Annotated in this window: 53 protein-coding genes, 8 tRNA genes, 1 rRNA gene and 2 other annotated features (1 of these 64 running past the window's edge); of the genes, 9 read left to right on the forward strand and 53 right to left on the reverse strand. The window is 55.3% G+C overall.

The window, feature by feature from the left end:
- The 5 genes from ACFSOY_RS05185 to tyrS form a co-directional block, all read right to left on the reverse strand.
- Positions 1 to 139: ribosomal RNA gene (locus ACFSOY_RS05185) — 16S ribosomal RNA — on the reverse strand; the annotation flags it as partial.
- Positions 140 to 206: 67 nt separating this feature from the next.
- A tRNA-Pro gene (locus ACFSOY_RS05190) sits at positions 207 to 283 on the reverse strand.
- A gap of 201 nt (positions 284 to 484) precedes the next feature.
- On the reverse strand, positions 485 to 766 hold the full coding sequence (locus ACFSOY_RS05195; RefSeq protein WP_386044508.1) for a hypothetical protein: 282 nt from the start codon (positions 764 to 766) through the stop codon (positions 485 to 487).
- Positions 767 to 784: 18 nt separating this feature from the next.
- The gene (locus ACFSOY_RS05200) at positions 785 to 2,062 is read right to left on the reverse strand and encodes an ArsB/NhaD family transporter (protein WP_386044509.1); all 1,278 of its coding nucleotides are present in this window, start codon (positions 2,060 to 2,062) and stop codon (positions 785 to 787) included.
- 231 nt (positions 2,063 to 2,293) lie between these two features.
- The gene (gene tyrS / locus ACFSOY_RS05205; RefSeq protein WP_386044511.1) at positions 2,294 to 3,538 is read right to left on the reverse strand and encodes a tyrosine--tRNA ligase; all 1,245 of its coding nucleotides are present in this window, start codon (positions 3,536 to 3,538) and stop codon (positions 2,294 to 2,296) included.
- Positions 3,539 to 3,591: 53 nt separating this feature from the next.
- Positions 3,592 to 3,806, reverse strand: a binding site (T-box leader).
- A gap of 164 nt (positions 3,807 to 3,970) precedes the next feature.
- Between tyrS and ACFSOY_RS05210 the strand changes: the two genes are divergently transcribed.
- Positions 3,971 to 7,177, forward strand: a complete 3,207-nt coding sequence (locus tag ACFSOY_RS05210; protein WP_386044513.1) for a transglycosylase domain-containing protein — start codon at positions 3,971 to 3,973, stop codon at positions 7,175 to 7,177.
- A 141-nt stretch (positions 7,178 to 7,318) separates the two neighbouring features.
- Here ACFSOY_RS05210 and ACFSOY_RS05215 read toward each other — a convergent pair whose 3' ends face one another.
- Positions 7,319 to 9,670, reverse strand: coding sequence for an endonuclease MutS2 (locus ACFSOY_RS05215; protein WP_386044515.1), 2,352 nt, complete (start codon positions 9,668 to 9,670; stop codon positions 7,319 to 7,321).
- A 114-nt stretch (positions 9,671 to 9,784) separates the two neighbouring features.
- On the opposite strand from ACFSOY_RS05215, the gene ACFSOY_RS05220 reads away from it, so the two are divergent.
- Complete coding sequence (locus tag ACFSOY_RS05220; RefSeq protein WP_386044516.1) at positions 9,785 to 10,165, forward strand: phage holin family protein; 381 nt, start codon at positions 9,785 to 9,787, stop codon at positions 10,163 to 10,165.
- A 37-nt stretch (positions 10,166 to 10,202) separates the two neighbouring features.
- Here ACFSOY_RS05220 and ACFSOY_RS05225 read toward each other — a convergent pair whose 3' ends face one another.
- The 14 genes from ACFSOY_RS05225 to ACFSOY_RS05290 form a co-directional block, all read right to left on the reverse strand.
- The gene (locus ACFSOY_RS05225) at positions 10,203 to 10,724 is read right to left on the reverse strand and encodes a CvpA family protein (protein WP_386044518.1); all 522 of its coding nucleotides are present in this window, start codon (positions 10,722 to 10,724) and stop codon (positions 10,203 to 10,205) included.
- A complete protein-coding gene (gene zapA, locus ACFSOY_RS05230; protein WP_386044520.1) occupies positions 10,721 to 11,026 on the reverse strand; it encodes a cell division protein ZapA in 306 nt (101 codons plus the stop codon). Before zapA ends, ACFSOY_RS05225 begins: the two co-directional genes overlap by 4 nt.
- A 63-nt stretch (positions 11,027 to 11,089) precedes the next feature.
- On the reverse strand, positions 11,090 to 13,516 hold the full coding sequence (gene pheT / locus ACFSOY_RS05235) for a phenylalanine--tRNA ligase subunit beta (protein ID WP_386044522.1): 2,427 nt from the start codon (positions 13,514 to 13,516) through the stop codon (positions 11,090 to 11,092).
- A gap of 15 nt (positions 13,517 to 13,531) precedes the next feature.
- Complete coding sequence (pheS, locus tag ACFSOY_RS05240; protein ID WP_386044524.1) at positions 13,532 to 14,596, reverse strand: phenylalanine--tRNA ligase subunit alpha; 1,065 nt, start codon at positions 14,594 to 14,596, stop codon at positions 13,532 to 13,534.
- 55 nt (positions 14,597 to 14,651) lie between these two features.
- Positions 14,652 to 14,897, reverse strand: a binding site (T-box leader).
- A gap of 68 nt (positions 14,898 to 14,965) precedes the next feature.
- Positions 14,966 to 15,328, reverse strand: coding sequence for a DUF2512 family protein (locus ACFSOY_RS05245; RefSeq protein ID WP_386044525.1), 363 nt, complete (start codon positions 15,326 to 15,328; stop codon positions 14,966 to 14,968).
- Positions 15,329 to 15,493: 165 nt separating this feature from the next.
- The gene (locus ACFSOY_RS05250; protein ID WP_386044526.1) at positions 15,494 to 16,297 is read right to left on the reverse strand and encodes a TrmH family RNA methyltransferase; all 804 of its coding nucleotides are present in this window, start codon (positions 16,295 to 16,297) and stop codon (positions 15,494 to 15,496) included.
- An 18-nt stretch (positions 16,298 to 16,315) separates the two neighbouring features.
- Complete coding sequence (locus tag ACFSOY_RS05255) at positions 16,316 to 16,969, reverse strand: potassium channel family protein (RefSeq protein ID WP_386044527.1); 654 nt, start codon at positions 16,967 to 16,969, stop codon at positions 16,316 to 16,318.
- A 128-nt stretch (positions 16,970 to 17,097) separates the two neighbouring features.
- Positions 17,098 to 17,457: a 50S ribosomal protein L20 gene (gene rplT, locus ACFSOY_RS05260; protein WP_386044529.1), complete on the reverse strand. Its 360-nt coding sequence runs from the start codon at positions 17,455 to 17,457 to the stop codon at positions 17,098 to 17,100.
- Between the two features lie 41 nt (positions 17,458 to 17,498).
- Positions 17,499 to 17,696 (reverse strand): 50S ribosomal protein L35, encoded by a 198-nt coding sequence (gene rpmI, locus ACFSOY_RS05265; protein ID WP_087455045.1) that lies wholly within the window; start codon positions 17,694 to 17,696, stop codon positions 17,499 to 17,501.
- Between the two features lie 25 nt (positions 17,697 to 17,721).
- Complete coding sequence (gene infC, locus ACFSOY_RS05270) at positions 17,722 to 18,243, reverse strand: translation initiation factor IF-3 (RefSeq protein ID WP_386046754.1); 522 nt, start codon at positions 18,241 to 18,243, stop codon at positions 17,722 to 17,724.
- Between the two features lie 247 nt (positions 18,244 to 18,490).
- Entirely contained in the window at positions 18,491 to 19,411 is a 921-nt protein-coding gene (ytxC, locus tag ACFSOY_RS05275; protein ID WP_386044531.1) for a sporulation protein YtxC, read from the reverse strand.
- A 120-nt stretch (positions 19,412 to 19,531) separates the two neighbouring features.
- Complete coding sequence (locus ACFSOY_RS05280; RefSeq protein ID WP_386044533.1) at positions 19,532 to 20,794, reverse strand: sensor histidine kinase; 1,263 nt, start codon at positions 20,792 to 20,794, stop codon at positions 19,532 to 19,534.
- 1 nt (position 20,795) lies between these two features.
- Entirely contained in the window at positions 20,796 to 21,467 is a 672-nt protein-coding gene (locus tag ACFSOY_RS05285; protein ID WP_386044535.1) for a response regulator transcription factor, read from the reverse strand.
- Positions 21,468 to 21,563: 96 nt separating this feature from the next.
- On the reverse strand, positions 21,564 to 22,772 hold the full coding sequence (locus ACFSOY_RS05290) for a hypothetical protein (protein ID WP_386044537.1): 1,209 nt from the start codon (positions 22,770 to 22,772) through the stop codon (positions 21,564 to 21,566).
- Positions 22,773 to 22,899: 127 nt separating this feature from the next.
- Here ACFSOY_RS05290 and ACFSOY_RS05295 point away from each other — a divergent pair, with 127 nt between their 5' ends.
- Entirely contained in the window at positions 22,900 to 23,505 is a 606-nt protein-coding gene (locus ACFSOY_RS05295) for a pentapeptide repeat-containing protein (RefSeq protein WP_386044539.1), read from the forward strand.
- Positions 23,506 to 23,589: 84 nt separating this feature from the next.
- On the opposite strand, the gene ACFSOY_RS05300 is transcribed toward ACFSOY_RS05295, so the two are convergent.
- From ACFSOY_RS05300 to ACFSOY_RS05410, 23 genes are all read right to left on the reverse strand, one after another.
- Positions 23,590 to 24,147, reverse strand: a complete 558-nt coding sequence (locus ACFSOY_RS05300) for a GNAT family N-acetyltransferase (protein ID WP_386044540.1) — start codon at positions 24,145 to 24,147, stop codon at positions 23,590 to 23,592.
- Positions 24,148 to 24,216: 69 nt separating this feature from the next.
- Complete coding sequence (locus ACFSOY_RS05305) at positions 24,217 to 24,486, reverse strand: DUF2573 family protein (RefSeq protein ID WP_386044542.1); 270 nt, start codon at positions 24,484 to 24,486, stop codon at positions 24,217 to 24,219.
- Between the two features lie 50 nt (positions 24,487 to 24,536).
- Positions 24,537 to 25,298: an AAA family ATPase gene (locus ACFSOY_RS05310; protein ID WP_386044544.1), complete on the reverse strand. Its 762-nt coding sequence runs from the start codon at positions 25,296 to 25,298 to the stop codon at positions 24,537 to 24,539.
- A 331-nt stretch (positions 25,299 to 25,629) separates the two neighbouring features.
- Positions 25,630 to 25,815 carry a hypothetical protein gene (locus ACFSOY_RS05315; RefSeq protein WP_386044546.1) on the reverse strand — a complete coding sequence of 62 codons (186 nt, stop codon included), beginning with the start codon at positions 25,813 to 25,815 and terminating at the stop codon, positions 25,630 to 25,632.
- Positions 25,816 to 25,926: 111 nt separating this feature from the next.
- Positions 25,927 to 26,181, reverse strand: a complete 255-nt coding sequence (locus ACFSOY_RS05320) for a helix-turn-helix domain-containing protein (protein WP_386044547.1) — start codon at positions 26,179 to 26,181, stop codon at positions 25,927 to 25,929.
- A gap of 255 nt (positions 26,182 to 26,436) precedes the next feature.
- The gene (locus tag ACFSOY_RS05325) at positions 26,437 to 27,717 is read right to left on the reverse strand and encodes a tetratricopeptide repeat protein (protein WP_386044549.1); all 1,281 of its coding nucleotides are present in this window, start codon (positions 27,715 to 27,717) and stop codon (positions 26,437 to 26,439) included.
- A gap of 207 nt (positions 27,718 to 27,924) precedes the next feature.
- Positions 27,925 to 27,999 (reverse strand) — tRNA-Val (locus ACFSOY_RS05330).
- A gap of 6 nt (positions 28,000 to 28,005) precedes the next feature.
- A tRNA-Cys gene (locus ACFSOY_RS05335) sits at positions 28,006 to 28,080 on the reverse strand.
- A 7-nt stretch (positions 28,081 to 28,087) separates the two neighbouring features.
- Positions 28,088 to 28,162, reverse strand: a tRNA-Gly gene (locus ACFSOY_RS05340).
- Between the two features lie 158 nt (positions 28,163 to 28,320).
- A tRNA-Phe gene (locus ACFSOY_RS05345) sits at positions 28,321 to 28,396 on the reverse strand.
- A 14-nt stretch (positions 28,397 to 28,410) separates the two neighbouring features.
- A tRNA-Asp gene (locus tag ACFSOY_RS05350) sits at positions 28,411 to 28,487 on the reverse strand.
- An 8-nt stretch (positions 28,488 to 28,495) separates the two neighbouring features.
- Positions 28,496 to 28,571, reverse strand: a tRNA-Val gene (locus tag ACFSOY_RS05355).
- Positions 28,572 to 28,819: 248 nt separating this feature from the next.
- A tRNA-Ala gene (locus tag ACFSOY_RS05360) sits at positions 28,820 to 28,894 on the reverse strand.
- 159 nt (positions 28,895 to 29,053) lie between these two features.
- Entirely contained in the window at positions 29,054 to 29,440 is a 387-nt protein-coding gene (speD, locus tag ACFSOY_RS05365; protein WP_386044551.1) for an adenosylmethionine decarboxylase, read from the reverse strand.
- Positions 29,441 to 29,470: 30 nt separating this feature from the next.
- Complete coding sequence (locus tag ACFSOY_RS05370; RefSeq protein WP_386044553.1) at positions 29,471 to 30,142, reverse strand: ATP-binding protein; 672 nt, start codon at positions 30,140 to 30,142, stop codon at positions 29,471 to 29,473.
- 10 nt (positions 30,143 to 30,152) lie between these two features.
- On the reverse strand, positions 30,153 to 30,410 hold the full coding sequence (locus ACFSOY_RS05375) for a hypothetical protein (protein ID WP_386044554.1): 258 nt from the start codon (positions 30,408 to 30,410) through the stop codon (positions 30,153 to 30,155).
- A complete protein-coding gene (locus ACFSOY_RS05380) occupies positions 30,394 to 32,010 on the reverse strand; it encodes an AAA family ATPase (protein ID WP_386044556.1) in 1,617 nt (538 codons plus the stop codon). Before ACFSOY_RS05380 ends, ACFSOY_RS05375 begins: the two co-directional genes overlap by 17 nt.
- Positions 32,007 to 32,996, reverse strand: a complete 990-nt coding sequence (locus ACFSOY_RS05385; protein ID WP_386044558.1) for a metallophosphoesterase family protein — start codon at positions 32,994 to 32,996, stop codon at positions 32,007 to 32,009. The genes ACFSOY_RS05380 and ACFSOY_RS05385 overlap by 4 nt, the downstream gene beginning before the upstream one ends.
- A 167-nt stretch (positions 32,997 to 33,163) precedes the next feature.
- On the reverse strand, positions 33,164 to 33,943 hold the full coding sequence (locus tag ACFSOY_RS05390) for a TIGR00266 family protein (RefSeq protein WP_386044559.1): 780 nt from the start codon (positions 33,941 to 33,943) through the stop codon (positions 33,164 to 33,166).
- A 1-nt stretch (position 33,944) separates the two neighbouring features.
- Positions 33,945 to 34,499 (reverse strand): GNAT family N-acetyltransferase, encoded by a 555-nt coding sequence (locus ACFSOY_RS05395; RefSeq protein ID WP_386044561.1) that lies wholly within the window; start codon positions 34,497 to 34,499, stop codon positions 33,945 to 33,947.
- A 22-nt stretch (positions 34,500 to 34,521) separates the two neighbouring features.
- Complete coding sequence (locus ACFSOY_RS05400) at positions 34,522 to 36,390, reverse strand: ATP-binding protein (RefSeq protein ID WP_386044563.1); 1,869 nt, start codon at positions 36,388 to 36,390, stop codon at positions 34,522 to 34,524.
- 3 nt (positions 36,391 to 36,393) lie between these two features.
- The gene (locus ACFSOY_RS05405; protein ID WP_386044565.1) at positions 36,394 to 37,455 is read right to left on the reverse strand and encodes a DNA double-strand break repair nuclease NurA; all 1,062 of its coding nucleotides are present in this window, start codon (positions 37,453 to 37,455) and stop codon (positions 36,394 to 36,396) included.
- A gap of 7 nt (positions 37,456 to 37,462) precedes the next feature.
- On the reverse strand, positions 37,463 to 38,245 hold the full coding sequence (locus ACFSOY_RS05410; protein WP_386044567.1) for an enoyl-CoA hydratase/isomerase family protein: 783 nt from the start codon (positions 38,243 to 38,245) through the stop codon (positions 37,463 to 37,465).
- 198 nt (positions 38,246 to 38,443) lie between these two features.
- On the opposite strand from ACFSOY_RS05410, the gene ACFSOY_RS05415 reads away from it, so the two are divergent.
- Both ACFSOY_RS05415 and ACFSOY_RS05420 read left to right on the forward strand, forming a co-directional pair.
- A complete protein-coding gene (locus ACFSOY_RS05415) occupies positions 38,444 to 39,628 on the forward strand; it encodes an aminotransferase class I/II-fold pyridoxal phosphate-dependent enzyme (protein ID WP_386044568.1) in 1,185 nt (394 codons plus the stop codon).
- Positions 39,629 to 39,647: 19 nt separating this feature from the next.
- Positions 39,648 to 40,859, forward strand: coding sequence for an alanyl-tRNA editing protein (locus ACFSOY_RS05420; RefSeq protein WP_386044571.1), 1,212 nt, complete (start codon positions 39,648 to 39,650; stop codon positions 40,857 to 40,859).
- Positions 40,860 to 40,998: 139 nt separating this feature from the next.
- Here ACFSOY_RS05420 and ACFSOY_RS05425 read toward each other — a convergent pair whose 3' ends face one another.
- Both ACFSOY_RS05425 and ACFSOY_RS05430 read right to left on the reverse strand, forming a co-directional pair.
- A complete protein-coding gene (locus tag ACFSOY_RS05425; protein ID WP_386044573.1) occupies positions 40,999 to 41,757 on the reverse strand; it encodes a hypothetical protein in 759 nt (252 codons plus the stop codon).
- Between the two features lie 97 nt (positions 41,758 to 41,854).
- The gene (locus ACFSOY_RS05430) at positions 41,855 to 43,051 is read right to left on the reverse strand and encodes an iron-containing alcohol dehydrogenase (RefSeq protein ID WP_386044575.1); all 1,197 of its coding nucleotides are present in this window, start codon (positions 43,049 to 43,051) and stop codon (positions 41,855 to 41,857) included.
- Between the two features lie 256 nt (positions 43,052 to 43,307).
- Here ACFSOY_RS05430 and ACFSOY_RS05435 point away from each other — a divergent pair, with 256 nt between their 5' ends.
- Positions 43,308 to 43,934 (forward strand): hypothetical protein, encoded by a 627-nt coding sequence (locus tag ACFSOY_RS05435; RefSeq protein WP_386044577.1) that lies wholly within the window; start codon positions 43,308 to 43,310, stop codon positions 43,932 to 43,934.
- A gap of 58 nt (positions 43,935 to 43,992) precedes the next feature.
- On the opposite strand, the gene ACFSOY_RS05440 is transcribed toward ACFSOY_RS05435, so the two are convergent.
- The 5 genes from ACFSOY_RS05440 to ACFSOY_RS05460 form a co-directional block, all read right to left on the reverse strand.
- Positions 43,993 to 44,259 (reverse strand): DUF2621 family protein, encoded by a 267-nt coding sequence (locus tag ACFSOY_RS05440; protein WP_386044579.1) that lies wholly within the window; start codon positions 44,257 to 44,259, stop codon positions 43,993 to 43,995.
- A gap of 46 nt (positions 44,260 to 44,305) precedes the next feature.
- The gene (locus ACFSOY_RS05445) at positions 44,306 to 44,698 is read right to left on the reverse strand and encodes a hypothetical protein (RefSeq protein WP_386044581.1); all 393 of its coding nucleotides are present in this window, start codon (positions 44,696 to 44,698) and stop codon (positions 44,306 to 44,308) included.
- Positions 44,699 to 44,761: 63 nt separating this feature from the next.
- Entirely contained in the window at positions 44,762 to 46,339 is a 1,578-nt protein-coding gene (locus ACFSOY_RS05450) for a hypothetical protein (protein ID WP_386044583.1), read from the reverse strand.
- Positions 46,340 to 46,463: 124 nt separating this feature from the next.
- Positions 46,464 to 47,468 carry an inorganic phosphate transporter gene (locus ACFSOY_RS05455; protein WP_386044584.1) on the reverse strand — a complete coding sequence of 335 codons (1,005 nt, stop codon included), beginning with the start codon at positions 47,466 to 47,468 and terminating at the stop codon, positions 46,464 to 46,466.
- Positions 47,461 to 48,084, reverse strand: coding sequence for a DUF47 domain-containing protein (locus ACFSOY_RS05460; RefSeq protein WP_386044586.1), 624 nt, complete (start codon positions 48,082 to 48,084; stop codon positions 47,461 to 47,463). Before ACFSOY_RS05460 ends, ACFSOY_RS05455 begins: the two co-directional genes overlap by 8 nt.
- Positions 48,085 to 48,379: 295 nt before the next feature.
- On the opposite strand from ACFSOY_RS05460, the gene ACFSOY_RS05465 reads away from it, so the two are divergent.
- Positions 48,380 to 49,408 carry a M23 family metallopeptidase gene (locus tag ACFSOY_RS05465; RefSeq protein ID WP_386044587.1) on the forward strand — a complete coding sequence of 343 codons (1,029 nt, stop codon included), beginning with the start codon at positions 48,380 to 48,382 and terminating at the stop codon, positions 49,406 to 49,408.
- Positions 49,409 to 49,483: 75 nt separating this feature from the next.
- Here the strand turns inward: ACFSOY_RS05465 and ACFSOY_RS05470 are convergent, their stop codons facing one another.
- Positions 49,484 to 49,768, reverse strand: a complete 285-nt coding sequence (locus ACFSOY_RS05470; RefSeq protein WP_386044589.1) for a DUF3905 domain-containing protein — start codon at positions 49,766 to 49,768, stop codon at positions 49,484 to 49,486.
- Positions 49,769 to 49,885: 117 nt separating this feature from the next.
- Between ACFSOY_RS05470 and ACFSOY_RS05475 the strand changes: the two genes are divergently transcribed.
- Positions 49,886 to 51,271, forward strand: a complete 1,386-nt coding sequence (locus ACFSOY_RS05475; protein ID WP_386044591.1) for a PIG-L deacetylase family protein — start codon at positions 49,886 to 49,888, stop codon at positions 51,269 to 51,271.
- Between the two features lie 207 nt (positions 51,272 to 51,478).
- On the forward strand, positions 51,479 to 52,765 hold the full coding sequence (locus tag ACFSOY_RS05480) for a tetratricopeptide repeat protein (RefSeq protein ID WP_386044593.1): 1,287 nt from the start codon (positions 51,479 to 51,481) through the stop codon (positions 52,763 to 52,765).
- Between the two features lie 71 nt (positions 52,766 to 52,836).
- Here the strand turns inward: ACFSOY_RS05480 and ACFSOY_RS05485 are convergent, their stop codons facing one another.
- Both ACFSOY_RS05485 and ACFSOY_RS05490 read right to left on the reverse strand, forming a co-directional pair.
- Positions 52,837 to 54,822: a glycoside hydrolase family 15 protein gene (locus ACFSOY_RS05485; RefSeq protein WP_386044594.1), complete on the reverse strand. Its 1,986-nt coding sequence runs from the start codon at positions 54,820 to 54,822 to the stop codon at positions 52,837 to 52,839.
- A protein-coding gene (locus ACFSOY_RS05490; protein WP_386044596.1) for a sugar phosphate nucleotidyltransferase crosses the window boundary here: on the reverse strand, positions 54,797 to 56,549 show its 3' portion. 701 nt of this gene lie beyond the right edge of the window; 1,753 of the gene's 2,454 nt are visible here — the last part of the coding sequence; the start codon falls outside the window, past its right edge; its stop codon occupies positions 54,797 to 54,799. Before ACFSOY_RS05490 ends, ACFSOY_RS05485 begins: the two co-directional genes overlap by 26 nt.

The raw sequence follows: 56,549 nt of genomic DNA on the forward strand, positions 1-56,549 counted from the left end.
GTCGGGCAGGTTGCCCACGTGTTACTCACCCGTCCGCCGCTGACTTCCTCGGAGCAAGCTCCGTTTCTGTCCGCTCGACTTGCATGTATTAGGCACGCCGCCAGCGTTCGTCCTGAGCCAGGATCAAACTCTCAATAAAAGTTTGTATCTTGACTCGCATCTCTCTTCGTAACACTCGTTTAGTTTTCAAGGATCAATGAGATAAATGGTCGGAATGCAGGGATTCGAACCCTGGACCTCACGCTCCCGAAGCGTGCGCGCTACCAAGCTGCGCTACATTCCGACGCTGTCATTTCCTGATGATGTCGCTCGCGTTCTCGCGGCAACGAAATGTATCTTATCATGCTTCACCCGTTTCGATCAATCACACTTCACCCTGAAATACGAACAAAAACTATCGATATGTGCGATCAACTAGCTCGCTCTATCAAATGCTATGAGATTCAAAGTAAAGCGCTCAGCTTGATCCAGCTGAGCGCTTTTCTCATTCTTGATTGCGCGAGATTGCGTTGATGATGCCATATTTGAATAGCAACAGGATAAATTCGAGTCGAAAATTGTGGCGAACACCGGCCAAATATTGATGATCGAGCTTCGTGACGAAGTGCACATCTGTCAGATCGTCATTGTTCTCCACTTCGGCGCGCAGTTGCTTCAAGCGTCGCAACACCTGCTCATCGAAGATTTGAAAGCAGAACTCATAGTCGCTCTCCGTCTTCGTCTCCAGGATCGTCAGCTCTGACTTGTCATACTCATAACAGACCATAGCATAACCCCCTTCTTGTTAGAGATAGCGCAGATATACATACGCGGTCGAGATCAGAATCGATAGGATCATCAGTGGAAATCCGATCAAAAGGTATTTTACAAACGAGATCTTATATCCTTCTTTCGCTGCCAAACCGATCACGATCACGTTTGCGCTCGCGCCGATCACCGTTCCGTTCCCACCTAGACATGCGCCGAGCGCCAAACTCCACCACAGCGGCTCAAGGTTGGTGATGCCGAGCGCCCCCATCTCTTTGATCATCGGGATCATCGTCGCCACAAAGGGAATGTTGTCCACAAAGGCGGAGGCGATCGAGCTCATCCAGAGGATCAGCATCGCCATCGCGCTCAAATCCCCGCCGGTCAGGTCGATCGCTTCAGCAGCCAGTTTGGAGATCACGCCTGTCTCCATCAGCCCCGCCACCAGCACGAACAGCCCGATGAAGAAAAAGATCGTCGTCCACTCCACGCGCTCCAACGCCTGCTCCAAATATCGTTCGCCCGTCAACAACAGGAGCAAAAACGCTCCGGAAAGCGCGACGGTCGCCGATTCGAGGTGCAGCACCTGATGCAGGCCAAACCCGATGATCGTCAGCGCCAAGACGGCCAGCGATTTTTTGAGCAATCGCATATCCTGCAGTTCGTCATTCTCGTTGAGCGACATGATCAGCTGTTGGCGCTCCTGATCGGCGACCAGCTGTTTGCGATAGATCAGGACGAGCAAGGCGACCGTCACCACGATGATCACGCCCACGACTGGAGCCAAGTTATAGATAAACTCCATAAACGTCAGCTCTGGCACCGCACTTCCGATCATGATGTTCGGCGGGTCACCGATCAGAGTCGCCGTGCCCCCGACGTTCGATGCGATGATTTCAGAGATCAGGTAGGGGATCGGCGATACTTTCAGCTGTCGCGCGATCGAGAAAGTGACCGGAACGATCAGCATCACCGTCGTCACGTTGTCGAGCAGCGCAGAGAGCAAAGCGGTGATCACCGACAGATAGACCAATATTTTTACCGGGTGCCCCCCTGCCTGCTTCGCCGCTTTGATCGCAAGGTATTTGAACACGCCCGTCTGCCCGGTGATCGAGACGAGAATCATCATCCCGACGAGCAAGCCGATCGTGTTCAGATCGATATGATGAATGGCCGTCTCTTGATCGAGGATGCCAAATGCCACCATCAGGATACCGCCAGCCATCGCCACGATCGTCCGGTGGATCTTCTCCGAAACGATCAAGGCGTAAGTGACCAGGAAGATGCCGATTGCGAATAGTGCCTGGTTCTCCATTGCCTTCCTCCCCAGTTTGCCAATTTAACGCACATATGGTAGCACAGTTTATCTTCTGCCCAACAATTCTCGAAAGAACGAGAAAATCAACCTGATTCGCTCTTCTAGTTTCTCCTGCTCCTACATCATTCTTTCGCAGCGATCGATTGACCGAATTGGTCGATTTCTGAACCTGATCCTTATTAAATAGGAAGAAAGAGACCTCCGTCTGCCGGAGGTCTCCACGAGTTGTTATCCCAATTTGATCTTTGCAAATTTGCGCTTGCCAGCCTGTACGACCATGCCATCGACCAGCTCGATTTGCGCGTCAGCCGCGTCCACTTTCACTTCGTCGATCTTCACACCACCCTGCTGAACGAGTCGTCTCGCCTCGCCGTTCGAAGGGGCCATGCCGAGATCGACGAGCAGTTTGACAATCCAGACGGTGCCCGCTTCCATCTCGACGACAGGAATGTCGGTTGGCAGCGCACGCTTTTGGAAGATCGTTTTAAAATTATCCTCTGCCGCCAGAGCAGCATCTTCACCGTGGTACATGCGCACGATCTCACGGCCGAGGCGCATTTTCAGATCGCGCGGGTGCAGCTGTCCGCCATCAAATTCCGCTTTGATCGCTTCCACCTCTGCGGTCGGCAGATCGGTGACCAGCTCGTAGTATTTCATCATCAGCTCATCTGGGATCGACATCGTCTTGCCGTACATCTCGTTGGGCGCCTCGTCGATGCCGATGTAGTTGCCGAGCGACTTCGACATCTTCTGCACGCCGTCCAAGCCTTCGATCAGCGGCATCGTCAAGATGATCTGCTGCTCTTTGCCATACTCTTTTTGCAGCATGCGACCCATCAGCAGATTGAACTTCTGATCGGTGCCGCCAAGCTCCACATCGCACTCCAAAGCGACCGAATCATAGCCCTGCATCAGCGGGTAGAAAAACTCGTGCAACGAAATCGCCTGCTGGGAGTTGTAGCGCTTCTCAAAATCGTCTCGCTCCAACATCCGCGCCACCGTCGTCTTGGCAGCCAGCGCGATCACGTCGGCAAAATTCATCGGAGCCAACCATTCCGAATTGTAGCGAATGCTCGTCTTCGTCTGGTCAAGCACTTTGAACAGCTGTTTGACATACGTCTGCGCATTCTCTTTCACCTGTTCCACCGTCAACTGCTTGCGCGTTTCCGACTTGCCTGTCGGATCGCCGATCATCCCGGTGTAATCGCCGATGATGATCGTCACATGATGGCCAAGATCTTGAAACTGGCGCATCTTCTGCAAGACGACCGTGTGCCCGAGATGGATGTCGGGCGCCGACGGGTCAAGACCCAATTTGATGTGCAGCGGTTTGTTTTTCAGCAGCGATTTCTTCAGCTTCGCCACCAGTTCCTCTTCCGGAATGATCTCCACCGCTCCGCGGCGAATTGTTGCCAACTGGCGGTCGATCTCCGCTTGAATGCTCGGATCGAGAACTTGCTCTTCTTTCGTCATCCTCTACTCCCTACCTTTATCAAAAGTCTGGTAAAACAAAAAAAGCTCGCCCCGATAGGGACGAGCTTCGAACTCGCGGTACCACCCTAAGTAGCTTTCCAGTCGAAAGCTTCCTTCGTTGGGAATAACGGCCACCTTGTGACCGGCTTGGCATTGCCTCCAAGCTGCTCCGAAGTGTACTTCACGCAAAGGGATCGACCGGTTCGCAGCGACCACCGGCTCTCTGGACAATCCAACAAAACGCTACTCTCTTCATCATCGCTTCTTCGATCTGCAATTGTAAATCACTGCACAGCATCTGGAGAAATCATAGCAGTGGCGAAGATCGCTTGTCAAGTCGAACACGCACAAGAATAACCTCTTATTCTGTCATTTCTTGTCCACATTTTAAGCTATGTTATAATGAGAAGGATAAGGGGGAGGACGTCATATATGGAAGAGAACAACACCCGATCTGATCGAAAAGAAAAAAAGCCCAAGACGAAGAAGAAACGACGCTGGGGTAAGTTTGTCAAAATCTTCTTGTTCTTGTTCCTCGCTGTGACGATCATCGGCGGAGGAGCCGCGGCCGGCTTTATCGCCTCGATGGTCAAAAAAGCGCCAAACCTCGATCTGAATGCGATCACCGACATGGCATCCAAGACGAAAGTGTTTGATAGCGATGGTCAATTTATGTTTGAGTTGCAAGGTGACGGCGAGCGCGAGCTGATCAACTCGCTTCAAGATACATCACCTTTTCTCGCTGACGCTTTCGTGGCAGCGGAGGACAAAAATTTCTATACGCACTTTGGGATCAACCCGTACGCGATCGCCCGCGCAGGCGTGCAAAACTTGATCGGCGGCGACATCGTCAGCGGCGCGTCGACGATCACCCAGCAGACGATCAAGAATGCGATGTTCCCTGAACAGGAGCGCTCTCTCGAACGCAAAGTTCAAGAGGCGGCGCTCGCGATCCAACTTGAGCAGAAATTGACCAAGGAAGAAATATTGCTCACCTATATGAATTGGATCTATTTTGGCAAGTCCGGTTCATCCAACCTCTACGGAGTTGAGCGCGCATCGAAAGCGATCTTTGGCGTTCCCTCCAAGGATCTGAACTTGGCACAGGCGACAATCTTAGCAGCTTTGCCGAACAATCCGAGCTTATTCAATCCTTATACGAATTTTGAGCGCACCGCACAGCGACAAGAATATATCCTCCAAGAGATGCTGGAAGCTCAATTTATCACCCAAGCAGAGTATGCGGAAGCAAAAGCGTATGATGTAGCCAAAGACATTCAAGAGCAAAAGGAAAAGACACAGGTGAAAGGCGGCGAGTTCGCTCACCTGGTCGCCGAGGTGGAGACGCGCTCGGCGGAGCGCCTCTATGAGACTGGCAAGTACGAATCGCTGGACAAGGCACGAGAAGCGCTCTTCCGCGGTGGCTATGAAATCCACACCACGATCAACCGCAAGATGCAAAACAAGCTGGACGAAGTGATCGACCAAGACAAGTTTTATCCGGAAAACATCTCGTACACGATCACCGACAACTCCGGCAAGCAGATCAAAGTGGACAACGCGATGATGCAGGCTGGTGCAACATTGATCGACAACAAGACGGGCAAGATCCTCAGCATGGCTGGCGGACGAAAATATGAGATCGACCAAGTCAACCATGCCACGCAGCCGCGTCAGCCAGGTTCGACGATGAAGCCGATCGCCGTCTACGGGCCCGCGCTGGAAAACAAATTGATCGGCTCTGGCAGTGCGATCGACGATGTGCCGATGGTTTGGCCCGATCAGAACGCAGCGGACGGCAAGTATTTTCCAAAGAACTGGGACAACAAATTCCACGGGCTGATGACCGTTCGACATGCGCTTGAGCAGTCGTACAACATCCCCGCTCTTAAAGTATTTCATCAACTGACCCCGACTGTCGGGCTTGATTTCCTCAAGAAGATGGGCGTGACGACCCTTTCAGACACCGATGTGAACCTGGCAGCTGCGATCGGTGGTCTCTCGCACGGCCTGACCGTGACCGAAGCGACCAACGCGTTTGCGACCCTGCCCAACATGGGAGTGTCCCGCGATGCCTATATGATCGAAACGATCAAAGGTCGCGACGGATCGAACCTCTACCAACATAAGTCGGTTGAGACGCAAGTGTTCAACCCGAACACATCCTTCATTCTGACCGACATGCTGAAGGACGTCGTGCGCAAAGGCACCGCTACAGATGTCGGATCAAAGTTCCCCGGCTATGAGATCGCAGGCAAGACGGGGACGACCGATGTGGACAAGGATTCGTGGTTTGTCGGCTACACACCCGATGTGACGCTCGGCGTCTGGGCTGGATACAACATCCCTTACACCTTGGAGAGCTCGCAGCAGAAAAACTTGCCGAAGACTTTGTGGAATTCGATCATGACCGATGTTTTTCCGTTGATCGAAAACCGCACCCGCTCGTTCCCAGGCAATCCGGGCGGTGTGCGCAATGTTTCAGTCTGCAGATTGTCGGGCAAGATCCCGACAGAGCTTTGCAAAGAAGAGCATACGATCGTGACCGAGATGTTCATCGCCGGAACCGAACCGACCGAACAGTGCGACGTACACGTCAAGGCGAAATACTACGAGGTAGGCGACAAAAAGTATCTTGCGAACGACTCGACGCCTTCCTATTTGGTCAAAGAGGGCATCTTCATCAAGCGTGAAAAATACACGCTGCCCAACAATGACAAGCGCTGGCTCCCGCTCGACCACGAGAAGGAATTGCCGAGCGACAAAGACCCGCGCAATGGAAACGAAGAGCTGGGCACCACGCTCGTTCCGACCGGCGTGAAGATCACCAACGCTTCCGATAGCTCCGTCTCCTTGTCTTGGAATGCAGTTTCAAAGGCGAAGAGCTACCTCGTGCTCCGCGCAGACAGCGAAGCGGGCCCGTTCCAGATCGTCAGCGAAGTGAAGACCACCACTTTTACCGATACATCCGTTCAAAAAGGAAAAGAGTACGCCTATCGCATCGTCGCCATCGATGGCGAAGGTCTGCAATCTGATCCGAGCCAGACGGTCACCGTCACCCCAGGTCTCGCACAGCTCACACCGCCGAGTGGCATCAAAGCACAAGCGGGCGCGGTGGGATTGACTATCTCGTGGCAACAGGTACCAGGGGCAACGAGCTACGCGGTCTACCGCAGCACCGATCCGTCCGGCGCTTATCAGCGGATCGGCACGACTGCCGGAACCGCATTTGATGATGTCGGCGCGATGCCTGGCATGACGTACTTCTACAAGATCAGCTCCTTGCAAGGGGACAAAGAATCGGGGCAATCGGCACCAGTGCCAGGTACAGCATCTGGCGGTGGTGGCGAGCCTGGTCAACCGATTCAAGCGCCGACCGGCCTGCAGGTGACCGATCCCAAATCGGGCAATTCCTTGGTCATCGGCTGGAATCCGTCAAAAGATGCGACTTCCTACTTGATCGAGCGCAGCACAGACGGGGCGACTTGGTCTACGCTTGGCACCACGAACGACAACGGATTTTTTGACAGCGGTCTTTCCACAGGCCAAAAGTATTTCTATCGCATCCGCGCCATCGATGCGAAAGGCAACCGATCTTCACCATCTGCGGTGGCCAACGGTACGCCAACTCAATCGTAACCACACCTAACCACACCGGTTTCGCAGATCTGAACAGCTGAGGCGACCTGACGATCGCCCCAGCTGTTCGCACAAAAAGCCTCCTGCCCTTTTAGAAAAGGACAGGAGGCTTTTAATTGTTCCACTCGTTTCACTTCATCCCTAGCGCAGCGTGACGACCGTCACGCCGTTGCCACCTTCACCCTCGACTCCGTAGCGGTACGATTTCACTTGCCGGTGCGTGCGCAAATATTCCTGAACGCCGGCACGCAGCGCCCCAGTTCCTTTGCCGTGGATGACATGAATCGTGCTCAGGCCAGCCAACAGCGAATCATCGATTCGCTTGTCGATCGCCAAGATCCCCTCTTCCACATTCGCCCCGCGCAGATCGAGTTCCAAACTGACCTGTTTCGTTTCGATCTTCTTGCGCGACGCGATCGTGCGCGTCGGCTCCTGCTCAGGTGGCAACAGCTCAAGTTGCTCCTTTTTGAGCTTCGTTTTGATCATGCCGATCTGCACCATCACCTGATTGCCTTTGATCTCCAGAATGTGACCTTTCTGCCCCAGATGGACGATCGCCACATGATCGCCCGCCTGTAGCGGACGATCTGCCGGCTTCGCTTTCGGCTGCTTCGCTTCCCGCTTGAGCTTCGGCGTTTTGCTCTCCAGCTCTTTGCGCAGTTCGATCAGGCGGTGCTCTTTGATCTGACCCCGCTCTTGAGCGGCGATCCGGCGCAGCTCTTCGACGATCTCTGCCGCTTCCTGCTCCGCCTTGCGCACCGCCTTTCTCGCTTCCTCTTCGGCGCGCTCCATCATCCGATCCTTCTGGCTGTAATACTGTTGTTTTTCCTGCTCAAACTCATCCATCAGCATTTCCAGCTCGCGGCGCAGCGTCTCCGCTTTTTCCCGCTCTTGGGCGGCGACATGCTGATTTTGCTCCAATTTGCGAATCAGCTCATCGACCGCCACCTCTTCTGTGGTCAGGCGCGACTTCGCATGATCGATGATCGCGCGACGCAGGCCGAGGCGCTCCGAGATGGCAAACGCGTTGGAACGCCCGGGGACGCCGATCAACAGACGGTAGGTCGGACGCAAGCTCTGGACATCAAACTCGACAGACGCGTTGATCGCGTCCGGTTCATTATACGCGTACGCTTTCAGCTCCGAATAGTGCGTGGTCGCGACGGTGCGCACCCCGCGCTCTTTGAGAAAGTCGAGGATCGACATCGCCAGCGCCGCCCCTTCGGTCGGGTCGGTGCCCGCTCCCAGCTCGTCAAACAGGACGAGACTGCGAAAATCAACCTGCTCCAAAATGGTCACGATGTTGGTCATATGCGAGGAAAAGGTGGAGAGCGACTGCTCGATCGACTGCTCATCGCCGATGTCCGCATACACTTCATCAAATGTGGACAACATGCTCTCCTCATCTGCCGGAATGTGCAGACCGGACATTCCCATCAGGGTCAGGAGACCGAGCGTCTTCAGCGTGACAGTCTTCCCGCCCGTGTTCGGCCCGGTGATCACGAGCAGAATGAAGTCTTCTCCAAGCCGCAGATCGGAGGGAACGACCACATTCGGATCGATCAGCGGATGGCGGGCGCGCTTTACGTTGACAATCCCTTGGTCGTTAAAGAGCGGACGAACTGCGCGCAGCTTACGCGCATAAGCTGTCTTCGCAAAGATAAAATCGAGTTCGGCCAGCGCCTCCTGCCCATCTTGCAGCTCATTCGCATGCTGTCCGACCTGTGCGGACAACTGCTGGAGAATTTTTTGAATCTCCCGCTCCTCTTTGATCTCCAACTCCCGCAGCGCGTTGGCGAGGCGGACGACAGCTGCCGGTTCGATAAACAGCGTGCTGCCCGAGGCGGACTGGTCGTGGACGATCCCATCGAACGAGCCGCGATATTCCACCTTGACCGGCACGCAATACCGGTCATTGCGCTGCGTGATGATCGGGTCTTGGAGCATCTTCTGATAGGTTGGCTGGCGAATGATCGATTCTAACTTCTCCTTGACGCGCGCCTGCTGGGTTCGCATCTCGACACGGATGCGGCGCAGTTCAGCAGATGCCGTATCGCGGACCGCGCCGTTATCGTCGACAACCGCGCGAATCTCATCTTCTAACTGCTTCAGCTCAGGAACCGATTCGGCAAGCTTCATCAGCTCCGGAATGCTTTCCTCATCGTTCGTGTCCTGCAAAAACTTTTTCAGCCGCCGCCCGGCCATGATCGTGTCTGCCATGTCGAGCATCTCCGCAGCAGCAAGGATGCCGCCGAGAGCTGCGCGACGTATCGCGGAGCGATTGTCATGAATGCCGCCGAGCGGAATCAACCCGCGAAGGCGGTAGACGGTGACCCCTTCTGCGGTCGATCGCTGCCACGCTTCGACTTCGGCGAGATCGGAGGACGGCACGAGCTCCTGCGCTCTCGCTTTCCCCAGTGAAGAGCTGGCCAACCGCACGACATGATCGCGGACTTTATGATATTCGAGCACTCGAAGCACTCGTTCATTCATGAGTGGTCACCCCCAAAATTTCATCTATTATAGCATATCCTTTGCGAAATAGGACACTCTACACGTACGGCCCCGTGTGATAACACCTGATTGGAGAAGGAGGAGGAACTCGCAATGACCATCATCAGAGCTCTTGTCCGCTTTGTCGTTTCCGCCTTGGTGTTGATGGTAGTCGGGATGCTTGTGCCAGGGTTTAGCCGCCTGTCGTTTACATCAGCGCTGCTGGCTGCCGTTGTGATCGCCGTGATCGGCTGGGCGATCGAAGCGATGTTCGGTCGCAACATCTCACCTTTCGGGAGAGGCATCGTCGGCTTTCTCACCAGCGTTGTCGTCATCTATGTGGCGCAATGGTTCGTGCCAGGCATGCATGTGACCATCCTCGGGGCGATCCTCGCCTCGCTGGTCATCGGGTTGATCGATCTCTTCATCCCGGGCGACCTATCAGGGAACATGATGGGTGGCAACAGGCGAAGCGAACGTCGTGATGACCGATAGATTGCAAAAAAGCCCTGGAGATCGCTCCAGGGCTTTTTTATACAGCGGGCACATACAGTTTGAAAAAAGGAAACTTTGCCAACAGCTCCTGCGCCAATTGCGACCCTGTCAGCGCCTGTTGCAGTTGATCATAGGGCAACAAGGCGAGCACGTTGACCAGCACGGCGGCGAAGATGACGCCTAAGATCGCGCCGAGCACCAAGCCCAACACGCGGTTGAGCAGCGAGAGACCTGGCAGCTTGGCGATCAGATCGATCAGCGAGCCGGCCATCTGGATCAGGAGAAAGATGACGATAAACACTAGGATGAATGCCATGCCGCCGTGCAACTGCTCCTCCAAGTTGAGGCCGGGGATCTGTTGCAGCAATGGATTGTCAGGAATCAGCTCCGGCATCGGTACGATCAAGGCGAACAGCGGCGCCAGATCATCATAAAAGCTTCGGGCGAGGAAAAACGCCAAAAAAACGCCAACCAGCGACACGAGCTGCTTGACCAATCCTTGCCGCAATCCGTTGAGCGCGGTGAGCAGGATGCCACAACCGATGATAATATCTGTCACTCTTCCAAGTCCTCCGCTTGCTTCATCTCTTGCGGTTCCAAAATGCGCAAGAGTTCCTCATACTCCTGACGCAACTTCAAATATTCGTCCGCCACGTTGACGGCAGCAAGCACCGCGACTCGATTTAAGTCGAGCCGCGGGTTGCCTTCGCCGATCTCCTTCATCTTGTGGTCGACGAGCATGGAAACAAGCCGCAGGTGTTCAATCGGGGCTTTTCCCTTTATCTGATAGTCTTGGCCGTAGATCACAGCTTTGATCTTGTTCATCTCATGAGTCTGAATGCCGTTGGGATACTTAGGCAAGGGAACCTCCCCTTTCTGTGTTCCCCAAACTCTTCGCTTTCCGATCCGAAAAATCCTTCTCGATTACGCACGAAGTTCAGCGCTATGGCGTTCCTTCAGCGCGAGAAGCACTTTCTCATGCACAAGCGTCACTTCTTCATCTGTCAAAGTGCGCTCGCCTGAGCGATAGACAAGCCCGTAGGCGATCGATTTTTTGCCCGCCGGCACTTGGGAGCCTTGATAGAGGTCGAAGATGCGCGCGCTTTCCAGCAGTTCGCCTCCCGCCTCGGCGATCGTGTCGAGCAGCTGTCCTGCCGGAACGTCCACATCGACCAACACGGCGATGTCGCGCTCCATGCTCGGGAACTTCGGCAGCGATGCGGTGACGGTGGTCGCCCCATGTTTCGCTGCGAGCAGCTTCTCCATGTCGAGCTCAAAGTAATAGGTCGGTGCAAGCTCTGCCGCCTCTTCCGCCTCTGGGTGCAGACCGCCTACATAGCCGAGCGTCAACTCCCCTTGGAAGATGCGAGCGGTGCGCCCAGGATGCATCCCCGGCAACTCGGTGCGCTCATAGCTCACCCCGGTGATCCCGAGGCCGATCAACAGGTTTTCCACAATCCCTTTTACGGCGAAGAAGTCGACCGCACGCTCTTTTTCCCCCACTCCGACCGGTGCGAAGCTGCCGGTGATCACGCCTGCCGCCCGCAGATGCTCCTGCGGAAGCTCCGTCTGATCGTGCGCCGGGGTGAACACTTTGCCGACCTCGAAGATGGCGAGATCTTGCACGCGGCGGTTGCGGTTGTATTGCACCACTTCGACCAGCGATGGCAACATGTGCGTGCGCAGCGCGTTGCGCTCTTCGGAGAGCGGATGCATCAGCTTCAGTTGGTTTTCGTAGCCGGCGGTAGCGAGGCCGAGCTTTTCGTAGTTTGCGATGTTGATGAACGAATAGGTCACCACTTCGGTCAAGCCCATGTGGATCAGCAGTTCGCGCGCGGTGCCGCGCAGCTTTTGGATCGGTGTGAGCTGACCTTGCACCAGCGGCCCTTCCGGCAGCGTCACCGGGATCTGATCATATCCATAGACGCGGGCGATCTCTTCGATCAGATCCGCCTCTTTAGCCATGTCCGGTCGACGGGTCGGCGCTGTGACCAGATGGGCGCCATCCACTTTTTGATCGGATACTGCAAAGCCCAGACGCTTTAAGATCGCGATCATTTCCGCTTCGGCGATCTCGGTGCCGAGCAAGCGGTTGACGCGCTCCGCGCGCAGCGGCAGCACGGACGGCTCGATCTCTTTCGCCACCACTTCCACCGGCTTGCCTGCGATCTCGCCACCTGCCAGCTCGACGATCAGCTCGGCAGCCCGCAGCATCGCGTTCACAACCATCGCCTGATCGATCATCCCTTTTTCAAAGCGCTTTTGCGCCTCCGAGTAGAGGCCGAGCGCCTTGCCGGTCTTGCGGGTGGTCGACGCGTCGAAGTATGCCGACTCCAAGACGATCGTCGTAGTGTTGTCGTCCACCTCAGAGTTCTCACCGCCCATGACGCCGGCTAAGCCGATCACCTTTTCCGGGTCTGCGATCACGAGCATGCTCGCGTCGAGCGTCCGCTCCACGCCATCGAGCGTGACATGCTTTTCCCCTGCTTGCGCTTGGCGCACGATGATCGTCCGCTCCGCCACTTTCGACAAATCGAACGCATGCAGCGGTTGCCCCAGCTCAAACATCACGAAGTTGGTCACGTCCACCACGTTGTTGATCGGACGCACGCCGACTGCGAGCAGCTTGGCTTGCAACCACAGCGGCGATTGGCCGACCTTCACGCCTTGGATCACCTGCGCCGCATATTTGGAGCAGTTCTCCGACTCGATCTTCACGCTGACCGGCGAGTCGCCGCTCGCCTCTGCGCGCTGCGCTTCGTTCAGCTTGACCTCGCGCCCGAGCAGTGCGGCCACTTCGTAGGCAACACCGCGGTAGTTGAGCAGGTCGGAGCGGTTCGGAGTCAGCTCAAGCTCCAACACCACATCGTTCAGGTAGAGGTAGTCGGTCACGTCCGCTCCGATCGGAGCATCGCTCGGGAGGATGTACAGACCTTCCGTCTGATCTTTCGGCAGCAGCTTGATGTCCATGCCGATCTCTTTTGCTGAGCAGAGCATCCCTTGCGATTCAATGCCGCGCAGCTTTGCTTTTTTGATCTTGAAGTCATTCGGCAGTTCCGCTCCGATCACCGCGACCGGAACTTTCTGACCGGGCGCGACGTTCGGCGCACCGCAGACGATCTGCAGGTGCTCGCCAGTGCCTGCGTCCACCGTGCAGACGCGGAGCTTGTCAGCATTTTCATGCGGTCTCGTCTCCAGCACGTGGCCGATGACAACACCTTTCACACCAAGATTGAGCGGGGTGAACACCTCGACCGGCACCCCTGCGTCGGTCAGCAACCCCCCGAGTTGCTCAGGAGTCAGATCGTCGATCTCCACATAGTCACGAAGCCATTGATAGCTGATTTTCATCGTTTTTCCCTCCTGCTACACCCGAGACTTGAACTGCGACATCAAGCGAACATCGTTCGTATAGAAATGGCGGATGTCTTCGATGCCGTAACGGCGCATCGCGATTCGCTCAACACCCATGCCGAATGCGAATCCGGTGAACTCTTCCGGATCATAGCCTGCCATCTCCAGCACGTTCGGGTGCACCATGCCCGCGCCGAGGATTTCGATCCAGCCGGTCTGCTTGCAGACGCGGCATCCATCTCCGCCACAGGAATAACAGGTCGCATCGACCTCTGTCGACGGCTCGGTGAACGGGAAGTAGGACGGGCGCATCCGAATCGCCACATCATGGCCGAACATCTGCTGGGCAAACGTGGTCAGAATGCCTTTCAGATCGCTCATCCGAATGTGACGGTCGACGACCAGACCCTCGATCTGCATGAAAGCGTGCGAATGTGTCGCATCATCATCGTCGCGGCGATAGACGCGCCCTGGAGCGATGATGCGCACAGGTTGCGGCGAAGTTTCCCCGCGCTGCTTGGCCGCCTCCACGTTGGCGCGCAGCACCCGCCCTTGCACCGGCGAGGTGTGCGTGCGCAGCAGCATGTCTTCGGTGATGTAAAACGTATCCTGCATATCGCGAGCCGGATGATTGCGCGGCACGTTCAGCGCTTCAAAGTTGTTGTAGTCTGTCTCCACCTCTGGCCCTTCTGCCACCTGAAAGCCGAGGCCCAGGAAAATCTCCTCCACCTCGCGAATCAAGCGGGTCAGCGGATGCTCGCTGCCGAGCGGAATCGAGCGGCCCGGCAACGTGACATCGATCGTCTCTTCGCGCAGTCGCTTTTCCCGCTCCGCCCGTTTCAACTCCGCCTCCTGCCCGTCGAACGCGCTCTCCAAGCTCTCGCGCACTTCGTTGACCAGTGCGCCAACGATCGGGCGCTCTTCTGCGCTCAAATCTTTCATGCCGCGAAGCGCTGCCGTCAGCTCACCTTTCTTCCCGAGATAGGTCGCTTTCCATTCGTTCAACTGGTGCAACGACGACTGCTGCGTCAACTTTTCTAACGCCTGTTCTTTCAGCGCCATCAGCTGTTCTTTCATCATGGGTCCCCCCTGCTTTCATTCATTCGGAAAAATAAAAAAAGACCTTCATCCAACAAGGGACGAAAAGTCTTCGCGGTACCACCCTATTTGAGCAAGGCAAAAACACCTCGCTCCACTTCACTGTTCGATAACGGCAGTCTGCTGCCGGCTTGCCCTACGCAGGAACTGTAGATTCCCTTCAGGCAAGCAGCTTCGGAGTGAACTTCAGCCATCCGTGTCTGCGTGAGGATGCTCCCAGTCTATGACATCCTCTCCCTGTACGCGCCCAGATGCTTACTCTCTCCTTCATCGCTGTTCAAATGCTGTTAGATTGTGCTATTTGTAACATAGTATAGTACAGAGCATAGCGCTTTGCAACTGTTCTCGCTAGCCGATCGGCTCATTTGCCTTTTTGACAAACTGAAAGTGGTAAAAGATTTCGATGCCGGCGACAAGAATCCCGACAAACCAAGCGAACGTCCAAGAAACGCTCATGCCTGGCAAGAAATAGTTGCCCGCATAGATCACCAGCGTGGTCACCACCAAGTCGAAGGCGACCGCGACGATCTGGTTGATCACACGAGGAATGATCAGGTCTGAAACATATCCGATCACCGCGACGATCAAGCCGAGGATGAGCGAATGAAAAAAGTTCATCGTCCCCCAGAGCGGGAAGAACAGTGCGATAAAAGCGATGGCTGCCACCGTCGATACCAGTTTGACCGCAAAGGCAAGCAGATGACTGTTCATTGTGCACACCTCCTTATGCAAAGTTTGCCCTGCGCTCGCTTTGAACATGCACCCGCCCTCCCCGCTCCTGCGCACGCTACCGCCCGATGCTGATCCGCCCCTAACTGCTCACAGCATGAAAAAAGACACCTGTACAGGTGTCTTCGATGTTTTCAACGCTGTGTGTTATTGAGTCCGCTGGCGCAGTGCCTCATACATCATGACGGACGATGCGATCGCCGCGTTGAGCGACTCCGCCTGTCCGGGCATCGGCAGCGAAATGTTGTGATCGACAAGCGCCGCGACACCTTCGCTCAGACCGTGCGCTTCCGAACCGATGACGAGCACCGTCCCTTGCGTGAAGTCGTGCTGAAAAACGGTCTTGTCCGCTTCGGTCGCAGTGCCGACGATCGTCACGCCCTGCTCTTTCATCAGCGGCAAGAACGTTTCCAGATCCACCTCGAACAGCGGCAGATGATAGAGGGAGCCCATCGTCGCCCGCACCACTTTCGGGTTGTAGAGATCGACGCACGTCTTGCCGAGAAAGACGCCGGACGCGCCGACAGCGTCTGCTGTGCGAATCATCGTCCCGAGGTTGCCCGGATCTTGAATGCTGTCCAAGACCAGATACAGCGGGTTGGTCTTGTTTTGCAAAAACTGGCGCGGGTCGCCCACCGTCTGCTTGATGATCGCCACCACGCCCTGTGGGGTTTTCGTATCTGCCACATGTTCGAGCACCTGCTCGGTCACTTCATACAGATTGGTGCCCAGGGATGCGACCCCGTTGACGATCTTGTCATAGCGGCCGGACTGCAAGTCACCGCTGATCAAAATCGCTTCGATCGGCGCTCCTGAGGCGACCGCCTCTTCGACCAGACGAATGCCCTCTGCGAGATACATCCCCAGCTGTGTACGATATTTTTTTTGCTTCAGCGAAGCCCAATCTTTGACACGGTTGTTTTTCACCGACGTGATCTGTTCAAACCTCATCCGACAAATGCCACCCTTTTATCTGTTTTCATCAAGCTCATCCAAATCTTCATTCTTCCCAACCACGACCAGAACATCCCCGTTGTGCAGAAGATCTGTCGCGATCGGCGAGATGTTGATATCCTTGCCATGCTTGATCGCCATGACGTTACAGCCATAGCGACGGCGCAGGTCGAGCTGCTCCAGCGACTTGCCGACAAACTTGCTCGGCACCTGTATTTCATAGATCGAGTAGTCTGGGGCAAGCTCGATATAATCGAGGATGTTTGGCGAGATCAGATTGTGCGCCACCCGATAGCCCATATCGCGCTCCGGATAGACCACCTTGTCCGCTCCGATCTTCTCCAACACCTTGCCATGCAGTTCGTCTTGCGCTTTGACGACGATAAACTTCACCCCGAGCTCCTTCAAGATCAAGGTGGTCAAGATGCTATTTTTCACATCGTTGCCGATCGCCACGATCACCACGTCGAAGTTGCGAATCCCGATCGACTTGAGCGCGTTCTCGTCTGTCGAGTCGGCTGTGACCGCATGTGTGACCAGGTCGGCGATGTCCTGAATGCGGTCATCATCCGAGTCGATCCCGAGCACATCGTTGCCCATCTCATAGAGCGTCCGCGCCACAGAAGTTCCGAAGCGGCCTAAGCCCACCACCGCAAACTGCTTTGCCATTCTCTCTTCCTCCTTGCCAGAGTCAGCCACGTTCTGGAAGTTACTCTCTGTAGCATACCCTGAACTTTCCTCGCTCACAAGAGCGAAAAAGAAAAGACCTGCAGATGCAGGTCTTTCATCGCGTCATGTTACGCGTTCACTTTCGATTTTGCCAGCGTTGCCAGCTCTGCAAACGCGTTTGCATCGTTTACAGCGAGGTCAGCCAGCATTTTGCGGTTCACTTCTACGCCTGCAACTTTCAAGCCGTGTACCAGCTTGGAGTAGGACAGACCGTTGAGGCGAGCTGCCGCGTTGATACGAGCGATCCACAGTTTGCGGAAGTCGCGCTTCTTCTGGCGGCGGTCACGGTATGCGTACAGCAGGGACTTCATGACCTGTGCGTTTGCAGTTTTAAACAGACGATGCTTGGAACCGCGGAAACCGCGTGCAAGCTTCAGGATTTTCTTATGGCGACGGCGGGTAACAATACCACCTTTTACTCTCGGCATTCTAATAAACCTCCTATGCTGTGTTCAAGCAGAAAATAATATTACAGGTAGGTGAGCATTTGCTCGATGCGTTTTTGGTCCGATTTGTGAACGGTGCCACGCTTGCGCAGTTTGCGCTTCACCTTTTGCTCTTTGTTGGAGAACATGTGGCTGGTGTATGCATGGCTGCGGGAGAGCTTGCCAGAACCGGTACGCTTGAAACGCTTCGCCGCGCCGCGATGAGTTTTCATTTTGGACATGGTGCGAACCTCCAATTGCTTGAATTTAGTTGTTGGTGACTTTTGGCGAAAGGATGATCATCATCGAGCGGCCTTCCAATTTCGGTGCGCGCTCGAGGACTGCGATCTCTTCGCATTCCTTCGCCAGACGGGTGAGAACTTTGATCCCGATCTCTTGGTGCGTGATCTCACGACCGCGGAAACGAACGCTCGCCTTCACCTTGTCGCCTTCGTTTAAGAATTTGACCGTGTTGCGCAATTTCGTTTGGAAGTCGTGCTCTTCAATGTTCGGGGTCATGCGAATCTCTTTGATGGAAACGATCTTTTGGTTCTTACGAGCTTCTTTTTCCTTTTTGCTCTGCTCGTACTTGAACTTGCCGTAGTCCATGATCCGGCATACGGGAGGCTTGGCCGTGGGTGCCACGTTTACCAAGTCGAGGTTCTTGTCAGCCGCGATCTGAAGCGCATCGCGAAGGGATTTAATCCCCAGCTGATCACCATTGACGTCGATCACCCGCACTTCACGCGCGCGGATGCCCTCATTGATTTGAACATCGTCTTTGCTAATAACCTGTCACCTCCAGTGTGAATGGCCCAACCTTGCTGGTGAAGAAAAAAGAAAATGCGCGATGTATTGGTGAAAATACATCCCGCATGGTTACAGACGAATATAAAACTCGCGCTGAAACGATCACATAACCCGGTCGCAGTCTCCTGTGGACGCTCTGCGGGTGAGAAGCGGGGTGCTTCTTCTTTCTCCTAGCCGATATGCCATTAAACTTCTCTATGTAATATAACTGATCGCCCGATCGCTGTCAACTATCTTTTGCCTGTTTGTTCAGCAACTCTTCCCACCGCTGCACCGACTGGCAGAGCAGACAGCCGCGACAGACGACCGACCGGTCGGCGAAGAGGTGCTCGACCGTCTCGACCAAAGAGGAAACCGCATCGCTCGATTCGCCGAGGTGAATGTACAGCTTCTCCGGCGCGAGCGAGATCAGCGTGCTCATCAACCGATCCTCCGCAGAAAGGGCGATGTCGCTCCCCGGCGCGGACGAATCCCCGCTCTGATCGAGCTCGACCAGCTTGCCTTCCGCATTGAACAGCTTGACGGTGCGCTCATCTGTGCAGATCATGTGCAGCAGGGGAAGTTGCGGTTCCTGCGCGTTCAAAAAATACCGCATCAGCTTGACGAACTCCTGATATTCGAGATCCATCAGATATTCGTCGATCGCCTGCAAGGCGACGCGATGTAGATCTTCATGAAAAGCTTGCAAGCGAAAGCGCAACAGCCCATCGATCAGCAGCTCGCCTCCCTCGTGCCAGACCTCCGCTGCCGATTGGGCGATGTGGCTTGCTCGAAGCGGATTGCCATCCTCGTCGAGCAGCCCTGCGAGCATCTCGACTGCCGAAGCGGACAGATATTCGATCTCATCTTCCCCATAATAATAAAAATCACTTGCCACGATCCTCTGCAGCTCATGTCGCTCCCACACATCGGTGATGTAGTCTGCAATCCCTTCGGCAAGTGCCTCGATGGCTCTCCGTGTGAAGTTGTCCGCTCTTCCTTCGCTGGTCCCGATGATTCGATATGTAAAAAACGTATACTTTCCGCACCGATGTTGCTCACCGCTCAACCGGATGCCCGACTTTCGCTCCAGTTCTTCACGCGCACCCTCAAGTCGCGCACAGAGCTCGCCTGGGTGTTTTTCCACCCCAACGGTCAGCTTTTTCATAGCTTCCCCCCTACCTGATCGCTCCTGTCTGTCCTAAGATGTTATGGATAAGTGTATGCAGTTGGTGAGGATTCTATTCGCACGGGCCTATAAATAAAGCGATTCCTGCGCGGAACCGCTCTATTTTTTCCCCGGCAGCTGCACGGTGAAGGTCGTCCCTTTGCCGATCTTGCTCTCGGCGCGAATCGTGCCTTGATGCGCTTCGACGATCCACTTGGCGATCGAAAGCCCAAGCCCGGTGCCTCCATCGGAAGAGGTGCGCACTTTGTCACCTCGGTAAAAGCGGTCGAACACAAAGGGGAGATCTTCCGCTGGGATGCCCGCCCCCGTATCTTCGACCACGATCTCCACTCCGTGTGAGGTGCGGCGGCAGATCACGTGCACTTTGCCTTGCTCCGCCGTATATTTCAAGGCGTTATCGAGCAGAATCACCAGCAGTTGTCGCAGGCGCGCCTCGTCCGCTTCCAATTGAATGCCCGGATGGAGATCGGTGGTGAGGGCAACCCCTTTGATCTCCGCCATCTGCGCAAACTGCCAGCAGATCTCGGTCAGCAGGCGGTCGAGCAATAGCGGTTTGCGCTCGATCTCCAGCTGGTTTGAGTCGGAGCGAGCAAGCGTCAACAGGTCGGCGACCAGCTTGTTCATCCGCCGCGTCTCTTTGAGCACGGCGGAGATCTTCTCGCTCTCCTGCTCAATCGTGGCGTAAGGATGTCTGAACAGCAGCTCCGCCTGCGATTGGATTACCGCCAGCGGCGTGCGCAGCTCATGGGAGGCGTCGGCGACAAACTGCTGCTGTTTCTCCCACGCGATGCGGATCGGCACCAGCGTCCGCCCTGCCAGAAAGAAGCCGGCGATGATGATCAGCACACCCCCGATCAGCGTTCCGGCGATCAACACCATCTGCAGACGGTCGAGAATCGCCTGCTCCGAATCGACATTGCGGACAAACTGCACGGTCGAGATCAGGATGCCCAGGTCGCCATTGGTGACGATCGTGTTATCAGGTGCGCTCATCGTCAGCACCCGGTAGCTGTGCTCGCCAAATTTCACCGTCTTGGGAACCCCATCTGGTGTCAGCTTTTGAAAGCTCAGCACATCCGCTTCGACCACTTCCTGCTGTTCGGGCGACACGTTGATCAGCCTGCCCTGCTTGGTCCAAGCTAACACCACCGGCGGGCGGTCGACCGTCTTGCCGATCGGATGCGGGATCGTGACTTTTCTCGGATCTTGCAAACGGCTGGACAGTTGCATCAGCGCATCGTCCACCTGATCGACCAGCCGATCTTGCATATAGAGATACAGAGCGACGCTGCCGATAAACAAGATGATAAAAAAGACCAACGTATAGAGAAGCACCAGCTTGGATCTGATCTTCGCAAACATCCTATTGCTCCTTTAGCAGATAGCCCACGCCGCGAATCGTCTGGATCAGATGATCGCAGCTGTGCGCCGCCAGCTTTTTGCGGACGTAGTGCAAATATACATCGACAACCCCGATGTTCGTATCCACTTCAAAGCCCCACACGCGATCGAAAATTTGCTCGCGCGTCAGGATCTGCCCTCGATTGAGCAACAAAAATTCGAGCAGTTTGTACTCTTTTGCTGTCAGCTTGAGCATGACACCGTCCACCTGCCCGTCATAATCCTTCGGACGCAAGGTGAGCGGGCCGCAGGTGATCTCCCCATCGTTCACTCCGCTCTTGCGCCGCAGCAGCGCGCGAGCACGTGCCAACAGCTCTTGAAAGGCGAACGGTTTGGTCAGATAGTCGTCCGCGCCAACATCCAACCCGGTCACGCGATCTTCTACCGAGTCGCGGGCGGTGAGGAGCAAGATCGGCGTCTGAGTCCCTGCTCTCCGCAGCGCTTTGATCATCTCAAGCCCACTTTTTCCGGGAAGCATGATGTCGAAGATCATCAGGTCGTAAATGCCCTGCTCAGCAAAATACAGCCCGTCAAGACCGTTGCTCGCCTGGTCGATCTGATAGCCCTCCTCTTCAAAAACATCTGCGATAGCCTGCAAAAGAGAGCGATCATCTTCCACGATCAGCACTCGCATGACATCCTCCCCTTTTTCTTTTTCATAGTTTGTGTGGATCTGTAGTAAATACTCGAAAAGAACAGGCATTCCTGCCTGTCCTCTTCGCGGTGCTCATCAATCGATTCTCGTCGTGGTTGCGAAGCTTTTTCCGCTCGTCGCAGTTCCAGCGAACGGTGCGCGCTGCTGTTTCAGTTCAACGCCAACTCCTTTTTCCGCACGCACTCCGCGCTCGACCTTCAGATGACCCGCTCCGTTGATCATCTCCTTGATCTGCTCGGCTGTCATGCGCTCTTTCATGCTGTCCGCTTGCTCTTGGGTGATCTTGCCATCTGCGAGCAGTTGATCGATCTGCTTCTGATGCTCCGCTTGCATGAACTCGATCAGCTTCTCTTCGCTGATCCCTTTGTCTGCCGCGACCTGCGCCAGCGTCTTGCCCGACTTAAGCGCGCTGCTGAATTCCTCTTCGGTCAGGCCGAGGAAGTTCGGCAGTCCGCTCTGCATCGGCATCATCATCACTTTGCCCGCTTGCTTGTGCCCGAACACTTGCGGCCCTTTGCCTTCGACCATCGCTTTGATCTGCTCTGCCGTCATATGTTCTTTCATCTTGTCCGCCTGCTCTTGCTCGATCTTGCCATCGGCGAGCAGTTGGTCGATCTGCTTCTGATGTTCGGTCAGCATAAACTCGATCAGCTTCTCCTCGCTGATCCCTTTGCCCTCCGCGATCTGCGCCAGCGTCTTGCCCGACTCCTGTGCGCTGCGAAGCTCCTCTTCGGTCATCCCGAGGAATTTTGGCAGTTCGCCGTTCATCGGCATGATCATCACTTTGTCCGCTCGTATGTGCCCAATCCCCTGTGGCCCTTTTCCTTCGACCATCGCTTTGATCTGCTCTTCCGTCATATGTTCTTTCATCTTGTCCGCCTGCTCTTGCTCGATTTTTCCATCGGCGAGCAGTTGGTCGATCTGTTTCTTATGTTCGGTCAGCATAAACTCGATCAGCTTCTCCTCGCTGATCCCTTTGTCTGCTGCGATCTGCGCCAGCGTCTTGCCCGATTCCTGCGCGCTGCGGAGCTCCGCTTCGGTCATCCCGAGGAAGTTGGGCAACTCAGACGTTCCTGCCATGCTGATAAACACCTTGCCGCCAAAGCCTTCACCTTTGCCTGCATGCTTGAAAGGAAACTGTTTGTCGGTCGTTTGTGCGCTCGCTCCACTCGCTTCGGAAGACGCTTGCTCCCCTCCTTGGTTAGAAGCTGCCAACGCTGTCCCGGAGCCGGCCAACACTGCCGCAATTCCTAAGGTCAACACAAGTTTCGTACGTCTGTTCATGTTGCTCTCACCCTTTCGATTGGTCTTGGGCTTTCCTTACAACCACAGTATGGGAGAGCTTCTTTAGATTCTCTTTAGAAAATGGTACAGTATAGGAAAAATGGTCTGTCCGAGAGGAAGGTACCTGATGATCGAGTGGAACGGGAGAGAGTTTGAAGGAGAGGATTTGCGCGATGTGGAGTGGACAGAGGCGACGCTTCACGACTGTCGATTTGTAAACTGCAACTTTACGCACGCTCAGATGAAAGAGCTACAGACGCACGGGTGTCAGTTTGTCGGCTGTAACTTTAGCGGGGCTTCGCTCAACGATTCCCTGCATCACAGCTCCGCATTTGTAAACTGTCAATTTCAAGGGGCGAACCTGTTCGTCTCGCGTTGGAAAGGGTGCAAATTGACCGGTTCGAGCTTTGTCGAGGCCGACCTGACCGGAATCAGCATCGACGGCGGCGATCTGTCCTTTGTGAACCTGCGCTCACAAGAACTGAACCGCCAGAAGTTGCGCGGCGTGCAGCTGGTGGAAGCTGACCTGTACGGCGCTCAGTTAGAAAAGGCCGATCTGCGCGACTGCGACCTGTCCCGCGCCAACCTTGCCCATACGAAGTTAAAGGGTGCAGATTTTCGGGGAGCGGAAATGGACGGAGTGTCTTTCGTCAACATGGACGTTCGAGGCGCGCGGCTCGATCTGCAACAGGCGCTGCTGCTCGCCCGCTCTTTAGGCGCGCTGATCGATTGATCGACTTTCTTCATCAGAACAAAGCCCCCATTTTGGCAAAGGGGGCGGTGAATAAAGGGCCCGAGTTCGGGCTTTTTTTGTTGCTTATCGTTCGCACAACCTGAGCTGTTGCTCGATGACAGACCAGCGCTCCTCCATACCAGGTGCGTAGCAGAACGGTTCGAAGCCGAGGTTGAGATACACTTTGAGCGCGGACAGACGGTGATCGTTCGTGCCGACGCGGATGCTCGTGTATCCAGCGGAGAGCATCCGCGACACGGCGGCAGCGCATGCTGCTGTCGCCAGCCCACGACCGCGATGTTCCGGTCGGGTGATCACATAGCCCAGATCACCGCCGAACGGAAAGTGCCAATGCCCACCTTGCGGATTGTGCACCGCACAAGCGGTCGCCACGATCTCTTCGGAACGCTCCTCGACGATGAAAAAAATACCCTGTGGCAACACGATGTCGAGAAAGCTCGCAAGCTTTTCCTCATCCAACTTCCAACCTTCTGCTGCGAGCAGCGCTTGATAGTTTACCCGATCGCGCTCCTCAAACGTCCGCATCCTGTAGCCGCGCGGGAGTTTTATTTCTGGTGGAGTTGCCAGACGATGCTCAGGATACAGCAGATATAGCGGTTTCGGCGGCGTTTTCGTGTTCATCCGAATTGGACACTCCTTTAGCCGTTTCTTCCTACATATTTAGATGAGTCATCTAGTAGCAATCCCAAACTATTCTTCCTTTGCCTGCACCTGGCGCCTCTGCTTCAGATCCTCGTTCAGCGATTTGACTTTTAAGATCGCCGCTTTGATCTTAGCAGACTCCTCTGGTGCTGCCGTGCCCCAATGTTGTACCAGCGGCGGCATCGTGTTGCGGATATGCATGTAGATCGCCCATTCCAAGACGGTCTCCACATTCTCTTGCGAAGATTTCCCTGTCATCATCTCTGTGAACGTTTGCAAAAGACCTTCCAGATGTTCAGGCACTTGGTAGTTTGCCATGTGACAACCTCGCTTTTCAAGGAAATTTTCTCCTTCCATCTTATCGAGGGTCATTCCCCATTGCAATCCTCAAACAGTTCGCGCAGCATCACATCCCGCCGATTCATAAAGGATTTGGTCACCGTATAATGCGGCGTGTCCTCATAGGCGACCTTCCGAATCGGTGCCTCGTCAAACGAGAAGATGTCAGCCCCCGGATACCCGAGCAAGATCGGCGAGTGCGTGCAGATGATAAACTGTGCTCGCTTCGTGTCGACGAGCGTTTTCATCACGCGCAAAAAGGTCAGCTGACGCATCGGTGACAAGGCGGCCTCCGGTTCGTCGAGGAGGTAGATGGCATTTCCCCGTTCTTGAAACCGATTTTGAAACAGCGCGAGAAACGATTCCCCGTGTGATCGTTGGTGCAGCGATTTCCCCCCATAACGTCCATAGGGATTTCCCATAAAATCGATGTCGCGCTCCCGCCGTTCCAACAGGGTTGCAAAGTTGTAAAACGTCTCCGAGCGCAAGAAGAATCCGTTGCGCACCTTGGGCATCCACGACAGGCGCAACACCTGATCGAGAGGAAAATCGTGCGCCTCCGAGTGCTCCTCCGCCTGCATTTCGCCTCCGCTTTTCGGAAACTCGCACAGCGAGGCGATCGCTTCTAACAAAGTCGATTTGCCCGTCCCGTTTTCGCCGATAAAAAATGTGATCGGCTGGTGAAGTTCGAGCCGCTCCAGACCTTGATAGGCGGGCAGGTGAAACGGGTATCCGCTTCGCTCCCGACTGGGTACTCGATCCCACAGAAATTGAATGTCGCGCAGAAACATGCCCGTCCCTCCTTTCCTCTATCTTTTCGAAAAAAAGAGCGGGAGTCAATTCCCGCTCTTTCTGAAAGCGCACATTGCTTTCTGGTCACATGAAGTCTTTGAAAAAGTTTTATATAGATCGGTCGTGACTCCTTTTGCGGAATCCGAAAGAATCGACTGTCGGTACTAAGCATGATGGAATGTTCAGGTCTCAAGAATCATTCATGCCCATCAAAATTCGGGCTGTCCTGCAAATGAGAAATCGATACGGCAAAGTCGACCATGAATTGATCATTTATTGATCGTTTATCCGTTATTGATAGTTTTCGGTAGAGAACAACCGATCGCTTACTTACTCTTTTTTCGTTACGTATTCTCCCAACAGCCGCTCGATCGACTCCAATCGGTCGGCCATGCGCTTTGTGTTGCTCTTGATCTGGAAGATCGCGGCGATGATCAGCACGATCACAACGAGGATTCCTACAAAATAAGCTAACCCGAGCAGTTGGATGATGAACGTTCCTGCTAAAAAGTCCATTTTTCGTTACCTCCAAACGAATTGATATATGTTAGTACGGTTGATAATGGAAAAAGTTGCATCCGATGCGATTTATTTGGAAGTTGCGCGGAGTCAGCATGATGTTGTTGGTTACGGATACTTCATGTAGTCGTGTTGATCATCGCTGCTATGGTGATCTAACTCCAAGCACTCCAACTGAAAATGATCCATTGGAACTGAAAGACGACTTGCTAATGCAGAAAGAATTTTGTGAGAGGGGCGAACACGACCATTTTCGATCTGAGATAGGAAGCTTGGTGTACAAAGGCCTTTTGCTAGCTCAATTAAAGTCATCCCTCTACTTAATCTCGATTTTTGCAGACGCTCTCCAGTAGTTGTTGCCATCAGCCGAACTCCCCCATCCAATATAATTGGTAATCTAAAACCAGTTGTCTTTGCATCATCATATCGGATAAAGAACTGCCAAGAAATAAAAAAGACGTACACGACGGCAAGTATTCGATTGGCAAAAGGCTTCACAAGTGAATCGACAGCACCAGAAAATAAAATCACCTCCCCTTTGCGAGGAGGCTTGGCGTGAAAAGGCTTTATTGATCTAAAAAGAGGAACTGCCTATCTTCAAAAACAAGCTTAACTCGATTAAAGCGATAACTGCTCATCCTCAATGATTTCCGTTCTCTTTTCGATAGCTTTGTTGCGTGCTTTTAGACTTGACATCGACACTTTCAAGCATTCGGTTGCCTCTACAAAAAGGCCTATTTTCTCAAAAATATTTGCTGCTTTAGCCCCGTACTCTATACTTTCGGAATATCTGTCCATCTTTTGTAAGAAAATAGAGAACACATAATAGACATGAGCGAGCTTCGGCTCCTCTCTCGCCATGTCTTCATCGAACAGCTCTAAAGCCATATGTAAATAGTGCCCCGCCTTCACCAATTCACCTTGCCCTATTTTGATCGATGCGATTCCTGCATAAGTGTGTGCGAGAAAACAGGCATCGTTCGCCCGTTCAAATTCTCTCGAACAATGCAACAATTCTTCCAAAGCTAGCTGCGGTTCTTTTTCTGCCATTAACAGAGCGTATTGTTGATTACTCTTCAATCGCTTCTCAAACAAAGTCAACGACTCATTGAGCGAATTCGCCTTCCAAAGATAGCGGATAGAATTTTCAATTTCATTCTTCTGCTGATAAAGCAGTGCGATGTCGAAAAAAGTATCGGCTTGCTTCTTCAGGTCAGCCACACGATCATAAAATGTCTTAGCAATAGTGAAATATTCGAGAGCTTCCTCGTTCTTGCTCATCACATTACAGACCTGACCTAAGTTGTAAGCAACTTCAGCCGCAATCAAGCTTGACGGGTTTCTTGAACAAATTTGATAAGCTCGCTGGTAATGAGAAAAAGCGTTCAGATTATCTCGAGTCAGGAAATATGCGTTCCCTAACTTATTATAAACATTTGCCAAAAAATGATCGTCAACCGATCGCTCACCTGCAAGTGATTGTTGTAGCTCCACCAATTTTGTGATGGCAACACTGGCTTGTCCCAACAGTGTCAAACAATCTGCATGAATCAAAATAAGTTCTCTCCGATTACCCTCAAGCAAGTCGTCGCGGCTATCAAGTTCATCCACAAAAGTCATTGCTTTCGAATATTCGCCATTTGCAACATGGTACTTTATAATGCCAATTTGGAGATCCGCTCGCAAATCCTCTACCTTTTCAAACATTACTTCATGAAGCGGTATGCTTAGCTTTTCTGCAATTCTTACTAAGAACTCTGGGGATGGAATGTGTCGCCCGTTTTCTAACAGACTAATTGTCTGTCTTGAGCAGATACCTTCTGCCACCTCATCTTGAGACAGCCCAAGATGAAGTCTGTAATGGCGAATCTTTGCACCTATATCTTTGACTGTCCCCATCTCATTCACCACCCATTGCACTTTCCTTCAATCTTTCTCCAATCTAGTGATACTTGTTTTGTCAATTTGAAACCAGCACATTCAAAGGTAGCTTTCCAAAATCATAACATGCAAGCTATCTTGGTTCTATGAGAAGCTTTATAAAAACGATTGCCGTATGACAAAAAACACGTCAAACGGATGTTTGACGTGTTTTCTACTACAGTATGGTGCGATCGAGAGGAATCGAACCTCCGACCCCCACCGTGTCAAGGTGGTGCTCTCCCTCTGAGCTACGATCGCATGTTTTGGAGGTGGCACCCGGATTTGAACCGGGGAATCAAGGTTTTGCAGACCTATGCCTTACCACTTGGCTATGCCACCAGAACAATGGAGCGGAAGACGGGATTCGAACCCGCGACCCTCGCCTTGGCAAGGCGATGCTCTACCCCTGAGCCACTTCCGCGTACAGGATGTACCGCGTCCAACGTTGCGACAGGACGTCGCGTTTTTAGTTGGACTTCCTTAAAAAATGCCAACTTGCAAACTAAGGTTGTACACGATCAGTCACAATATAGGACGTCGCGCCCTTAGTTGGACTACCATTGAAAAAGTATTTGAAAATGGTGGCTCGGGACGGAATCGAACCGCCGACACGAGGATTTTCAGTCCTCTGCTCTACCGACTGAGCTACCGAGCCTTGCAGTTTGAAAATGGCGGAGCTGACGGGATTCGAACCCGCGGTCTCCTGCGTGACAGGCAGGCATGTTAGGCCTCTACACCACAGCTCCAGATATGATGGTGGAGGTTGACGGGATCGAACCGCCGACCCTCTGCTTGTAAGGCAGATGCTCTCCCAGCTGAGCTAAACCTCCGACGTACAGGATGTACTAGTGCTGACGTTGCGACAGGACGTCGCGTTCTTAGTTGGCCTTCCTTTTAAAGGAGTACAAGTGCTGACGTTGCGACAGATCACTGCACTCTTAGTCAGCCTTCCTTTTGAAAGGTGCACTAGCATCAACATGGCGGCAAAACATCCGCTCACCGTTGACCGTCCTTTCAAGAACAGTATCTAATGTATCACACTCTCAACCGCCGGTCAAGAGTCCACCTTTTGGAAAATTGGTGGAGAATAGGGGACTTGAACCCCTGACCCCTGCACTGCCAGTGCAGTGCTCTACCACTGAGCTAATTCCCCGTGACGTAAGCACATAGCCGCGCGCTCGCGGCGACAAAACCTATTATATGCGGGCAGCAGATGAAAATCAATACCCAAATCGGAACAAAAAAAGAGAACTCCTGATGAAGTCCTCCCTTTGTCACCACTTGACAGACTTTCTGTGCGAATTACGCGCTATTAGCGCAGAATTTCGACGTTCTGCTTCACATCTGCGAACGAGCCGACACCGCGCGGGATGAAGATCGTCTCCACGCGCCCAGCGCGCAAACGCTTGGTGATATAATCGGTCGCCACCTGCGGGTCGATGCGATCGCCGCACGTGTAGACGTCGATGCTCGCGTAGCCATGTTCCGGAAAGGAGTGAATCGTCAGGTGGGACTCGGAGATGACCACCACCCCGCTCACCCCTTGCGGTGAAAACTTGTGAAACACCACTTCGCGCACCTCCGCGCCCGATTCGAGCGCCGCGTTCACCATGACCTTCTCCACATCCGCTTGGCTGTTCAAGATCTGCTGATCACATTCCCAAAGCTCTGCGATGACATGTCGCCCCATCGTGTCCATCTGTTCAGCCTCCTCGCTGTGGGATGCGAACTATGCGTTTTCGAGACTCTGATAGACTCGAACATAGCTTTTCCCTGAACGCATTTCCACGATGTACGAAGTATCTCCCGTGTTTGCCAGATGCTGGTTGTGCGTGACCATGATGATCTGCCGCCCGAACGCGGTCGACAGCTGTTTCAAAAACTCGGCCACCTGCCGGCTGTACTCTTCGGAAACGTGCTTCGCCGGCTCATCGAGGATGATCGGGCCGTCAAGCTGCGGCCGGTTCGCATGCAAGAGCGCCGCTCGCAGCGCGAGGGAGATCACATCGACCACACCCCCGCCGCGCGCATCCTGCGGCCGCGTCTGCACCGGTATCTCACCGCCATATTTGGAGACGACCAGAAACTCCCCGTCCGCGCGCCCCCGCACTTCTTCGATCACCACGCGAAACTCGATGTCCTGATCGCCAAATATAAACTGCAGCGCGTTGGTGACCATCGTCTCGATCTGACGGCGCGCCTGCTCACGTGCAAACGCGCTCGATTCTTGCAGCAAGATTTTGACCTGCTCCAGCTTTTCGATCTCCGCTCGCTTCTGCGCCTGTCGCTCTTCCAGTTGGCGCTTTTTGCGCAGCAGCAATTCCTGCTCGCCCAAGCGGCGGTTGTAGAGATCGCGCAGCTTAGAGATCGCCCCATCCAAGTTCGCAATATCTGCTGTCATCTTCGCTCACCTACGCCTGCGGGTTGATCAGGTCCCACGGAATCAGACCTTCCACTTCGTCTGCCAGCTGGGCGATCTCCTGCTCCAACTTGAGGATTTCTTCCTCAAGCATCGCCGGGTCGACCTGTTCAGCACGGATCTGCTCCAAGATTTCCTCCTGCTGTTTTAACAGCGCATCCTTCTTCAGTTCCGCCTTGTAGCGCATGTCTTTCGCTTTGGCGAGGCCATCTTTTAAGGTGGTCAGTTTGCTATCAATCGCTGTGCTCATCGGAGAGCCCTCCTTTAAATTCTTCGAGCAGTCGCTCGGTTGTATGTTCATCGATCGGCGCATAGCAGACGGGACAGGTTCCAGACTGTTTTAACGCTCTGCTGTACGCTCCCAGCCGCTCGGTGATCTCCAGCGCATTTTCCTTGAGCCAAACATCGGCCCGCCGCAACCGCTCCTGCAGGTCGAACAGATCGGCGTTGCGCTTGACGAGCAGCTGATGGCGCTCTGTCAGCATCAGCAGCTGCTGAACGCCCCATTCGGCTCGCTCCGTCTGAGCAAGGGTGCTGAGCGCTCGGTGCAGAGAATCGATCTGTCCGCTCAACGCGTTCTGTCGCTGCTGATAGTCGCGCAGCTTCTGCACCTTTTGCAGCTGCCGTTCGAGCTGCTCCATGCTCGCGCCGAGCGCAGGGGTCTGTGCGGTCAGCTCAAGGACTCGATCCACTTTGTTCAGCCGTACTGTCGTCTCGTCTCGCTTGATCGCGAGCGCATGCAAATTGGACAGGCGCCCTTTGGTCGCTTCGAGGTGCGCCACTTTTCGCTGCGCCGCCTCCAAACCGCTCGTCTGCTGCAACACCGCTTCCACGCGCCCGCTCAGCTGCTGCAGCTGCTGACTGGATGCGAAAAGTTGGCTGAGCCGCTTGGAGCGACCGCGCAGCGATTCGCCAGTAGCGATCCCCGCCTCCGCACGAGCAAGCTCTGCTGTCCGCTGCAAGACGAAATCGGCGTGCACGATGCCTGTCGCCACCTGTTCACGCTTTGCCTGCGCTTGCTTGAGGCGCAGCGACTTGCTCTGCAAGCTGATCGCCCGCTCCGTCTGCAGCGCGGCGCGATCGATCGATGCGGTCTTCGCCAGCACTTCGTTCGCCTCGATCAGATCGCTTTGCACCGCCTGATATTTTTTCGCCAACGCGCGCAGACGCTCCAAGCGACCGGAAAGCATTCTCGATCTCGCCTGCTTCTCTTCGACGAGCAACAGGATGTTTTCTAAATAGGGCAGATCGGAAAACTGTTCCAGCTCCGCCGCCACCTCTGCTAACTGTTCGCGATACCCGCGCTCATCCGCGTTGGCGCGCGTCAGATCGCGGTTCGTATCGCGAGAGGCCGCATCGATGATGTGCACGCCGTTGAGCCGTCCGATCGCCTTCGCTTTGATCGACCCAGGTTCGGAGAGCAAAAAGGGCGGTTCAAGCTGTGTCCCGAGGTGAAGCGCGGTCTCGTTGTCCTCATCGAGCGCCACTTTCCGCACGCCGGTCAGATCGCTCACCTCTTGCGGAACTGTGTTGCCAAACCCTTCATAGATCTGCTGATCACCGCTCGCCTGCACGACGATGTAGCGATTTTTGGACGAGGTTCGCTCGCGGGTGACCCGCGACCCGTCTGCCAGCTCGACCGTCACGCGACACTGCGTAGCCCCGACGCGCATGAAGTCGGAGCCGCGCGGCTCGTTGTACAGCAGCCAGCGCAGCGCGCGGATCACCGCCGATTTCCCGTTGTCAGACGCGCCGACGATCACATTGAGGCCGTCATCGAACGACAGCTCGGTCAGCTCATGCGATTGAAAATTCTCGATGCGCAGATTGCGAATCGTCTTCAGGTTCATGATCTGCTCTCCCCGATCGACAGCCGCTCTTGCGCGAGCGCGATGCGGTTCATCGCTTCTTCGCGCACTTCCGCCTTCACCCCATCGCGGGAGGCGATCTCGTCGATGATCGCCCCGATGTCGATCACTTTGTAGTCGCCCGCCGCTTTGATGCCTTGGACAAAGTCGGCGAGGCGCTGTTGCATAAATGCGCTCTCCTCCTGCTTGGAGCGGTCGAGGCACTGCTCGCCGGGCAATGCGGAGGTCAGCTTGATCTTCTTGATCTGAAGCGCTCCGCTCGTCGTGTCTAAGATCAACACCTGCGGCGTGCGCCCCGCATCTGCCGGATGGTTGGACAGCCGCACAAATCCACCGGGGTTGTAAAAGATCTTGTCCTCATGCTTCACTTCCGGCCAGCCCATATGGTTGTGACCGCAGAGGGTGAGATGCGCCTTCGTCTCCAGGATCTGATCGACGCGCGTGTGCGCCACCCCTTCAATAAAAGCCCGATCCATCAGCATGCCGTGGACGAGATGAATGCCGACATCCGCTTCGACAGAGTCGATCACATAGTCGAGGCGCGGGTCGCGGCGGTCGAGATCGTAATGGTAGTGCTGGCCTGTCACCTGGACCTTGATGCCGTTCTTTTCCAGATACAGCGGCTGCCCTGGATGGATCAGTCGCACCAGGCCGATTCGATCCATGAAGCCGAGCATCGTGCGCGGAAGCGTATCCGGATTATGACCAAAAATATCATGGTTGCCCGCGATGCCGTAGATCGGCACGCCCGCATCCCGCATCAGCGAGATGAAGTCGGCACAGACGGCGAGCGAAGGGCTCGGAATGTCAAAAAAATCGCCGCCGTGCAAGATGGCGTCCACCCCTTCACGCCTTGCGATCTCATTGACTTCCCGAAATTTATTTTGCAACGTCTCCACAAAATTGTCGGTGCGGTTCTGCGGTGAGCTCGCACGAATGTGGGTATCGGTGAGATATAGCAGTTTCACAGGGGGCTCCCCCTCTCCATTTGCATTATGTCAACTTTCATTTTCGACGCGGGCCAGTCCGTTCCTGCACGAAAAAAAGAGAAAAATGTGGTATCTCAACGCCTTGAGGACAGCAAAAAAGCACCTCGCAGGAGATGCTTTCTTGTGCGTGCCAGATTTTGACTCGATCATCTTTCGAACAGGTTCCCCAGTCCGCCTAAGACGCTGCCCTCATCTTTTTTCTTGCCGCCCGCCGCTGCGAAGACGCGCGATGCGAGACGTGAGAACGGCAGGGATTGGATCCACACTCTCCCCGGTCCGCGCAGCGTTGCGAAAAAGAGGCCTTCGCCGCCGAACAGAGCGGTCTTGATCCCGCCGACAAACTGAATGTCGTACTCGACTTCGCGCGTCATCGCCACGAGACAGCCTGTGTCGATCCGAAGCTGCTCGCCCGGATTCAGTTGGCGCTCGTAGATCGTGCCGCCCGCGTGAATAAACGCGAGGCCGTCACCTTCGAGCTTCTGCATGATAAACCCTTCGCCGCCGAAGAAGCCAGTTCCGAGCTTCTTCTGAAAGTCGATGCCGACAGAGACGCCTTTTGCCGCGCAGAGAAACGCCTCTTTTTGACAGACCACCTTGCCGCCTAAGCGACTGAGGTCCATCGGAATGATCTTGCCCGGGTAAGGAGCTGCGAAGCAGACATGTTTCTTGCCGCGCCCTTCGTTCGTAAACACGGTCATGAACAGACTCTCTCCGGTCAAGAGGCGCTTGCCCGCGCCAAACAGCTTGCCCATCAGCCCGCCGCCCGCATTGGAACCATCGCCGAAGATCGTCTCCATCGCGATCGACTCTTCCATCATCATCAAGCTGCCCGCCTCGGCGATCACGCTCTCTTCTGGGTCGAGTTCAATCTCCACAAACTGCATGTCATCTCCGTACAACCTGTAATCGATCTCATGTGCTGCCATCTTACTTGCCCCCTTCTTCCGTCTGTTTGCGCGCCTCATGCTCGCGTCGCAAGATACCCATATAGATGATGTCATGATACTTGCCTTCTCGGAACAGTTCCTCACGCATGCGAGCTTCCACTTGGAAACCGCTCTTTTCATACGAGCGGATCGCCGGTTCATTGAACGAGAACACCCCGAGCTTTACCTTGTGCACATTCATAAAGCGGAAGATGAAATCGAGCAGCAATTCCATCGCCTCTGTGCCATACCCTTTGCCGCGATGTTCCGGCCCGCCGATCATGATGCTCACCCAGCAGTTTCCGTGCAGCAGATCGACGCGAAAGATAGAGCAGACGCCGACGAACGTCCCGTCCAACATCTCGATCGCAAAGGAGTGCTTCTCACTCTTCTGGCTGAGCGCCCGCATTTCCTGCTCCACCTCTTGCACAACCACCGGATAAGGCACGCCTGGAGCATGCATCAAGCGCGCTTCGAAATCCTGCTCCAGCTTTACGACATGCTCCGCATCCTCCACCTGCAAGGCGCGCAACTGCACGCGCGTCCCTTTCATCATTTGCCGCTCACCTCCAGCCGCTTCATGCTTTCCGATAGCGCGAGCCAAACGGCGTGCTCTCCTGCACCACACGCCCCTGCTCACACAGCTCCTCCAGCGCATGCGCGAGCTCATCATGCCCGAGCGTGCGCCCCGCCTTGCGCGAGACGTCTGTCAGATAGGCGTTCAAGTTAAACGCATCGATCGGCAAGATCGGCTCGATCGCCTCCCACAGCTTCGCATCCTGTTCTGCAAACGCCTCTTCCAGCTCTTCGAACGGGTTTTTAAAATGCGGGGAGGTGGTCTTGGAGACGCGAATGCGCACCGAGTTGGTGCGGCCTGTTATTGCCGAGGAAATAAATGCGGTCCCCGATGGCAGATAGGGCAGGCGCGACGCTTCTTCCGGCGTGATGTCAGTCTCCTCTTTGATCACCGAGATGTCGACAGAGCGCACGGTGCGAAACACCATCTTTGTCGACAGCTGCGCGGTGATCGTATCGTCGAGCAGCGCGGGTCGCTGTGTTGCGAAGACGAGAAACACTCCGTACTTCCGCCCCTCTTGCGCAATCTCTTTCAGCACGCCTTTCGCCGGTGCTGGTACATCCCCTTTGGGAGCGAAATTGTGCGCCTCGTCGGTGATGATGATAAACGGTGGAAACTTCTCTTCGATCGGCCTTCCCTTCTGAATCGAATCTCTGTATTCCCTCCGCTTCCGATATAGCTTGCGCACGACATAGAAAGCGAACACGTTCAGGAAGTACATCGAGCCGCGGATGACGACCAGCTGGCGTTTCATGAACGCCTCTTCCACCTTTTTCGTCCCCGCCGAAGTGAACACGCCCTCCATCTCCAGACGGTGCATTCGCCGCATCACCGAGCGCAGCGTGCCGGCGAATCCGCCCACCTTATCCTTATAAGTTTTGAGCAGGTTGTACAGCGTCGAGACCCGCTCTTTTTCATCCGGATTGAGATGTTCGAGCTCGCCATGCGATTTGCGGATGTCCGCTTCGTTGTCGAGCGCCTCCGCGAGATTGGACAGCCGCGTCGAGTAGGACAGATAGCTGTCCCTGTTTTTATGTACCGCTTTGATCGCCGTCTCCATCGCATCGGTGATGCTGCCTGAAGACGCCCGCAACAAGGAAACGATATCATCCCCCTGCAACTCGGTAAACTCGATCCCGATGTCCACCCCCGCATCGAGCACGACAAAGCGCTTTTTAAACGATTGGCGAAACTCCTCGGGCAGACCGGGAAACTCCTGATCGAACGACAGCTCAAAATGTGGGTCGAACACGACAGCCGGCACCTGTTTCATCATGATCTCTTCCAACAGGACCCTCGTGCCGAACGATTTCCCCGATCCGGAGCCGCCGAAGATCCCGATGTGCGGATATTGGTCCATCGAGCGATAATCGAAGACGAACGGAACGCCGTTTTGCGCCCGCACCCCCTGCTCTTTGTCGAACAGCGGCGCCACCCCGAGCAGATCGGCTGGCATGTCCTTGGCGATCTCCGCCGTGCCTTGGATCACGCCGAGCGTCAAACCCTGAGCTGGACGGCGCTTGACCAACAGCGACTCCACCTCGGCAAACCTGGGCACGCGCACCATCGCTCCGACTTTGATCGGAATGGTCAGCTCCTCGATCAATCGCACTTTTGCCAGATTGATCTCCTCATCCTCGATGGCGAACCCCACCTGGCGCAACCCGCTCAGCACGCCCTCGTCCACAAATTGATTTTGCTCCGACGCGAGGGGAATGTAGCGATTGAAGGTCATCGTCTCCACCACTTCCGCCTTCGGATCGCCCTGATCCCGCTCTTCGATGATCAGGATTTCGTTGATCTGAAACTTGCGCGCCCGCGACGCAACCCACGCTTCGAGCTGGGTCGTTTGTCCGACGATCTGCATCATGCGCTAAAAGTCCCTCCTCTCCCGTTGTGACCGCAAAAACGACTCGATAATCTCCTGATCGAGATTGCCCTTCATGATCATCTCCACCTGCTTTCTGGTCAGCCGCGCCTGCTCATCGACGATGTCCAACCACAGCGGAATCCCGCGCGATTTGCTCGGCGTGATCGTGTACAGAAAGTTGACCACATCATCCACCCGGTCAGCCTGTTCGCGCAGCAGATCGCACGCCCCCGCCTGCGGTTGGTCAGAAAAGCGGGTGAACACGGTGTAAAACTCGTTTTTGATCGGCCGTTCCACGCTCGTCTTCAGCCATTCTCCCGTCTCCAACAGGTTGAACAGCACTTCCCGGTCATGTCCGCGCACAAACCCATCCAACAACCGCTCGTCCACCTCATCGAGGCGGGACTTCAGCCGATACGACCCGACCTCCTCGATCACGCCGACGACGATCGTGCCCGCATCGGTCACCGTTTCGACAAACTGATCCCACAGCTCGCCCGACTTGCCTTTCAGCCGCGAGAACCCGCCATCCATCAGCAGCAGAAACGGACGAAACTTTTCCACCGCCTCGATCGCCGCCTGCAGTTCCAGTTCGACCATCAGCTGATCGACCAGCATCTGGTAGGCCTGCTGCTCGGCGAGATCGCGCTCGATCAGGCGATCTTCCTGCGGTGCGACCCGCAGCTCTTCGCGGCGCTGCTGCATAAAATGCAAGACGGCGCGGTGGCTGTCCGCATCGAGCGCCGAAAACATCTTCACCCGCTCGACGGAGCTCGTCCCATCTCGGCCTGCGACGGTCGACTTGGCCAGCGCTTTGAACAGATGGATCGCGTACGGATACTGGCTGCCAAATTGGTTGACCGACCCGTCGACCCCGACGAGCGCTCGACCTTCGAACAGGTCTCGCACCTCTTGGTCGGACAGCTTTTTCGCGCGGACAAATTCCCCGACCGACGCCTCAAGGCCCGCTCGGAGCGCATTCTTGCCTTTGCGCTCGCCCCGCTTTTGCTGCAAGGTCACATTCAGCCCTTGAATCTCCTTGGCGAGCGTGAACAACCCGCTCATGCGCGCCTCACTCCTTTCGCCCGCGGCGAGCGAAAAATGCCTGCAGGTATTCCTCGTGCTCGGGCGATCCCCACAGGGAGGCCACCAATTGGCTCTCCCGCTCCATGCTCTCAGCGAGCGGCAGGCTCTCCGCCTCCTGCATCAACCGCAGCAGCCCCTGCACCGCCTGAGGCGAGTGCGCGGTAAACGTGGCGGCCATCGACTTCGCTCGCTCGATCAGCTGCTCGTCTGGCACCACTTCATCGAAAAATCGGATCGCCTTCGCTGCTGCCGCATCGAGCACTTCACCGCTCAGCGCCATCCAGAGCGCCTGTTGCCTGCCGACGATCCGCGTGAGCAGCGCCAGCCCGCCCCAACCTGGGGAGACGCCGAGCTTCACCTGAATAAACCCGACGGTCGCCGACTGTGCGGCCACCCGAAAATGGCAGGCGGCCGCCACCTCGCCACCGCCGCCGCGAGCAGCGCCGTTGACCGCGGCGATCACCGGCTTCGGGAAATCGGCGATCGTCTGGATCACCTCGCGCATCTGCGACATCTTCGCGTAGACCTGCTCTTTCGTCTGCAACTCCGAATGAAACTCCTTCAGGTCGCCGCCGGCCACAAACACGCGCGCTCCCGCTCCGGTCAGGATCACCGCTCGCACGTCTCGATCATCCTTAGCCCGCTGCAGACCTTTTGCCAGCCCTTCCATCACCTGCGTGTTGACCGCATTGCTCGCTTCGGGGCGATCGATGCGCAAGATCGCAAGGTGTCGCTCCAGATCCATTTCAAAACGAACAGCATCGTTCATCGCTGACAGACTCCTTTATGATAAAATAAAAGACGGTTCACAAACATCTTGGAATGATGTTCGGGGCCGCTAGAAAAACTACTCTGGTATTTACTTGTAACTAGCAGTACGGTACGCTAACGATGGCAGGTATGTTCTTCTTTCATCCTACCATAAAATGCAATCGGCAACGAAACATCATACGCAGGGGGAAATTTTATGATCCGCGCAAAAAAACTTCAACATCTTACATCCTCCATCTTCACCGAGATGGCCAACCATAAGCATCGACTGATCGCTCAAGGCCGTGACATCATCGACCTCGGGATCGGCTCTCCCGACCTCCCGCCTCCACCGCACGTGATGGAAGCGCTGAAAAATTCTGTCATGCAGCAAAACGTCTACGGTTATGCGCACCAGCAGGGCTTCCCGACGCTGCGCCAAGCGTTTGCCGACTGGTTCAAAGCGCGCTTCAACGGCGTAGAGCTCGATCCGGTCACCGAAGTGCTGACCTTGATGGGCTCGCAGGATGGCCTCGCCCACCTGCCGCTCGCCCTGCTCGACCCGGGCGATGTGGCGTTCGTTCCCGACCCGTCCTACCCGGTGTTCGCCTCTGGCATCCACCTCGCCTCCGCCGAAGTCGCACCGCTGCCGCTGCTGGCGGAGAACGGCTTCCTGCCCGACTTTGACAGCCTCGATCCCGAGACGGTCAAAAAGGCGAAGATGATGATCTTAAACTATCCGGGCAACCCGGTTCCCGCCGTCGCAGACGAAGCGTTTTACAAGCGGGCGATCGACTTCTGCCGCGAGAACGAGATCGTGCTCGTGCACGACCTCGCCTATTCGGAACTGACCTTCGACGACTATCGGCCGATGTCGATCTTGGAGATCCCCGGCGCGAAAGACGTTGCGGTCGAGTTTCATTCACTCTCGAAAAGCTATTCGATGGCCGGCTGTCGCATCGGCTTCATCGCCGGTAACCAAGAGGCGGTGGAAGCGCTGTCTCGCCTGAAATCGAACATCGACTACGGCGTGTTCGGCTCCGTCCAGCATGCGGCGACCGCCGCTCTGCAAGGGGATCAGTCGTACACCCGTCAGATGTCTGCCGTGTATCAAGAGCGCCGCGACATTCTGATCGACGGTCTGCGCGAGCTCGGCTGGGCGATCGAGAAACCGAAGGCGACCATGTTCATCTGGGCGAAGCTGCCCTTCGACATGCCTTCGATGGAGTTTGCGCTTCGCCTGGTCGAAGAGGCGGGCGTCGTCGTCATCCCGGGCGAAGCGTTCGGTCAGCATGGGCACGGCTATGTGCGCATCGCCTTGGTACAGCCGGCAGAGCGCCTGCGCGAGACGGTCCGCCGCATTGCAGAATCTGGTATTCTGAACAAAAAACCGATCGCCTGATAGAAGAGGGAGGCTTATCATGTCTCGCAAGCTGTATTATGAAGACCCCTATTTGACCACCTTTACCGCCACCGTCACGGAGCGCGGGGTCGAAGCGGGCGGCACGCCGTATGTTGTGCTCGATCAGACCGCCTTTTATCCGGTCGGAGGTGGGCAGCCTTGTGACCTCGGCCAGATCGACAGCATCGAAGTGATTGACGTGGAGGAGGTCGACGGTCGCATCCTGCATCGCCTCGCAGCGCCGCTTGCGGGTGGAGAGATCGTCCAGGCGGAGCTCGATTGGCAGCGCCGCTCCGACCTGATGCAACAGCACACCGGACAGCACATTCTCTCCGCCGCTTTTGAAGACCTGTTTGCAGCGGAGACGGTCGGCTTTCATCTCGGGCGGGAAACGACGACGATCGATCTGACCGTGTCCGAGCTGACGCAGGAGATGGTCGAGCGGGCGGAAGCGCTCGCCAACCGGATCATCTTCGAGAACCGCCCGGTCGAAGCGAAGTTCGTCACAGCGGAAGAGCTGGCAGCCATGCCGCTGCGCAAACAGCCGACTGTGACTGAGAACGTGCGCATCGTCTCCGTACGAGATTTTGATTATTCGCCCTGTGGAGGCACTCATTTCGCTCAGACGGGTGAGATCGGCCCGATCAAAGTGCTGTCCTGGAGCAAATACAAAGGCAACACGCGCGTCGAGATCGTCGCAGGCTGGCGCGCGTTACAAGCGATGACCGAGCAGCAGCTGGTGCTCAAAAATCTCTCCCGCCAGCTCACGTCGAGCTTCACCGACCTGCCGGGCAACGTCGAACGCCTGTTGCAGGAGAAAAAAGAGCTGGACAAGCAGTTGCAGGAGATCAAGGACAAAATGCTGCTCGTCGAAGCGCAAGAAGCGCTGCAGAACGCGATCCCTCAAGGCGAGCTGAGCATCGTTGTGCTCCCTCTGGAGCAGCGCACCATCCCCGAGCTGCAAAAGCTCGGACAGCATATCACAAGCCTTGCGCCGAACAGCATCGCCCTGCTGGCAGCTTCCGGCGAGAAAACGCAGCTCGTCTTCGCACGCGGGGCGAACGTTCCGATCAAAATGAACGAGTTGCTCAAAGAAACCCTGCCCGTAATCGAGGGCAAGGGAGGCGGCAACCCTGATGTCGCCCAAGGTGGCGGCCAATCAGCGCTGCCCACCGCAGAGGTGCTCCGCCATGCGCTCAGTCTGCTGTCGAACAAGCTGACCACCGTCTGACTGACGAACGATAAAAGCGATCAACAGTCTGGTATCATCGATGATACCCGCTCTGTTGATCGCTTTTTTTCACTCACATGATCGAACCTGATATGGGCAACAGAAAAACGCGCGATCGCCTAAAACCGACCTTTAACCGCTAGCCATTCTGTTGCGCATAATAAGTGAGCGCGTCTCGCAACACCTCTTTTGCGATGCCGGTGCGCTCATAGATGCGATCGCACCACGCTTCTAGCGATGTCAGCTTCGGCTCGGGAAACAGCCCTGCGCTCGTGCTCAAGAAGCTCTCCCCGTCGGAAAACTCCCAGTGAGCGACCTCCTGCCCAACTCGCACGCGCCGCTCTACCAGCTGCGTTCGAAAGCAGCGTTGAGACGCTTCTGCCGCCTGCATCAGCTCAAGCTGCGGAATTTTCCGCAGATCGTACACCTGTTGGCTCCGCTTCTCACCCGCACGATGATAGATGATCTCACAACTCGACTCGCCGACAGACACCTGCACCTGCGCCCCCGGAAAAAAGCCAGCGATCCTCTCGCCAGTGAAGGATGAGCGCTTTGGATCGAGCAACACAGGTTGAATCCACATATCGCCGAGGTCGCACAGATAGGGCGAACGGTGCTCATCGAAAGCCATCACCGCCACATGTGCCTTTTCGTTCCGCATATCATGCCCGATCGCGTACGCTTCCACGCCAGCCTGTCGAAACTCATCTAACAGCCATAGCGCTAAATCGAAACAGTTGCCCGATGTCCCATACGTTGCATGATGTTCTCTCATCTGTTTGACCGTCCGCTGCCCGCCACCCGCCGAACGGCTCGCGTACCACGCTTTTGTCAGCGTCTCCATCGGCATTCGGTCAAATCGTTCCCAGACTGCTGCGATCTCTTTGGTCGCTCGCATCGCCTTTCCCCCTCTGTCCAGATGAAGCATTGCAAGTTGTCTCACTCCGCCAACGAAAAAAGACCGCCGATGCACACGGCGGCCACCGAAGCTCAGCTCAATAGCTCTCTTCGTAAATCGCTACGACTTCCCGCACATCCAATTGACGCGTCGCCGGGATAAATCCTTGTCCCCGCCCCCCGACGCGCACCGCTTCTTCTGCCATCGGAAGCAACGAGTCCCGAGCGATGCCCAGATCGCTCATCTTCAGATGCACGTTCATCGAGCGGAACCATTCGATCACCCGTTCGATCGTCTCCGCCGCCGCCAGCTGATCATCCGTTGCTTTCACGCCGAAGCAATGACGTCCCATTCGCGCCAACCGATGCGGTCGATCTTCTGCTACGCGCTTAAAATAGGCGGGCGTCAAGATCGCCAAGCCGCGGCCGTGAGAGATGTCATAGTAGGCGGAGAGCGTATGCTCCATCTGGTGCACGGGGAACGACCCGCCGCGCCCTGCGCCTGCGATGCCGATCAGCGCCAGCGTAGATGCCCACATCAGCGCCGCCCGCGCCTCATAGTTCTCCGGCTCTGCGACGGCGATCGGCCCGTTTTCGACCGCTGCGCGGATCAGCCCTTCTGTCAGATGATCTTGCACGCGCGCCTCTTCAGCGCCGGTCAGATAGGCTTCGTAAAGATGTGTGAACACATCGACCGCCCCATCAGCCGTATACTCGGGCGAAACGGTGTAGGTCAGCTCCGGGTCGATGATCGTCACTTTCGGAAACAGCGCAGGCCCGGAGAACGCACCCTTCTCCTTGGTCGCTTCATGTGTGAGCACACCGCCGTTGTTCGCTTCCGATCCGGTCGCCGCAAGCGTCGGAATCGTCATGATCGGCAGCGCTTCCTGTATGGGGAGCAGCTCACGCCACCGCCCCGTCTTGTTACCCGTTATGTATTCATGGCTCGGATGACCGCTCTTCGCCACCGTCGCGATCGCTTTTGCTGCATCCATCGGCGAACCGCCGCCCAGCCCGATGATCAGCTCACAGCCTGCTTCTCGCGCGATGCGCCCACCTTGGTCAACCGTGTGTGTGCGCGGGTTCGGCTCGATCTTGTCATAGAGCACCACTTCCACTCCAGCCGCTTCGAGCGAATGCATCACCCGCTGTAAAACGCCAGTCTTGCGCGTCGAAGTGCGCCCTGTGACCAGCATGACCTTGCCTGCCAGCTTGGCCGCCTCCGCACCTGCATTCTCAACCTCGCCGCGCCCGAAGATGATGCGCGTCGGCATACTCAACTGAAAGTTATGCATCGTTCTCCTCCTGCTCGCCTATACGATGTGGTGTTTTCCTTCAAGTATAGCATAGAAACAAAATGGGTCGCCCATTCCTGAAACCGCGCAGAACAGCAGAGCGATCGACGAACGAGATCGCATACATCATCCTTTTGCTCTCCAATCTGTCCACAGCAGAAGAGGTGATCTGCCCATCGCTTGAGGGAGTGGTTTTCCCCTTCGCGGGCACACTAGGCATATTCGATGGCTACTGTTGCAAAAGGAGGAAGTTTTGATGGCAGTTTCTCGAACGTCTGTCTTCATGCTCTCCGCGCTGCTCGTCGCAACTTCCTGGCTGAGCGGATGCGGGACAAAAGAAGATGCAAAAAGCGGACGCGCAGGCATTCAACAGGTGACGCAAGGCGCAACCTCACCGCTCGCACCGAACGATTACCCCGCGTTTACTGCTGAACTGTTTCGGAAGGTCTCCTTGCCGCCCGATACTCGCGCCCAGTTTCGCATCCTGGAGACGAAAAACGCGGGGACCGGTACATATGTGCTCTACTCGTTGCCGAACAATGACGGGCTGGCGTACGCTTCCCGCCTTGCAGACGGCCGCATCGCCATCCATCAGGCGCGCTGGCCGCTCGCATCGACCGATCCGAACAAAGATCTGATCGTCGTCCGCGCGATCCCGCCAAACAACGGGATCAACCCACCATACGGCGTATTGGCTGGCCGCGTTTTTAACCCGTTTATCGAATACGTGGAGATCAACTATCGCGATGGTCGCACCGATCGCATCGATGTCTCGCACAACCGAGGTTTTATCGCAGTTCGAAAAGCGTTCGACCCACGCTTCGTTCAGGTCCGCGGCTACTCGACAAACGGCACGCCCTACTGGGAGATCGATACGAGATGAACGACAGAAAAGAGCACCTGTACACTCCGGTCAGGTGCTCTTTTGCTACTTTGCGAGCTTAGGCCAGCAGATCCGCATATTTCGAGAGGTCATATCCTTTTTCGGTCAAAAACTTTTTGATTCGATCGCGATCCGCTTCTTTCTTCGCACCCGCGATGATGTATCCACGCAAAACGTCCTCATCGGTCGCCGTTTCGCGGCCAGCTTGCTGTGCTTCAGCGAAGATCTGCTTTTCAATCATCTTCTTCGCCATCGGGCGAGCAAAAAACGGGATCGGGCTCAACAGCTCTTCGAGCAATGCTTTCGATTGATCTGTGTAATTCAAACGGAACTCCTCCTACCAAATTGATTCCTCTCCAGTGTACCACAACTTATCTCTCTACATCCTGTACAAGGAGCTGATAGACACCACTTTGGCGAAGTTTTCCTGAGCGCGTGATGACTCGACGCTGGACGAGATAGCCGGTGACGGCGAGGCGATCTCCACAGGACACATCGCGTGTCGTTTCGCCGAGGTGGAGAAAAATCTCGGTCAGCTCTTCATCTCCGACCTGAAGTGGAGCGTTCAGCTCCAATTTGACCAAATATGCTTCAGCCACATCTTCCACGCTCTGATACGCTACCGGATCGCTGAGAGCGATGCCGTCCACCCGCAACAGCCTTTCCTCCATGGTCGCTCCCCCCTCTTCCTCCCAATCGTACTCCTCGTCCAAATGGACGTCAAGGCGCATCGAAGCGCTCTTCCATCGAAAAAGGCACGTCATCAGACGCGCCTCTTCGGGTGGAATTCTATGCGATTTGACTTGCAGGTCTCGCTCTCGATTCGATCAGTAAGAGCGGAGTGCGGAGCCGCCCATGTTGCTCAGCTGGTTGATCACCGATTGGTTCACCGCATCATATTGATTGCCTCGATACATCGAAGCCGGATAGCGATCTGGCCCCTCCGCATCCTGAATGCCCGCATCGGCGCTCATCACCGATCGATACGCCCCGCCTTGCGGATATCCGCCCTGGTACATACCGCCCATGCCGGCGTTGCTCATGCTTCCTCCGCCCATGCCCATGCCAGCACCGCTCATGCCCATTCCGGCGCTGCTCATGCTTCCTCCGCTCATGCCCATGCCGGCGTTGCTCATGCTTCCTCCGCCCATGCCCATGCCAGCGCTGCTCATGCTTTCTCCGCTCATGCCCATGCCAGCGTTGCTCATGCTTCCTCCGCTCATGCCCATGCCGGCGCTGCTCATGCTTCCTCCGCTCAGACCGCCGCCACCCATCCCTTGCGCAGCTTGCATCGTGCTTTGTTGAATGCGCTGAACTTGAGGATTGTCATACTGGGAAGAACCGTTGAACAGCGAGTTTTGGTGGATCTGGTTCAACTGTCCTTGGCTCACTCCCTGTTGGTATCCCTGGCTGTAATTTTGTTGACCGCCACCAAACGAACCGCCCATGCTCATGCCAAAACCTGAGCGCAGCGGGTTCTGCTCTTCCCCGTGAATCGTGCTTTGTTGAATGCGCTGAACTTGAGGATTGTCATACTGGGAAGAACCGTTGAACAGCGAGTTTTGATGGATCTGGTTCAACTGTCCTTGGCTCACTCCCTGTTGGTATCCCTGGCTGTAATTTTGTTGACCGCCACCAAACGAACCGCCGATGCTCATGCCAAAACCTGAGCGCAGCGGGTTCTGCTCTTCCCCGTGAATCGTGCTTTGTTGAATGCGCTGAACTTGAGGATTGTCATACTGGGAAGAACCGTTAAACAACGAGTTTTGGTGGATCTGGTTCAACTGTCCTTGGCTGACTCCCTGTTGGTATCCCTGGTTGTAATTTTGTTGACCGCCACCAAACGAGCCGCCTGCGCTCATGCCAAAGCCTGAGGACAGCATGCTCTGTCCTCCTCCACCTTGGATCGTGTTCTGCTGAATGCGCTGAACTTGGGGGTAGTCAGATTGGGAGGATTGTCCGTTGAACAACGAGTTTTGGTGAATCTGATTCAACTGCGCCTGGCTCACTCCCTGTTGATATCCCTGGTTGTAATTTTGTTGACCGCCACCAAACGAGCCGCCTGCGCTCATGCCAAAGCCTGAAGACAGCATGCTCTGTCCTCCACCTTGGATCGTGTTCTGTTGAATGCGTTGCGCTTGTGGATTGCCAGATTGAGACGATTGTCCGTTGAACAGCGAGTTTTGGTGGATTTGGTTCAGCTGTCCTTGGCTCACTCCCTGCTGATAGCCGCCTTGGTTGTAACTTTGCTGTCCACCATACCCTCCCATGCCCATCCCCAACTGATGGGAAGCGCTGTTCTGAATCTGTTGATGCTGTGCGTTCTCATACTGGCTCGATTGTCCATGATACAGCGAATTTTGATGGATGCGTCCCAATTGATTGCGATACTGGTTGCCGTACATTCGGTTCCCTCCAAGTCCTGTTTCAAATTATGTAGCACTTGTCGATGCTCTCCTCCTTCAGTATGTGCAAACCGATCTTCGCTATACAAAAAAACACCTCAGCATGGATGCTGAGGTGTTTCGCTTAAAAGAAGAACAGACCTAATACCCAGTAGACGACAGCTGACAGCACCGCCGTGATCGGCAAGGTGATGATCCATGTCGTGACGATCTTGCCCGCCACATCCCACTTCACCTTGTTGAACCCTTTCGCAGAACCTACCCCCATGATCGCAGAGGAGATGACATGCGTGGTGGAGACGGGAAGCTTAAACAGCGTCGCAATCAGGATGACGATCGAAGAGGTAAAGTCTGCAGCAAAGCCGTTGACCGGCTGGATCTTGATGATGCCGCGACCGACCGTGCGGATGATCCGCCAGCCGCCAGATGCGGTCCCCAGCGCCATCGCGATCGCCGCCGCAAATTTGACCCAGAGCGGAATATCGGTAGAGTCGTGAAAATTGCCCGCGATCAAGGCGAACGTGATGACCCCCATCGCCTTTTGCGCATCGTTGGTTCCATGCATAAACGCTTGGAAAGCGGCCGAAAAGATCTGGAAGATACGGAAGTTTCGCGTCATCTTCGCCGGGGCAAAATTGCGGAAGATCCACAGCATGGAGAGCATGATCCCAAAACCGAGCAACAGCGCGATGATCGGCGATAAGATCAGCGAATACAAAATCTGAACAAAACCAGAATAGTTGACCGCCGAAAAACCGGCCGATGCGACGACCGCACCGACGAGCGAACCGATCAGCGCATGGGAGGAAGAAGATGGGATTGCATACCACCAGGTGATCAGGTTCCAGATGATCGCAGACAGCATCGCCGCCACGACGATCCACATCCCGTTGGAGAGCTCAAACGGATCGGCAATCCCTTTCCCGATCGTCTTCGCAACTCCTGTAAAGGTCAGGGCACCAATCAGGTTCATCGACGCAGCGAGGACGATCGCCAACCGCGGCGATAGGGCTTTGGTCGAAATCGAAGTGGCGATCGCGTTGGCCGTATCGTGAAACCCGTTGATGTAGTCGAACGCGAGGGCCAGGATCACGACTGTGATGATCAGTAGCAATCCCCCGTCAAGCATTTTTCAGGACGACCCCTTCCACCAGGTTGGACACGTCTTCACAGAAGTCCACACCGTCTTCCAGCTTTTCATAGATCTCTTTCCATTTGATCACTTGGATCGGATTGACATTTTCATCGTTGAGCAGCTTGGCGACCGCGCGGCGATAGATCTGGTCAGATTCCAACTCCCACTGCTTCATCCTGCGGGTCAGTTCGGTGATGCGCTCATATCTCAACTCGCGAAGAGCATGAATCAACTTGACGATCACTGAGGTCGCACCTTCCATCGCTTTGGAGAGCGCGAGCATCTCTGGGGTCACCGAGCCGATGCGGTACAGCACACAGCGATCTGCAACACCGGTGATGATGTCGAGCACTTCGTCGATCGTAAAAGCCAGCGCGGAGATGTCATCCCGCTCGATCGGTGTGATGAACGACGAGTTGAGCTTCTCCATGATCTGGCGAGTGATCGCATCACCCTTGTGCTCGATGTCTTGGATCGCATCGAACTTTTTCTCAACATCCGTATAGTTCTCCATCAGCTCCAAGAACGCTTTTGCTCCGTTGTACAAGTTGTTCGCTTCCTGTTCGAGCAGATCGAAAAAGATATCGTTTTTCGGCCCTAAACGCAACATACAAAGATGCCTCCTTGTAAAAAGGTCAAGTTAGTTTCGGCAAAAATCGCAAAGAGTATGTAAGGAAATCGTAAACCTTTCTCATTATGTTCTTGTCCACCATGTTTGACAAGATAGCAGATTCGAAAAATCGATCACCTTTACACAATCTTAACATTCGCGTTCACCTTTCTGTCGAAAAGTGATCCGCCTGCGGGAAAGAGTTCCCTGTGTTGGTACACAGCCTTCTAGGGAACACTACGCTCAACAACAGAAAGCTGTGCATGAACACCCACAAATCTGAGGTGAGCGCATCGTGATAAAACTGCAAATCCGACCGTTCGCAACATTGCTTCTCGCTCTCACTCTGCTCCCAGTGTCGGGAGCCAGCGCAGAACGAGAAGCGGATGCAGACGAAACTTTAGAGGTGGCATCCGCATCTCTTTTAAAAGAAGAGCTACCCGTCTTAAAGCTGGCAGCCAAAAAGACGAAAGTGCCCTGGTATTACCTAGCGGCTGTCAACCAGTATGAGATGGGCATCCATTGGAAGAAAAACAGGGAGAGCAAGAAAGCGCTCTCCCCGATCCAGATCGAGTTCCCCACCGAAAAATGGAGCGGGCCGGTCAATCCGCAACGGGAGGACAGCAATCCGGTCACGATCAAGATTTTTGGCGGGATCGGGCTGGACGGGAACAAAGACAAGGTGGCCGATCGCCTCAACCCTGAGGATGCGCTGTTCTCGATGGCCAAATGGCTCAGCGCAAGCGGCACGAACGAGGATGCGATCCGCAGCAAGCTTTGGGACTATTATCAGGATGGAACTGTCGTCGATCGCATCAGCGGGTTTGCTCGCCTGTTCAAAGAGGCGGGGACGACAGAGCTGAAGGGAAACTCCTTTCCGATCCCCAAGCGATTTCAATATTCCTACCGCTCCACCTGGGGGGATGCGCGCGGCTGGGGCGGGCGCCGCATGCATGAAGGATGCGACATCTTTGCCGGACATGGAACACCGGTGATGTCGACCGCGCACGGCGTGGTGGAAGTGATCGGCTGGAATCGCTTTGGCGGCTGGCGCATCGGCGTGCGCGACCTGAACAATATCTATCACTACTACGCGCACCTCGCCGGGTTCGCAAAAGGAGTGAAGCGCGGCTCAATCGTCAAGCCAGGACAGGTGATCGGCTATGTGGGCTCCAGCGGATATGGCAAGCCGGGCACATCTGGAAAATTTCCACCGCACCTTCATTATGGGATGTACCGAGAGACGGGAACGCGCGAGTGGGCGTTCGATCCGACCCCGCACCTGCGAAAATGGGAGCGCGAGATGAGAGCGAAAAAGCGGTAAGCAAAAACAGCCACCCAAAGCGGTGGCTGTTTTTGCTAGGATGCTGTTCTCCGGTGAGCTCGATCGATCAGCGCACTAGATCTCCTCATCGCCGTTTCGCATCGAAGCATCGTGCGTCGGATGCATAAAGGGAGCCATCACCGGGTTGATCTCCCCGTTCATGATCTCGACATTTTCACGGCGGGTCGTTCCCAAGTCATGGTCGTTATCCACATATTGATCCCCCGCCATGATGAAGGGGTCGACATCGCGGCTCCAGTTGTCCAGCGGCGTGTTCCGCCACGGTGCATCGAGCGAGTCATCGTTTCGCAGGCGTTGACCTTTCTCCTCCACACTCCGATGTTGGTGTTCGCTTGTCATCAATGCTCACCTCCTGCCGCATAGTCTCCCCCACCTTCGATGCGGTTACTCCGCATAAGAAGCGCCCGTTGCTCAAACACTGAGGGTACTATTGTTCATGGAGAGGGGGAGCAATCGATGAGCCAGGAGAAAAGGAAGCGCAGGCTGACAAAAATTCTCCTCTCAACGGGAGCGTTGCTGCTCTTCTGCCTGCCCGGGCAAACGGTCGCCTCCCCCGCTCCTCAAGATGTGCGATCGGACAAAAGAGCTCGCCTGCTGGTCATCGCGCCACACCCGGATGATGAAGCGCTAGCAGGAAGCGCGCTGATTCAACAGACGCTTCGTGCTGGCGGCTCGGTTCGCGTCGCGGTGATGACGAACGGAGATGGGTTTCGTCGCGCCACCTCCGAACGCTTTCGGGTGAAGCGACCGCAAGCGGATGATTTCTATCATCTCGGATTGGTGCGGCAACAGGAAGCGCTGACCGCAATCGGCAAGCTTGGTTTGAACGAGCAGGACATCCGTTTTCTCGGCTATCCGGATGCCGGCCTGAAGCATCTGTGGAATCAGAATTGGAGCGTGCACCATCCGTATCGTGCGCTCAACGGCCACCGCAGCGTGCCTTATCAGCTCGCCTATCGAACGGGCAGCCCCTATTCTGGCGAGTCGGTGGTCGCCGATTTACAGCGCCTGTTTCGCGAATACAACCCGACCGATGTGCTCTACCCTGACCCACACGATGTGCATGGCGATCACTGGGGAACTTCGGCGTTTACCCAATATGCGCTGTCCAGTTTAGGATTGGTGCCAAAGGAATGGACCTATCTGATCCACTATCCGAAATTCCCGACTCCGCGAAGTTACCATCCCTACCACAAGCTCTGTCAGCCAAAACGATTGAGCGAAGTCGGGACACGGTGGCACTACATCCCGCTGGATCATGAGCAGATCGCCAAAAAGCGCTCGGCGATCATGGCCCATCAAACACAAGTGCATGTGATGAAAAGCCTGTTGACCTCCTTCGTCCGCAAAAACGATCTGATCGGCAGTTCAGAAATTCAGCGCATCCCCAGCCTGAGCGCATGTGAGCAGCCGCTGTCAGCAACTGGTCTGCGCTTCGCTCAACAGATCGACCCGATCGACGACCAGCGCGGCAATCGATCGGCAGACATCAGGCGACTGGCCGTCTATCAGACCGCCGAGCGGTTGCACCTTTGTCTGGAGCTCGCTCGACCGTTCTCCAAGCAACACCAGATCACCATCCGCCTCCGCTTGCCTGATGCAACGGAGGGAACGATCTCTCAACTCTCCCTTAAATTAGATCAGAATAATGTAAAAACAAGCACTTATCCCGATTTAGTAAGTCGGATTGAAAGTCATATCGAACACGAGCTGAAGGATCGGTTTTTTCGACTCTCACTGCCTCGCGATTCGTTTCGAAATGCGCGAATCATCATGATGCAAACAGAAGTGCGAAACGGAAAGTCGGTCGATGATACCGCGTGGAAACGCCTGTATTTATAGGATTTCAGCTGATAAGACCTGTAAAACGGAAATTTTAGATTTCCATATTTATACACTTACTACTAACCCACAAAACCAATACTTATAGGAGGAAACATACGACTTAAATAATAAGACAAATTGATACAATGTTTACTTTCCTCTTTATTTGCCACCCCTAAAGTAGTAAAATGTGACTAGATAACAGCACAGATGGGGGTATTTTTCATGTCTTTGGGACGGAAAATTCGCGAGCTTCGCATCATGAAGGGACTGACGCAAAGCGATCTCGGTTCGGGGCTGGTCACACCTAGTATGATTTCTCAGATCGAGTCGGATAAAGCAAATCCATCCTATAAAGTGTTGGAAGCGATCGCAGAGAAGTTGGAGACTCCGCTCGAATTCTTTTTGACAGACATTCAGACACAGCTTGAGCAGACGAGCGCACACAAAGTGGCAAAGGCGCTCCTGTCCTCTTCCAACTACGACCGCGCAGTGGGGTTGCTGGAATCGCTGCTCCAAAAGCCTTCTTCCAGCCTCAACCTGGCAGAGGTGATCTCCGACCTCGGCGAATGCTATCTGCAACTCGGTCGGTATGATGAGGCGGTCACGCAGTTTGAGAAGGTGTTGGAGATCGCCAAGACCAAAGAGAATCCAACTTCGGTCTTGCAAGCGCTGAACAAACTTGGGGTGATTGAACAGCGCAGACAAAAGCACCATTTGGCGATCTATCAATGGCGCAAAGCGTACGAGCAGTTCGAACTGCTTCAACAGCCGGAACCTTTCTTGCAGTCGCAGATCCTGACCAATCTAGGCACGATCCATTATCAGTTGGGGGAATTTCAAGAAGCACTGACCTATTATGAGGCCGCCTATCAATTTTTGGCGAAGAGCAGCCACTTTGAGCAGATCGGGTTTACCTATATCGGTCTCGGACTCTCTTACAAGCGGATGCAAGAATTCGAAAAAGCATCCGAATATTCACAATATGCCATCGCTATATTCGAATCGCTGAAAAATATTAAACTGTCGATCGATGTCAAGAAAAACTATGGCATCTTAAAAAGCGAGGAAGGGCAGAGCGAAGAGGCGCTCAAGCTGTTTCAGCTGTGCGTTGAGGAGTATGAAAAGCACAATTACAACCTCGAAGCGGGCTCGGTGCTCGGCGAGATTGCCCGCTTGCACCTGAAGGAAAATCGCTTCGACGAATGCAAGCTGGTCTGCCAAAAGGCGCTTGCGACGATGCCCGCCACGACGATCGAAGCCGCGCCGATCCTGCGGACGCTGGCGATCGCCGAGGAGCAGTTTGGCAACCGCGCACGGGCGATTCAGATGATGGAGCGCGCGATCGACATCTTCGAGCAGAACAGGCTGCTCAGCGATCTGGCCGAAACGTATTCTCTGCTCGCCGATCTTTATCAGGCGGACGGGGACTATCGAAAGGCGAACCAATGCCTGCACAGCATGAAACAGACGCTCAACGAAAACTTGAAAGAGCGTGGGATCATCCTGTAAGCGCAGCCGTTCGTTTGCATACAAAAAGTGCCGACCCTGAGGCTGGCACTTTTTGCATTGTCCGAACTGGCTCACCCGCCGCTGTGATCGCGTGCGGTCACCAATTCCTGATAGCGCCGTCCATAGCGCAACACCTCGCGCACAAACGTCGCATGCGACCAGGTGAGCGGCGCGACCGAAAGCGGTGTGCCCCGATCGGGATGGAGCTGCTCGGGAAGTACGCCGCTGCTCATCCGATGGCGGAGCACCCATTGAAAGACCTCTTTCGCCTGCTGAAGCTCCTCGATCCCCTTCGCTCGTACGATCTCCCAGCCAGCCTTCCACAGCGAGCAGATCATCCAAGGATTTCCTGGCACCGTCTCCAGCGAGTCCGACTTTTTAAAATAGTGGTCATCTGTGTAGCGAGCGACACCGCCGACAGCTGTACGCACAGTCAGCCCCTCCCACACGTGTTCCATCGTCGCCAAAAGTCGCGGATCGTCGGCCGACAGGATGCCGAATTGAAAGAGTCCGACCAGGCTGGACTCCATCGTGCGATCTTTGATGATCTCCCCGTCAGCCCCGAGATAGATCCCGCGCAGAAACCTTCCCAGCTCCTCGTCATACAGATGCCTTTCAAGCCCTGCGCACAGCTTCGCTTCTGCTGACCGCATGCGCCCCGCAAGCGACGCATCGCCCATCACCTCAGCAAATCTTCCTGCGGCACGCACCCCCGCGATGACGGTGGAGACGGTAAACGTGAAGATCCCCCGCCGCTCTTCCCACAGATCGTAGCTCTCGATCGGCAATCCCAAATGCTCATACATATATTCGACCAAAAACTCACCTGCCGGAGCGATCAAGGTGGTGTACAGAGATTGGACGAGCTCCACATCGCCGTAGCGCTGATAATGCTCCCACAGCGCCCAGATCACAAGCCCGGTCTCATCCTCCTGTATCGGGAGCTGCAATTCCCCCGCCTGCAAGTAGGGATGCCAGGAGGAGCCGACCGATCCGTCCGGATTGTATTTGTGCAGCAAAAAGCCGCCTGCGGTCAGCGAGTCTTCACAGAATCGAAAGAAGCGGTTGGCGATGCGCTCATACCCTGCTTCGCTCATCGCATGCGCGATCAGTGCGCCATCGCGGGGCCACATGTACGAATAATGGTCGCGGTTGTACTGCAGGATGTCCGTATCGTTTGCTGCGATGATCGCACCGTTCGCATCTGCAAACGTCTGCACCAGCATCAGCGAGAGGTAATACTGCTCGATCACCTCTTCGGGCAGATCGCCAAACGTTTGCTCCGACTGTTTCAACCATTGCCGCCAATAGGCGTCGATCTCGGAGAAAAGCTGCTCAGGTCGGCTCTTTAGCACATGGCGGTTCAACTCTTTGACCTCGGGAAATGTGCGACCGACACAGATCCAGTAGTAGAGCGTCTCCTCCTCGCCGCCTTTGATGAACATTTGAAAGGAGATCGTGCTGTCGACCGATCCCTGCGCGATCGGATTCCCCGCCAGCGTCCCGTCCTCCGCATCTTTCCACGTCCCCTGCAAGGAGTGAAACCGCTTGATGCCTGTCGAGTATTCGAACAGACCGCCGCGTTGTGAACAGCCGTTGATCAGCAGGTAGCGGTTGCGCTTGTAATGGTAGACGACGTTTTGCACAGGATCGTACACCGCCGTATCGCCGATCTCCGTTTCGTCGATGCTAAAATCGTGTGTGAAAAACAGGCGGATCTCGCGCTCTTGAGCGGAGCTGTTGCAGACGCGGACTTTTTTTACATACACATTTTCCCGCACGTGTACCGCATCCTCGATGCAAAGCTTCAGCCCGAGCCGATCGTTCCGCGCTGTGACATCTGTCACAAGGGTACCTTTGCGATAGCCGTTGTCCACAGTCCAATCAGGATCATCGCACCAAGAAAACGTGTCATCCACATAGACGCCGAGCGAGTTGCGGTTGCCGCCGATATGGTTGAGCTGCCCGACATAAGGATAGTAAAGATCTCGCATGTTCGTCATTGCGTCAAAGCCGATAAACATGTGCCCATTACCGATCACCAGTGAGCGCGGCACGATCCCTCCCCCTTATGCTCTCGTTTTGATAGCTGAGAATCTTTTCAACATAGCGGTCTGCCATCTCCTCCGCTCGCCGCTCGGTCACCCCTTGAGCAAACACCTGAAACAGCGGTTCTTCCGAGTCGGGCAGGATCAGCGCCCAGCCGTCCGCTTGAAACACTTTGATCCCATCGACCATCTCCAGCGAATCCCCTTTGCTCTCTTCGAGGAGCCGGCGCATCACCCGCCCCTTTTCCTCGCGCGGACAGGGAACATCGCGGCGCAGCAGGAAGTAGTTCGGAATGCTCTCAACCAGTTCGGACAGCTTCTTCCGGCCGCTCGCCAGCGTGTCGATCAGTTTGAGCAGGGTGTACAGAGCGTCGAACATCAGCGAAAACGGCACATCTTGCTGCGCTTCCATCAGGGCGCGCGGGTTCGCTTTGGTTCTGACTGTCACCGCTCCAAACTTGGCTGCCATCGTCTCGATGATGCTCGGCGCGGTCACCGGCACCGCCACCCGCTCTCCACCGGCGACCAGATAGATCAACGTCTGCAAGGTGAGCAGGCGATCCTTTTCGATCACTTCACTGCGGTCGGAAACCAAGACGATTCCCTCGCCGTCATCATCCAGACAGACGCCAAGATCGAACGCCCCCGTAAAGACCAGATGCTGCAGTTCGCCCTGCGCCGCTTCTCGGCTGTCGATCACCGATACCGCGCAGCCGAGCCGCTCCAGCAGATCGAGCACGAAGCTGCCATAGAGGTCAGGCCGATATTGCAGCGCCAGATGAAACTGCCCGCGCTTGATCTGCTCAGGATCGACCTCGCGGATCATGTCGGCTACGTACGCCGCTTGCAGCTGCGAAAATCTGTTGCCAGTTCCGATCTGGGTCAGATTGGCGCGTCGAAAATCTTCTTGCCAATAGGCGCTCTCAATCTTGCGCTCCCAGCCCTTGTCGATGTTGATTCCGCTTTGATCGACAAACTGGATCAGGATGCGCCCCTCCGCCGAGGCCCCTTTGCGTCTGACATAGATCCCGCCGTCCGCCCGGGCAGCGCGCACCGCATACCGCATCATCGGGGTGGTCGCCAGCTGGCAGTCGACAGTGTGCACGCCCGCTGCGCGCAACCCTGTCGCCAGCGCGCTCTTGATCAGCGCGGCAAACGGATCGCTGTCGGAGGCGAGCGCAATCTTCGCGCCGAAGGGAAGCGTCGCCCCGTATGCGGCAGCCAACCGTCCGGCAAAATCGGGCGTGATTTCGACGTTTCCGATCCCTTGCACGCCGCTTAACCCGAACAGCGTTCTCTCCAGCTTTTCGCCCCAGACGAGCGAGGTGTGCACCGTCGTCCCCTCTTGCACTCGCTTGCCCGGCCACAATTTTACCTGTTGCTTGACGACCGCCTTCGCACCGAGCGAACAGCGATCCCCGATCACGGCGCCTTCAAAACAGGAGCTGTGGCTTTCCAAGCTGACATGCGAACAGAGCGAGGCGCCGCGCAGCTCGACCCCAGCTCCCAGATAGTTTCGATTCCAGAGCACCGAACGGCGAATCGAAGCGCCCGCCTTGATCACATTGCATTCGCCGATCACGCTGTACGGCCCGATCTGTGCACCCGCTTCGATCACCGACTCGCGTCCGATATAACAGGGACCTTCCAGCTGCACACCTTCGGCGATCTGCACATCGGGGGAAAGCCACACCTGTGGCGAGATGCGAAATCCGCGAATCTGGCAGTTCGCTTTG

The sequence above is a fragment of the Tumebacillus lipolyticus genome, assembly GCF_042682745.1.
Taxonomy (GTDB): Bacteria; Bacillota; Bacilli; order Tumebacillales; family Tumebacillaceae; genus Tumebacillus_A; species Tumebacillus_A lipolyticus.

Excerpts from the sequence above, each read along its gene's own strand:
- ACFSOY_RS05195 (WP_386044508.1), bottom strand. The coding sequence starts at position 766 with ATGGTCTGTTATGAGTATGACAAGTCAGAGCTGACGATCCTGGAGACG.
- ACFSOY_RS05200 (WP_386044509.1), bottom strand. The coding sequence starts at position 2,062 with ATGGAGAACCAGGCACTATTCGCAATCGGCATCTTCCTGGTCACTTAC.
- tyrS (WP_386044511.1), bottom strand. The coding sequence starts at position 3,538 with ATGACGAAAGAAGAGCAAGTTCTCGATCCGAGCATTCAAGCGGAGATC.
- ACFSOY_RS05210 (WP_386044513.1), top strand. The coding sequence starts at position 3,971 with ATGGAAGAGAACAACACCCGATCTGATCGAAAAGAAAAAAAGCCCAAG.
- ACFSOY_RS05215 (WP_386044515.1), bottom strand. The coding sequence starts at position 9,670 with ATGAATGAACGAGTGCTTCGAGTGCTCGAATATCATAAAGTCCGCGAT.
- ACFSOY_RS05220 (WP_386044516.1), top strand. The coding sequence starts at position 9,785 with ATGACCATCATCAGAGCTCTTGTCCGCTTTGTCGTTTCCGCCTTGGTG.
- pheT (WP_386044522.1), bottom strand. The coding sequence starts at position 13,516 with ATGAAAATCAGCTATCAATGGCTTCGTGACTATGTGGAGATCGACGAT.
- pheS (WP_386044524.1), bottom strand. The coding sequence starts at position 14,596 with ATGAAAGAACAGCTGATGGCGCTGAAAGAACAGGCGTTAGAAAAGTTG.
- ACFSOY_RS05245 (WP_386044525.1), bottom strand. The coding sequence starts at position 15,328 with ATGAACAGTCATCTGCTTGCCTTTGCGGTCAAACTGGTATCGACGGTG.
- ACFSOY_RS05250 (WP_386044526.1), bottom strand. The coding sequence starts at position 16,297 with ATGAGGTTTGAACAGATCACGTCGGTGAAAAACAACCGTGTCAAAGAT.
- ACFSOY_RS05255 (WP_386044527.1), bottom strand. The coding sequence starts at position 16,969 with ATGGCAAAGCAGTTTGCGGTGGTGGGCTTAGGCCGCTTCGGAACTTCT.
- rplT (WP_386044529.1), bottom strand. The coding sequence starts at position 17,457 with ATGCCGAGAGTAAAAGGTGGTATTGTTACCCGCCGTCGCCATAAGAAA.
- rpmI (WP_087455045.1), bottom strand. The coding sequence starts at position 17,696 with ATGTCCAAAATGAAAACTCATCGCGGCGCGGCGAAGCGTTTCAAGCGT.
- ytxC (WP_386044531.1), bottom strand. The coding sequence starts at position 19,411 with ATGAAAAAGCTGACCGTTGGGGTGGAAAAACACCCAGGCGAGCTCTGT.
- ACFSOY_RS05280 (WP_386044533.1), bottom strand. The coding sequence starts at position 20,794 with ATGTTTGCGAAGATCAGATCCAAGCTGGTGCTTCTCTATACGTTGGTC.
- ACFSOY_RS05285 (WP_386044535.1), bottom strand. The coding sequence starts at position 21,467 with ATGCGAGTGCTGATCGTGGAAGATGATCGCTCTCTTTTGCAGGCTATC.
- ACFSOY_RS05290 (WP_386044537.1), bottom strand. The coding sequence starts at position 22,772 with ATGAACAGACGTACGAAACTTGTGTTGACCTTAGGAATTGCGGCAGTG.
- ACFSOY_RS05295 (WP_386044539.1), top strand. The coding sequence starts at position 22,900 with ATGATCGAGTGGAACGGGAGAGAGTTTGAAGGAGAGGATTTGCGCGAT.
- ACFSOY_RS05300 (WP_386044540.1), bottom strand. The coding sequence starts at position 24,147 with ATGAACACGAAAACGCCGCCGAAACCGCTATATCTGCTGTATCCTGAG.
- ACFSOY_RS05305 (WP_386044542.1), bottom strand. The coding sequence starts at position 24,486 with ATGGCAAACTACCAAGTGCCTGAACATCTGGAAGGTCTTTTGCAAACG.
- ACFSOY_RS05310 (WP_386044544.1), bottom strand. The coding sequence starts at position 25,298 with ATGTTTCTGCGCGACATTCAATTTCTGTGGGATCGAGTACCCAGTCGG.
- ACFSOY_RS05315 (WP_386044546.1), bottom strand. The coding sequence starts at position 25,815 with ATGGACTTTTTAGCAGGAACGTTCATCATCCAACTGCTCGGGTTAGCT.
- ACFSOY_RS05320 (WP_386044547.1), bottom strand. The coding sequence starts at position 26,181 with ATGGCAACAACTACTGGAGAGCGTCTGCAAAAATCGAGATTAAGTAGA.
- ACFSOY_RS05325 (WP_386044549.1), bottom strand. The coding sequence starts at position 27,717 with ATGGGGACAGTCAAAGATATAGGTGCAAAGATTCGCCATTACAGACTT.
- speD (WP_386044551.1), bottom strand. The coding sequence starts at position 29,440 with ATGGACACGATGGGGCGACATGTCATCGCAGAGCTTTGGGAATGTGAT.
- ACFSOY_RS05370 (WP_386044553.1), bottom strand. The coding sequence starts at position 30,142 with ATGACAGCAGATATTGCGAACTTGGATGGGGCGATCTCTAAGCTGCGC.
- ACFSOY_RS05375 (WP_386044554.1), bottom strand. The coding sequence starts at position 30,410 with ATGAGCACAGCGATTGATAGCAAACTGACCACCTTAAAAGATGGCCTC.
- ACFSOY_RS05380 (WP_386044556.1), bottom strand. The coding sequence starts at position 32,010 with ATGAACCTGAAGACGATTCGCAATCTGCGCATCGAGAATTTTCAATCG.
- ACFSOY_RS05390 (WP_386044559.1), bottom strand. The coding sequence starts at position 33,943 with ATGGCAGCACATGAGATCGATTACAGGTTGTACGGAGATGACATGCAG.
- ACFSOY_RS05395 (WP_386044561.1), bottom strand. The coding sequence starts at position 34,499 with ATGATGAAAGGGACGCGCGTGCAGTTGCGCGCCTTGCAGGTGGAGGAT.
- ACFSOY_RS05400 (WP_386044563.1), bottom strand. The coding sequence starts at position 36,390 with ATGATGCAGATCGTCGGACAAACGACCCAGCTCGAAGCGTGGGTTGCG.
- ACFSOY_RS05405 (WP_386044565.1), bottom strand. The coding sequence starts at position 37,455 with ATGAGCGGGTTGTTCACGCTCGCCAAGGAGATTCAAGGGCTGAATGTG.
- ACFSOY_RS05410 (WP_386044567.1), bottom strand. The coding sequence starts at position 38,245 with ATGAACGATGCTGTTCGTTTTGAAATGGATCTGGAGCGACACCTTGCG.
- ACFSOY_RS05415 (WP_386044568.1), top strand. The coding sequence starts at position 38,444 with ATGATCCGCGCAAAAAAACTTCAACATCTTACATCCTCCATCTTCACC.
- ACFSOY_RS05420 (WP_386044571.1), top strand. The coding sequence starts at position 39,648 with ATGTCTCGCAAGCTGTATTATGAAGACCCCTATTTGACCACCTTTACC.
- ACFSOY_RS05425 (WP_386044573.1), bottom strand. The coding sequence starts at position 41,757 with ATGCGAGCGACCAAAGAGATCGCAGCAGTCTGGGAACGATTTGACCGA.
- ACFSOY_RS05430 (WP_386044575.1), bottom strand. The coding sequence starts at position 43,051 with ATGCATAACTTTCAGTTGAGTATGCCGACGCGCATCATCTTCGGGCGC.
- ACFSOY_RS05435 (WP_386044577.1), top strand. The coding sequence starts at position 43,308 with ATGGCAGTTTCTCGAACGTCTGTCTTCATGCTCTCCGCGCTGCTCGTC.
- ACFSOY_RS05445 (WP_386044581.1), bottom strand. The coding sequence starts at position 44,698 with ATGACGTGCCTTTTTCGATGGAAGAGCGCTTCGATGCGCCTTGACGTC.
- ACFSOY_RS05450 (WP_386044583.1), bottom strand. The coding sequence starts at position 46,339 with ATGTACGGCAACCAGTATCGCAATCAATTGGGACGCATCCATCAAAAT.
- ACFSOY_RS05455 (WP_386044584.1), bottom strand. The coding sequence starts at position 47,468 with ATGCTTGACGGGGGATTGCTACTGATCATCACAGTCGTGATCCTGGCC.
- ACFSOY_RS05460 (WP_386044586.1), bottom strand. The coding sequence starts at position 48,084 with ATGTTGCGTTTAGGGCCGAAAAACGATATCTTTTTCGATCTGCTCGAA.
- ACFSOY_RS05470 (WP_386044589.1), bottom strand. The coding sequence starts at position 49,768 with ATGACAAGCGAACACCAACATCGGAGTGTGGAGGAGAAAGGTCAACGC.
- ACFSOY_RS05475 (WP_386044591.1), top strand. The coding sequence starts at position 49,886 with ATGAGCCAGGAGAAAAGGAAGCGCAGGCTGACAAAAATTCTCCTCTCA.
- ACFSOY_RS05480 (WP_386044593.1), top strand. The coding sequence starts at position 51,479 with ATGTCTTTGGGACGGAAAATTCGCGAGCTTCGCATCATGAAGGGACTG.